At 72.5% G+C, this 56597-nt stretch carries 49 protein-coding genes and 1 pseudogene (1 of these 50 running past the window's edge); 24 read left to right on the plus strand and 26 right to left on the minus strand.

The window, feature by feature from the left end; all coding sequences use genetic code 11:
• The 3 genes and pseudogenes from AB0E14_RS25075 to AB0E14_RS25085 all read left to right on the plus strand — a co-directional run.
• Positions 1–395: pseudogene (locus tag AB0E14_RS25075) on the plus strand (hypothetical protein); the annotation flags it as partial.
• A 62-nt stretch (positions 396–457) separates the two neighbouring features.
• Complete coding sequence (locus AB0E14_RS25080; protein ID WP_362422212.1) at positions 458–1423, plus strand: zinc-binding dehydrogenase; 966 nt, start codon at positions 458–460, stop codon at positions 1421–1423.
• A 72-nt stretch (positions 1424–1495) separates the two neighbouring features.
• Positions 1496–2959 carry a cellulase family glycosylhydrolase gene (locus AB0E14_RS25085; RefSeq protein ID WP_362422215.1) on the plus strand — a complete coding sequence of 488 codons (1464 nt, stop codon included), beginning with the start codon at positions 1496–1498 and terminating at the stop codon, positions 2957–2959.
• An 8-nt stretch (positions 2960–2967) separates the two neighbouring features.
• Here AB0E14_RS25085 and AB0E14_RS25090 read toward each other — a convergent pair whose 3' ends face one another.
• Positions 2968–3906, minus strand: coding sequence for a helix-turn-helix transcriptional regulator (locus AB0E14_RS25090; RefSeq protein WP_362422218.1), 939 nt, complete (start codon positions 3904–3906; stop codon positions 2968–2970).
• Between the two features lies 1 nt (position 3907).
• Positions 3908–4837: a DUF4097 family beta strand repeat-containing protein gene (locus AB0E14_RS25095; protein WP_362422221.1), complete on the minus strand. Its 930-nt coding sequence runs from the start codon at positions 4835–4837 to the stop codon at positions 3908–3910.
• 149 nt (positions 4838–4986) lie between these two features.
• On the opposite strand from AB0E14_RS25095, the gene AB0E14_RS25100 reads away from it, so the two are divergent.
• Positions 4987–5802, plus strand: a complete 816-nt coding sequence (locus tag AB0E14_RS25100; protein ID WP_362422224.1) for a hypothetical protein — start codon at positions 4987–4989, stop codon at positions 5800–5802.
• A 30-nt stretch (positions 5803–5832) separates the two neighbouring features.
• On the opposite strand, the gene AB0E14_RS25105 is transcribed toward AB0E14_RS25100, so the two are convergent.
• The gene (locus tag AB0E14_RS25105) at positions 5833–6018 is read right to left on the minus strand and encodes a DUF6104 family protein (protein ID WP_007266501.1); all 186 of its coding nucleotides are present in this window, start codon (positions 6016–6018) and stop codon (positions 5833–5835) included.
• 153 nt (positions 6019–6171) lie between these two features.
• On the opposite strand from AB0E14_RS25105, the gene AB0E14_RS25110 reads away from it, so the two are divergent.
• The 7 genes from AB0E14_RS25110 to fxsT all read left to right on the plus strand — a co-directional run bounded on the left by AB0E14_RS25110 (position 6172) and on the right by fxsT (position 18196).
• The gene (locus AB0E14_RS25110) at positions 6172–6633 is read left to right on the plus strand and encodes a CU044_2847 family protein (protein WP_362422229.1); all 462 of its coding nucleotides are present in this window, start codon (positions 6172–6174) and stop codon (positions 6631–6633) included.
• Positions 6630–9002: a trypsin-like peptidase domain-containing protein gene (locus AB0E14_RS25115; protein WP_362422232.1), complete on the plus strand. Its 2373-nt coding sequence runs from the start codon at positions 6630–6632 to the stop codon at positions 9000–9002. The genes AB0E14_RS25110 and AB0E14_RS25115 overlap by 4 nt, the downstream gene beginning before the upstream one ends.
• 127 nt (positions 9003–9129) lie before the next feature.
• Complete coding sequence (locus tag AB0E14_RS25120; RefSeq protein ID WP_362422235.1) at positions 9130–10137, plus strand: MoxR family ATPase; 1008 nt, start codon at positions 9130–9132, stop codon at positions 10135–10137.
• 7 nt (positions 10138–10144) lie between these two features.
• Positions 10145–13399 carry an SAV_2336 N-terminal domain-related protein gene (locus AB0E14_RS25125; RefSeq protein WP_362422238.1) on the plus strand — a complete coding sequence of 1085 codons (3255 nt, stop codon included), beginning with the start codon at positions 10145–10147 and terminating at the stop codon, positions 13397–13399.
• 155 nt (positions 13400–13554) lie between these two features.
• Positions 13555–13758: a hypothetical protein gene (locus AB0E14_RS25130; RefSeq protein WP_362422241.1), complete on the plus strand. Its 204-nt coding sequence runs from the start codon at positions 13555–13557 to the stop codon at positions 13756–13758.
• A 72-nt stretch (positions 13759–13830) separates the two neighbouring features.
• Entirely contained in the window at positions 13831–15108 is a 1278-nt protein-coding gene (locus AB0E14_RS25135) for an HEXXH motif-containing putative peptide modification protein (RefSeq protein WP_362422244.1), read from the plus strand.
• A 58-nt stretch (positions 15109–15166) separates the two neighbouring features.
• Positions 15167–18196: an FxSxx-COOH system tetratricopeptide repeat protein gene (fxsT, locus tag AB0E14_RS25140; protein WP_362422247.1), complete on the plus strand. Its 3030-nt coding sequence runs from the start codon at positions 15167–15169 to the stop codon at positions 18194–18196.
• A 70-nt stretch (positions 18197–18266) separates the two neighbouring features.
• Here fxsT and AB0E14_RS25145 read toward each other — a convergent pair whose 3' ends face one another.
• The 6 genes from AB0E14_RS25145 to AB0E14_RS25170 form a co-directional block, all read right to left on the minus strand.
• Positions 18267–22097, minus strand: coding sequence for a multifunctional oxoglutarate decarboxylase/oxoglutarate dehydrogenase thiamine pyrophosphate-binding subunit/dihydrolipoyllysine-residue succinyltransferase subunit (locus tag AB0E14_RS25145; protein WP_362422250.1), 3831 nt, complete (start codon positions 22095–22097; stop codon positions 18267–18269).
• Between the two features lie 280 nt (positions 22098–22377).
• Complete coding sequence (locus AB0E14_RS25150) at positions 22378–23475, minus strand: HAMP domain-containing sensor histidine kinase (protein ID WP_362422253.1); 1098 nt, start codon at positions 23473–23475, stop codon at positions 22378–22380.
• Positions 23472–24209 (minus strand): response regulator transcription factor, encoded by a 738-nt coding sequence (locus AB0E14_RS25155; RefSeq protein WP_362422256.1) that lies wholly within the window; start codon positions 24207–24209, stop codon positions 23472–23474. Before AB0E14_RS25155 ends, AB0E14_RS25150 begins: the two co-directional genes overlap by 4 nt.
• Positions 24210–24268: 59 nt before the next feature.
• Positions 24269–24943 carry a spermidine synthase gene (locus tag AB0E14_RS25160; RefSeq protein WP_362422259.1) on the minus strand — a complete coding sequence of 225 codons (675 nt, stop codon included), beginning with the start codon at positions 24941–24943 and terminating at the stop codon, positions 24269–24271.
• 103 nt (positions 24944–25046) lie between these two features.
• Complete coding sequence (locus AB0E14_RS25165) at positions 25047–26798, minus strand: glycoside hydrolase family 3 N-terminal domain-containing protein (protein WP_362422262.1); 1752 nt, start codon at positions 26796–26798, stop codon at positions 25047–25049.
• 10 nt (positions 26799–26808) lie between these two features.
• On the minus strand, positions 26809–27024 hold the full coding sequence (locus AB0E14_RS25170) for a hypothetical protein (protein WP_362422265.1): 216 nt from the start codon (positions 27022–27024) through the stop codon (positions 26809–26811).
• Between the two features lie 147 nt (positions 27025–27171).
• On the opposite strand from AB0E14_RS25170, the gene AB0E14_RS25175 reads away from it, so the two are divergent.
• Complete coding sequence (locus tag AB0E14_RS25175) at positions 27172–27828, plus strand: TetR/AcrR family transcriptional regulator (RefSeq protein WP_362422267.1); 657 nt, start codon at positions 27172–27174, stop codon at positions 27826–27828.
• 2 nt (positions 27829–27830) lie between these two features.
• Here the strand turns inward: AB0E14_RS25175 and AB0E14_RS25180 are convergent, their stop codons facing one another.
• The 4 genes from AB0E14_RS25180 to AB0E14_RS25195 all read right to left on the minus strand — a co-directional run bounded on the left by AB0E14_RS25180 (position 27831) and on the right by AB0E14_RS25195 (position 30418).
• Positions 27831–28412, minus strand: a complete 582-nt coding sequence (locus AB0E14_RS25180; protein WP_362422270.1) for a hypothetical protein — start codon at positions 28410–28412, stop codon at positions 27831–27833.
• 16 nt (positions 28413–28428) lie between these two features.
• Positions 28429–28659 carry a zf-HC2 domain-containing protein gene (locus AB0E14_RS25185; RefSeq protein WP_362422273.1) on the minus strand — a complete coding sequence of 77 codons (231 nt, stop codon included), beginning with the start codon at positions 28657–28659 and terminating at the stop codon, positions 28429–28431.
• A 76-nt stretch (positions 28660–28735) separates the two neighbouring features.
• Positions 28736–29329, minus strand: a complete 594-nt coding sequence (locus AB0E14_RS25190) for a sigma-70 family RNA polymerase sigma factor (RefSeq protein WP_362422276.1) — start codon at positions 29327–29329, stop codon at positions 28736–28738.
• 453 nt (positions 29330–29782) lie between these two features.
• Positions 29783–30418: a GNAT family N-acetyltransferase gene (locus AB0E14_RS25195; protein WP_362422279.1), complete on the minus strand. Its 636-nt coding sequence runs from the start codon at positions 30416–30418 to the stop codon at positions 29783–29785.
• 131 nt (positions 30419–30549) lie between these two features.
• Here AB0E14_RS25195 and lon point away from each other — a divergent pair, with 131 nt between their 5' ends.
• Complete coding sequence (gene lon, locus AB0E14_RS25200) at positions 30550–32958, plus strand: endopeptidase La (protein WP_362422282.1); 2409 nt, start codon at positions 30550–30552, stop codon at positions 32956–32958.
• Positions 32959–33480: 522 nt separating this feature from the next.
• Positions 33481–34110: a DUF5701 family protein gene (locus AB0E14_RS25205; protein ID WP_362422365.1), complete on the plus strand. Its 630-nt coding sequence runs from the start codon at positions 33481–33483 to the stop codon at positions 34108–34110.
• 31 nt (positions 34111–34141) lie between these two features.
• Here the strand turns inward: AB0E14_RS25205 and AB0E14_RS25210 are convergent, their stop codons facing one another.
• Positions 34142–35002: a lytic polysaccharide monooxygenase gene (locus AB0E14_RS25210; protein ID WP_362422285.1), complete on the minus strand. Its 861-nt coding sequence runs from the start codon at positions 35000–35002 to the stop codon at positions 34142–34144.
• 204 nt (positions 35003–35206) lie between these two features.
• Positions 35207–36034, minus strand: coding sequence for a lysozyme (locus AB0E14_RS25215; protein WP_362422288.1), 828 nt, complete (start codon positions 36032–36034; stop codon positions 35207–35209).
• A gap of 210 nt (positions 36035–36244) precedes the next feature.
• Here AB0E14_RS25215 and AB0E14_RS25220 point away from each other — a divergent pair, with 210 nt between their 5' ends.
• Entirely contained in the window at positions 36245–36739 is a 495-nt protein-coding gene (locus tag AB0E14_RS25220; protein WP_362422291.1) for a MarR family transcriptional regulator, read from the plus strand.
• Between the two features lie 87 nt (positions 36740–36826).
• Here AB0E14_RS25220 and AB0E14_RS25225 read toward each other — a convergent pair whose 3' ends face one another.
• Entirely contained in the window at positions 36827–37600 is a 774-nt protein-coding gene (locus tag AB0E14_RS25225) for a hypothetical protein (RefSeq protein ID WP_362422294.1), read from the minus strand.
• Positions 37601–37976: 376 nt separating this feature from the next.
• On the opposite strand from AB0E14_RS25225, the gene AB0E14_RS25230 reads away from it, so the two are divergent.
• The 5 genes from AB0E14_RS25230 to AB0E14_RS25250 are packed head-to-tail and all read left to right on the plus strand — an operon-like array spanning position 37977 to position 43773.
• A complete protein-coding gene (locus AB0E14_RS25230) occupies positions 37977–40925 on the plus strand; it encodes a nitrate- and nitrite sensing domain-containing protein (protein ID WP_362422297.1) in 2949 nt (982 codons plus the stop codon).
• Positions 40922–41446 carry a roadblock/LC7 domain-containing protein gene (locus AB0E14_RS25235; protein WP_362422300.1) on the plus strand — a complete coding sequence of 175 codons (525 nt, stop codon included), beginning with the start codon at positions 40922–40924 and terminating at the stop codon, positions 41444–41446. Before AB0E14_RS25230 ends, AB0E14_RS25235 begins: the two co-directional genes overlap by 4 nt.
• 20 nt (positions 41447–41466) lie before the next feature.
• Entirely contained in the window at positions 41467–41844 is a 378-nt protein-coding gene (locus AB0E14_RS25240; RefSeq protein ID WP_362422368.1) for a DUF742 domain-containing protein, read from the plus strand.
• 25 nt (positions 41845–41869) lie between these two features.
• On the plus strand, positions 41870–42493 hold the full coding sequence (locus AB0E14_RS25245) for an ATP/GTP-binding protein (protein WP_362422371.1): 624 nt from the start codon (positions 41870–41872) through the stop codon (positions 42491–42493).
• A gap of 44 nt (positions 42494–42537) precedes the next feature.
• The gene (locus AB0E14_RS25250; protein WP_362422303.1) at positions 42538–43773 is read left to right on the plus strand and encodes a styrene monooxygenase/indole monooxygenase family protein; all 1236 of its coding nucleotides are present in this window, start codon (positions 42538–42540) and stop codon (positions 43771–43773) included.
• A gap of 55 nt (positions 43774–43828) precedes the next feature.
• Here AB0E14_RS25250 and AB0E14_RS25255 read toward each other — a convergent pair whose 3' ends face one another.
• The 5 genes from AB0E14_RS25255 to AB0E14_RS25275 form a co-directional block, all read right to left on the minus strand.
• On the minus strand, positions 43829–44368 hold the full coding sequence (locus AB0E14_RS25255; RefSeq protein ID WP_362422306.1) for an RICIN domain-containing protein: 540 nt from the start codon (positions 44366–44368) through the stop codon (positions 43829–43831).
• 137 nt (positions 44369–44505) lie between these two features.
• Positions 44506–45747: an NlpC/P60 family protein gene (locus tag AB0E14_RS25260; RefSeq protein WP_362422309.1), complete on the minus strand. Its 1242-nt coding sequence runs from the start codon at positions 45745–45747 to the stop codon at positions 44506–44508.
• Positions 45748–45824: 77 nt separating this feature from the next.
• Complete coding sequence (locus AB0E14_RS25265; RefSeq protein ID WP_362422312.1) at positions 45825–46094, minus strand: hypothetical protein; 270 nt, start codon at positions 46092–46094, stop codon at positions 45825–45827.
• A 25-nt stretch (positions 46095–46119) separates the two neighbouring features.
• The gene (locus tag AB0E14_RS25270; protein WP_362422315.1) at positions 46120–46842 is read right to left on the minus strand and encodes a TetR/AcrR family transcriptional regulator; all 723 of its coding nucleotides are present in this window, start codon (positions 46840–46842) and stop codon (positions 46120–46122) included.
• Between the two features lie 51 nt (positions 46843–46893).
• A complete protein-coding gene (locus AB0E14_RS25275; RefSeq protein ID WP_362422318.1) occupies positions 46894–47829 on the minus strand; it encodes a diiron oxygenase in 936 nt (311 codons plus the stop codon).
• A 201-nt stretch (positions 47830–48030) separates the two neighbouring features.
• Here AB0E14_RS25275 and AB0E14_RS25280 point away from each other — a divergent pair, with 201 nt between their 5' ends.
• Together AB0E14_RS25280 and AB0E14_RS25285 are read left to right on the plus strand one after the other, a co-directional pair.
• Positions 48031–49146 carry a ferritin-like domain-containing protein gene (locus AB0E14_RS25280; protein ID WP_362422320.1) on the plus strand — a complete coding sequence of 372 codons (1116 nt, stop codon included), beginning with the start codon at positions 48031–48033 and terminating at the stop codon, positions 49144–49146.
• Positions 49147–49243: 97 nt separating this feature from the next.
• Positions 49244–49690 (plus strand): hypothetical protein, encoded by a 447-nt coding sequence (locus AB0E14_RS25285; RefSeq protein ID WP_362422323.1) that lies wholly within the window; start codon positions 49244–49246, stop codon positions 49688–49690.
• A gap of 189 nt (positions 49691–49879) precedes the next feature.
• Here AB0E14_RS25285 and AB0E14_RS25290 read toward each other — a convergent pair whose 3' ends face one another.
• Together AB0E14_RS25290 and AB0E14_RS25295 are read right to left on the minus strand one after the other, a co-directional pair.
• Positions 49880–50755, minus strand: a complete 876-nt coding sequence (locus tag AB0E14_RS25290) for an alpha/beta hydrolase (protein ID WP_362422326.1) — start codon at positions 50753–50755, stop codon at positions 49880–49882.
• A gap of 242 nt (positions 50756–50997) precedes the next feature.
• Entirely contained in the window at positions 50998–51594 is a 597-nt protein-coding gene (locus tag AB0E14_RS25295) for a TetR/AcrR family transcriptional regulator (protein WP_362422329.1), read from the minus strand.
• 87 nt (positions 51595–51681) lie between these two features.
• Between AB0E14_RS25295 and AB0E14_RS25300 the strand changes: the two genes are divergently transcribed.
• Together AB0E14_RS25300 and AB0E14_RS25305 are read left to right on the plus strand one after the other, a co-directional pair.
• Positions 51682–52515, plus strand: a complete 834-nt coding sequence (locus AB0E14_RS25300) for an NAD(P)H-binding protein (RefSeq protein WP_362422332.1) — start codon at positions 51682–51684, stop codon at positions 52513–52515.
• 129 nt (positions 52516–52644) lie between these two features.
• Complete coding sequence (locus AB0E14_RS25305; RefSeq protein WP_362422335.1) at positions 52645–53502, plus strand: hypothetical protein; 858 nt, start codon at positions 52645–52647, stop codon at positions 53500–53502.
• Here AB0E14_RS25305 and AB0E14_RS25310 read toward each other — a convergent pair.
• The 3 genes from AB0E14_RS25310 to AB0E14_RS25320 form a co-directional block, all read right to left on the minus strand.
• Positions 53499–54968 carry a penicillin-binding transpeptidase domain-containing protein gene (locus tag AB0E14_RS25310; protein WP_362422338.1) on the minus strand — a complete coding sequence of 490 codons (1470 nt, stop codon included), beginning with the start codon at positions 54966–54968 and terminating at the stop codon, positions 53499–53501. The genes AB0E14_RS25305 and AB0E14_RS25310 overlap by 4 nt on opposite strands.
• Positions 54965–56344 carry an FtsW/RodA/SpoVE family cell cycle protein gene (locus AB0E14_RS25315; RefSeq protein WP_362422341.1) on the minus strand — a complete coding sequence of 460 codons (1380 nt, stop codon included), beginning with the start codon at positions 56342–56344 and terminating at the stop codon, positions 54965–54967. Before AB0E14_RS25315 ends, AB0E14_RS25310 begins: the two co-directional genes overlap by 4 nt.
• Positions 56345–56423: 79 nt before the next feature.
• Positions 56424–56597, minus strand: the 3' end of a protein-coding gene (locus AB0E14_RS25320) for a HAMP domain-containing sensor histidine kinase (RefSeq protein WP_362422344.1). Its footprint extends 1119 nt past the window's final position; 174 of the gene's 1293 nt are visible here — the last part of the coding sequence; its start codon lies beyond the right edge, outside the window — the gene reads right to left on this strand; its stop codon occupies positions 56424–56426.

Consider the following 56597-nt stretch of genomic DNA (forward strand, 5'->3'; position numbering starts at 1 on the left):
GGGCCGGCTGGGCCGCGTGCACCCTCGCCCGGTGCGGGCCGCGCGCCCTCGGCAGGACGCTGCGCTACCTGAGCCGTACGGAGGCGACGGTGCCCGCAGGGGCCTGGACCCTGGAGTTCGTCGGGGTGGTGCCGCGGGCCGCCGGCCGCGGCATCGGGCGGCGGATCCTCGACCACGCGCTGGACGCGCTGGACGAAGGGGACGCCGTGGACGACGGGGGGTTCGCCGTGGGCGGCGGGGAGAGGGCGGCCGGGGCGGGCGGCGGCGTGTTCCTCACCACCGCCGATCCCGTCAACGTCGGGCTCTACCGCCACTTCGGTTTCACCGTCCTCGGTGATGTCCGGGTGGGCCCTGTGGTGACGACCGCGATGTGGCGCCCGGGCCGGGCGCCGTGAGGGACATGCGTCACACCGTGACGCGGTTCCCCGCTCTCCCCGTCGGCCCCTAGTCTCGGGCCATGTTCGCTGCCTACGCCGCCCGAATCGACCGCGACCAGCCGCTGAACGGCCTTGAGCTGGGCGAACGGCCCGAGCCCGAGGTGCGTCCCGGGTGGACCACCGTCACCGTCAAGGCCGCCTCGCTCAACCACCACGACCTCTGGTCGCTGCGCGGGGTCGGGCTGCCCGAGGAGCGGCTGCCGATGATCCTCGGCTGCGACGCCGCGGGCATCGACGAGAACGGGAACGAGGTCGTCCTCCACTCCGTCATCGGCCAGTCCGGCCACGGGGTCGGCCCCGACGAGCCCCGTTCGATCCTGACCGAGCGGTACCAGGGCACCTTCGCCGAGCGCGTGACCGTGCCCACCTGGAACGTGCTCCCCAAGCCCAAGGAGCTCTCCTTCGAGGAGGCCGCCTGCCTCCCGACCGCCTGGCTCACCGCCTACCGCATGCTCTTCACCAACGCGGGCGTGCGCCCCGGCGACTCCGTCCTGGTCCAGGGGGCCGGCGGCGGCGTCGCCACCGCCGCGATCGCCCTGGGCGCTGCGGCCGGTCTGCGGGTCTTCGCCACCAGCCGCGACGAGGCCAAGCGGAAGCGGGCCGTCGAACTCGGCGCGGTCGAGGCGTACGGGCCGGGCGCGCGGCTGCCGAAGCGGGTGGACGCCGTCATCGAGACCGTCGGCGCGGCCACCTGGTCGCACTCGGTCAAGTCGCTGCGCCCCGGCGGCACCCTGGTGATCTCCGGTGCCACGAGCGGCGACCGTCCCTCGCACGCCGAACTCACCCGGATCTTCTTCCTGGAGCTCAAGGTCGTCGGCTCGACGATGGGCACGAAGGACGAGCTGGAGGACCTCCTGTCGTTCTGCGCCACCACGGGCGTACGGCCGGTCATCGACGAGGTGCTGCCGCTGGACCGGGCGCGCGAGGGCTTCGCGAAGATGGCCTCGGGCGACCTCTTCGGAAAGATCGTCCTGACCAACTCTTGATGGATCGTCAGATCTGCTGATGGGATCTCCGGCACCGCGCTCACGCCGAGCGCCTCGTGCCGGAGGTTCCCCTTGTCACGAACGATCCTTGCCGCGGGCGCCGTTGTCGCCGCGCTCCTCGCCCCGACCGGAGCGGCGGCCGGAACACCGACCGAACCTGCCGGGACACCGACCGCAACGGTGACCGGAGCGGCGACCGGAGCGGCGACCGGACACGCGGCCGGAGCCCCGAGCCCCGGCGGCATCCCCGTCCTCACCGACGACCGCGGCCGCGCCCTCACCCTGCGCGGATGGAACGTCGAGGACAAGGCGAACCGTGGCGAGCAGGCCCTCACCGCCGTCACCGAGCGGCACTTCCGCGACATGCGCGCCCAGGGCTTCAACTTCGCCCGGCTGCTCGTCTTCTGGGACGACCTGGAGCCGCGGCCCGGCCAGTACAGCCAGGGCTATCTACGGAAGATCGAACGCATCCTCGACTGGGCGGAGAAGCACGACGTCCACGTCCTCATCGACGCCCACCAGGACGTCTTCGGGCCCGCTTTCGGCCACCGGGGCGTGCCCGCCTGGGCGACCAGGACCGACGGGCTGCCCTTCACTCCGCACCCGGACGACTGGTTCGCCGAGTACTTCGAGCCGGCCGTGCAGCGGGCCTTCACCCATCTCTACGAGGACGAGGACCTGCGGCGCGCCCAGGCCGCGATGTGGCGCGTGCTCGCCGACCGTTTTGAGGACCACCCGGCCGTCCTCGGCTACGACCTGATCAACGAGCCGATGGGTGAGCTGCGCGAGGGCGAGGACCTGCCGACCGCCGCCCGGCGGATCGAGCGCGAGCAGCTGACCCCGATGTACAACCGGCTCGCGGACGCGGTCCGTTCGGTGGACCGTGACACCTGGGTCTTCGTCGAGCCGACCCCGATCGTCGGCGAGGGCGTGCCCACGGGTCTCGGCCGGATCGACGATCCGAAGGTCGTCTACGCCCCGCACTTCTACAACACCGCCATGGAGGCGGGCGCCGACTACGACCCGGCGGCCGGCTGGATCGAGACGTACGAGCGGGCCGTGACGCAGTACCCCGCGGAGTACAAGGTCCCGGTGGTCGTGGGGGAGTGGGGGCCGCTCAACAACTCCCTGCCGAACATGAACCGCTTCTACCGGGAGGCGATGACCTCCCTCGGCCGGTACGGCAGCGGGTGGGCCGGCTATGTGTGGTGCTACGGCGGCGGGTACTGCGCGGTGGACGGCGCAGGCGCCTTCCGTACGAACAAGGAGCTGACCGCCGAGCCCTACGCGGAGGCCGTCGCGGGCACGGTCGCCTCCGCCGCGTACGACTCCGGGGCGGGGGTCTACCGGCTGGAGTACGTCGCGTCCCGCCGCGGCTCGCGGGTCACCGAACTCTCCCTTCCCCCGGGCGCCTGGCAGGTGACGGCCCGGGGGAAGGCGATCGTGCTCCGCGCGGGCGGGCCGGGCGGCTCCGCCCTGGTCCTCGCGGCCCCGGGCGCCCGGGTGACGGTGACCGCGACGCGCGCCGCCCGCTGAGACACTCCCTAGGCCTCCTCGCGGTCCGGGCTGAGGAGGGACGTGACGCGGTCCGCCGCCGTCGACAGGTGGCGACGGGCCTCGGCGAGCTGGGCCGCCGTCACCCCGTGGTCCCGCGCGGCATCACGGACGTCGTCGCGGAACCGGTCCAGGAGCCGGTCCAGGTCGCGGGCCGGGTCGCCGGTCGACTCGACCGTCCGGGCCCAGTCCGAGACGGCCTCCTCGGGGGCGGTGCTCTCCCCGGTGGCCCCGCCCTTCCGGGGTGCCGCCTTCTCCGGGGCGTCCGGGCGGCCCGAGGCCCTGGGGTGCGTCGTGCCGGTGACCAGGCCGCCGAGCTGCGCGGTGATGTCGGAGATGCCCTCCCAGACACCCTTCGGCCAGTCGCCGCGCGCGAAACGGTCCTGGACCTGGTCCTGGACCTGCTGGGCGATCCGCTGGAACTCCCTGGCCTGCCGGCGCGCCGACTGGGCCTCCTCGCGGGCCTGGCGGGTCTGCTCCCGCCATTCCTGCTTCGCGCGGCGCAGCTCCTCCTTGGCGTCGGAGAACGAGGAGCCCTTCTGCCGGGTCTCACCGGCCGCCGCACGCATCTCGCTGCGCAGCTTGCCCGCCGCCCCGCGCACGTCGTCACGGATCTCGGCGGCGAGCTCGGAGACCGAGTCGCGGATCTCCCGCTCCAGGTCGTCCAGTTCGCCGACGCGGCCGGCCAGCTCGGCACGGCCCGCGTCGGTGATCGAGTACACCTTGCGGCCGCCCTCGGTGGCGTGCGTGACCAGACCCTCGGCCTCCAGCTTGGCGAGCCGGGGGTAGACCGTGCCCGCCGAGGGTGCGTACAGGCCCTGGAACCGCTCCTCCAGGAGCCGGATCACCTCGTAGCCGTGGCGGGGGGCCTCGTCGAGGAGCTTGAGCAGGTAGAGACGCAGGCGGCCGTGGGCGAAGACGGGCGGCATGTCACAGCACCTTTCCGGAGGGCGAGGAGGAGGGCGTGGCGGCGGACGTGGTGGCGGGCGAGGGGGAGGCGTCGAGGTCGGAGGAGCCGTCGGGGCCGTCGGAGTCGGGGTTCGTCGCCTCCGGGCGACGGAGCAGTGCGATCGAGCCGGAGACCGTCGTGGCCTTGAGCTTGCCGCGGCCCTCGCCGAGGGTGCCGGTGATGCTCTTCGTGCCCCACTGTCCGCTCACCCGGAGGTCCTCGAAGGCGTTGGAGACGGAGCCGCTCGTGGTGCTGGCCTCGACCTCGGCGTCCGAGGGGTGCGGGATCCGCAGGGCGATCTCCCCGGAGACGCTGGTCAGGCGGATGTCGGCGGGCGGTCCCGCCGGCTCGCCCGCGTCCAGATCGATCACCATGTCCCCGCTGACCGTGTCGGCCTTCACGGAGGCGCCCGAGCCGTCGATGACGGTCAGATCGCCGGTCACGGTGTTGACCCGCAGCGCGCCGGTGACGGTGTGGGCCTCGAAGGAGCCGGAGACGCTCTCGGCGCGGACCGGTCCGGAGAGTCCGACGAGGGTGGTGTCGCCGTTGACGCCCTGGACGTCCGTACGCCCCTTGATGCCGGAGATCACCGCACCGGCCCCGACCACGCCCACCTCGACGTCCGTGCCGGCCGGGACCGCCACCGAGACCACGGCCCGGCGGCGGAGCCCCTTGGGGTCGAACCACTTGAGGAAGCCCTGCCAGTGCAGGTCGTCGTAGGTGACGGTCAGGGTCGAGCCCTCCTGCGTCACGACGAGCGGCGGGCCCTTGATCTCGGCGATCTCCAGGCGGGCGGTGCTCTCGTCGGTGCCCATCACGTTCACCGTGCCGTTGACGACACGGACCCGGAGGCAGGTGACGGGGTCGGTCAGCGTGAGTTTCGTCGGCTCGGACACGGACCACTCTGTCATCGTGCTGACCTCCCGTTCGGTGACGCAACATATCGCGTCTCTCGATAGACACGATATATCGCGGTACGGGGAAGTCAACCCCCGTTCGGTGGGGGCGCGAGTGGGCATTCATGCTCGTACCCGGACAAATTGGCCTAGCGTAAGGCCCCATGAACGCGACATCCGGATCGCGCCCCGCCGGGGCGCTGCTGCTCTGCCGTGCCGAGCCCGCGGCGGTCCGCCCACCGGCCCAGCTGCTGCGCGAACAACTGCTCCTCGCCCCGGCCGGCACCGAATGGAGCGTCGTCGTCCCGGAGGGGAAGCCCTGGCTCCACGGCGGCGAGCCCGTCGAGCGGGTCGTCACAGGCTGGGCCACCGCGCTGGCCGTCTCGGCCGCCACCTGGCCCGTGCTCGCGCTCTGGTGGGACGCGGACCGGGCCGGCTTCACCCTGGCCGCCGGGTTCCGCCGCACGGTCGGCTACACCTGGCTCGCGGACGGCACTCCGGTCGGCGAGGACGAGGCCATGCGCACCTTCGCGGCCCGGCTCGCGCTCGACCCCGTCCTCGACGTCCAGGCCCTCGAACCGCTCACCCGGCCCGACCCCGACGCCGACGCGGACGCCCGGCTCGTCGGCCTGACCGCCGTCCTCGCGCGCGTGGGCCTCGTCCTGCCCACAGGTCTCACCCCCGGCGAGAGCGCCGACCGGCTCCGCTCGGTCGCCCTGGCGCAGGGGGCGGAACAGCTCGAATGGTCCGGCTGGCGCGACGCCGTGCGGGCCGAACTCGACGCGGTGGAGGGCGGCCCCTTCGGCCCGTATCTGCGCGGCCCGCGCGCCCGGCTGCTCGGCGCGGTCCAACTGGGGGCGGGACTGCCGCTGCTCGCCTGGGGCATCGGCCGCCGCAGCGGGGGCTGGACGGCGGCCGGGGCGCTGCTCGTCGCGCACGGCGCTCTGGGTCTCGTGTACGACCGGCTGCGCGGTCAGTGACCCCCGGAGGGGGAGGGAGGACCGGCCGTCCTACTCGTCGTCCTCGTCCTCGTCGTCGAGGCGGGCCAGCCAGGTCGCGAGGCGCTCGACGGGCACCTCGAAGTCGGGGTTGAGATCGACGAACGTACGCAGCTGCTCGGCGAGCCACTCGAAGGTGACCTCCTCCTCGCCGCGCCGCTTCTCCAGTTCCTCGATGCCACGGTCGGTGAAGTACATGCGATCAGGATAGGCCGTGCTCCGCGCGGCCTATCGCGCTTGTCAGCGGCAGGGTCTAGCCTTCTTCATCATCGTTTCGGGGAGCGGGGGGCCGCTGTGACGCACGGGATCGCTCGGATTCGACTGGACGACGGCACGCCCGTCTGGGCCCGCGTGAGCGAGCCCGAGGAACTGCGCCGGGGCGGAGGCTTCACGGACACCGGCATCGGCGACCGGGTCCTCTCCATGACGGAGGGGCTCACGGACGTGGTGCGCGGGGTGGTCGGCTCGCTGCGCGGCGGGCTCGACCCGCAGGCGCCGGTCGAGGTCTCCGTCAGCTTCGGCATCGAACTCACCGCGCAGGCGGGGAAGGTGATCAGCGTCCTCGCGGAGGGCGGCGGCACGGCCTCGATCGCGGTCTCCCTCACCTGGACCGAACCGGGCCCGGCGCCCGCCGCCGATCCGGCCGCCGCCGACCCGGGCTCCACCGACGCGGTCTCCACCGACCCGGTCTCCACCGACCCGGTCTCCGTCCCCGTGCAGGGTTCCGCCCCCGCGCAGGGCTCCGTGCCCGGTCCCGCGCCGGCGCCCGATGCGGGGGCGTCGCACCGGTCGGCGGCCGACGGCGCCGTATGAGCGCCTTCGAAGCCCTCGTGCGCCCCGCGCTGGTACGCATCGCGGCTCCCGGTGACGGGTATGACCCGCACGGCGACCGGTACTGGGGCACCGGCTTCTTCATCGCTCCCGGCTGGGTGCTGACCTGCGCCCACGTGGTGGCCAAAGGGGGGAGCGCGGTGTGGAAAGGCGAGCGGGCCGTCGGCATCGTATGGGACGGCGGGGTGACGACCGGCGAAGTCGTCCTCGCCAGCCCGCGCCCCGCCGAGCCCGAACAGGGCCTGGACCGCTGGGACTTCCCGGACCTCGCGCTCGTCCGCGTCCCCGACGTCCAGGGCGCGAGCTGCGTGCGGCTCAGTGAGCGCAGGCCCGTCATCGCCGATCCCCTCCCGGTCGCGCTGTACGGCTGGTCCCGGGTGACCGGCCGGCTCGCGATCCGCGACGCCGTCGGCCAGGTCCACGGCGTCGACGGGGAAGCCCTCCTGCTGAGCGGCACCCAGCCCGTGGAGGGGCTCTCCGGCGGACCGGTCGTCGACCTGAACCGCGCGGTCGTCATCGGCCTCAACAAGGGCCGCGGCGCGGACGAGGGCGCCGCCGTCCCCATCACCTCGCTGCGCAGGCTCCACCGCGAGCGCGGCGGCGAGGTGCTCTCCGAGGTCATGCGGGCGCACGACCGGTACCACCTCGCCCGCTTCCACTCGCTCGACGACGAGGAAGGCGACTGGACCAGGGCCCAGCTCCGGCACCGGCCGGCCACCGCCCAGGGCCTCGACCCCGGACGCCGCATCCATCTGTACGGGCGCCTCGCCGAACTGCAGCCGCCCACCGGCCCGGGGGACGTGCTCCACCTCGTCGACGAGGCCCGGCGGCTGACCGTGGGCCACGACATGCGCCCCGTACTCGAAATCGCCCCGCGGACCTGGCGCGAGGGCGTCGGCCTCCTCCACGAACTCCACGAACCGGACCAGGAATCCGCCTCCGACCTCGGCCCGAACGCGGTGTTCGTGTACGCGGCGATGGTCGCCCGGCACGTCAGGGAGCGGCACGGGGAGGACGCCGCCGTCGCGGGCCTGGCCGCCTGGGTCACCGCCACCGCGGTGGAGACCCCGCTCCGCACCCGCAAGGCGATCGCCGCCGTCCTCGCGAACGGCCGCCGCACGGGCGGCCCCTCCCTGAGTCACCGGACGGGGGGCACCCCCCTCGCGCCGCGCCCGGCGCGCGAGCCCGGGGCGCGCGCCGACGTCCTGGTCGAGATCGACCCACCGCCCTACGGCCGGAAGTTCCCCTGGCGGGTGAAGCTCCTCTTCGACGGCCACACCGTCACCCCGCTGTACGGGGACGACGAGGGCGTCGAGCGGGAACGGCTCCGGGAGACCCTGCGGGAGCCGCTCGCCGAGGCGTTGGCCCGGGGCGACCGGGGCGAGCATCTGGCCGCCGTCGAGGCGCAGTTGCCGCGTGAGCTCTTCGACGAGCCCCTGGACACCTGGCGCCTCTCGCCCGAGGACGAACTCTTCGACGAACGCTCGCTGCCTCTCGGCCACCGCCGGATCGTCGTCATCCGGGACCGCAGCCGCGCCGGGCGCGCGCCCGCGCCCGAGTGGCGCAGACGGTGGCGCACGGCCGGTCTCGGCCCGCTCCGGGCGGTACCGCTGCGCGCCGACGCGCTCGGGGCGGCGCGGGATGTCCAGGCGGCGTACCGGATCCGCCGGGAGTCGCCCCGAGGGGCCTGGGTACGGCTCTCGGAGGCGGCGGACGGCTCCGTTCCGGTGTACTGCGGCCCGGTGGGCAGCGGTGACGGACTCAAGGCCATGGCCGCCGCGCTCGCCGCCGGCCACCCCATCGCCCTGTGGCGCCACGGGGCCCATGAACACGACCGCGCGTCCTGTGCCGAGTTCCACGAGCAGGCCGGCCGGCTGCTCGCCGAGGCGGGCCGGGCGGAGGGACTCCACGGACCGGTCGTCTCCCTCCGCAGACGCGTCTCCGCGGACGAGGACCTGTATCTGGACGTGGACGTGGACGTGGACACGGACGTGGGGGCGGACGTGGGCGCGGACCTGGACATGGCTATGGATATGGGCATGGGCATGGATGTGGGCCTGGGGGCGGATCCGGGCCGGGGTGGCCCGGCCCTCGCCACGGATCCCCTCACCGGCGCCGATCCGGACGCGTCCCTGGACGCCGATCCCGCCCTGGCCCCGGATCCCGGTCGGGACGGTTGGTCCGGCTCATCCGGCTCGTCCGGCGCGCCCGAGGACGGTGGCGGTGGTCCGCCCGTCCGCTCCGAGCACGCCTGGGCGGAGAACCTCGCCGTCCTCTTCGACCCCCCGGACCGTCCGCCGCACGAAGATCCGCTCCAGGGACCGCCGTTGCTCGGTGAGGAGGACTGGTGACGGCGGCCGCGAGGACCCGGCGGCCACCCGGACAAAAGGTCCGGTTCGTGCGTCGCAGAGGAGCGGGGTCGGGCGGTACGTTCGAAGGGCCGGGCCACGACACCGCAGCAGCCAGGAGGAGTTCATCGTGAACGATTGGCGGATCTACCGTGGTGCCGGCCACCCGCACGACGAGATAAGGCGGTTGCCCGCCCCTCCGCCGTGGCGGGACTTCTCGTCGGGCGGAGCGGACGACACCCTGGCCGGCTCCGACCGGCGCCTCGGGGTGCGCCGCCGCCTGGTCCAGAACCACCACCCCCGGCCCGCCGAGACCGACGCCGTCAACGCGGCGCTCTACCTGCGCCGGCCGCTCCTGGTCACCGGCAACCCCGGCACGGGCAAGTCCACGCTCGCCCACGCCGTCGCCCACGAACTGGGCCTGGGCCGGGTCCTGCGCTGGCCGATCGTCTCCAGGTCGACCCTCCAGGACGGGCTCTACCGCTACGACGCCATCGGCCGTCTGCAGGACGTGCAGCTGGAGCGGGCCCAGGCCGGGTCGACGGTGGCCGCGGCGACGCCGGCGGGCATCGGCTCGTACATCCGGCTCGGGCCGCTCGGCACCGCCCTGCTCCCCTCCGAGCAGCCCCGTGTCCTGCTCATCGACGAACTCGACAAGAGCGACCTGGATCTGCCGAACGACCTGCTGAACGCCTTGGAGGAGGGCGAGTTCGCCATTCCTGAGCTGGAGCGCCTCGCCGACCGGGAGCCGGTGGTCCAGGTCCTCACGGACGACGGTCGGAAGGTCCCCGTCCAGGGCGGGCGGATCCGCTGCTCGACGTTCCCCTTCATCGTGCTCACCTCCAACGGTGAACGGGACTTCCCCGCCGCCCTGTTGCGCCGCTGCATCCGCCTGGAACTGGAGCCGCCGGGCGAGGAGCAGATCGGCGCCATGATCGAGGCGCACCTCGGGCCCGACGCGGCGGCCGGCGAAGAGGGCCTGGTCAGCCGGTTCCTGAACCGTGAACCCGGTGAGGTCATCGCCACCGACCAGCTCCTGAACGCGATCTATCTGACCCAGCACGCCCCGCGCACCGAGCGGGTGACCCGGGAACGCATCGCGGACATGCTCATGCAGCCGCTCGATCAGCCGAGGTGATGGCCGGATGCACCGGATGCATCTGGAAGAGCTCACCCGCAGACTGCGGGCCGGTGGCCAGGACCCCACCGCCGAGGAGGTCGCGGACGCCGTCTGGCTCGCCCAGTGGCTCCCGACGTCCGCCCCCGACCCGGAGGGCGGCCCCGGCGACGACCCGGGTGCGGAGCACCACGAGGACGCCGACGGCGCAGGGCTCGCGACGCGGGGACGAGATTCGGCCAACGGAGACGACGGAGACGTCCCTTCCGGTACGCGTACGGGCGCGGGCTCGGACACCGGAGCCGGCGTCGGGACCGGTACCGGAAGCGACGCCGACCGTCCCTCCGGAGACGGCACCGCCCCCGGACGCGGCAGCGGCACCGGCTCGGACGGCGCCACCGGTCACCGACCGGCCCGCGCCACCGACACCGTCGACATCCGGCCGTTCATCGGCCGGACGGCCGGCACCGCCCGGACGGCGGGCGGCGGAAGGGCCCTGCCCGTCCGCGCGCCCGGGGCCAACGCGCTGCCGGGCCTGCTCGGTCTGCAAAAGGCGCTGCGCCCACTGCGTCACTACGCCCACTTCCCGCTCAGGCCGGGCGAAGGCCTCCTGGACGAGGAGGCGACGGCCGAACGCAGCGCGGCGGCGGGCATGCTCATGCCCGTCATGCGCCCGGCGGCGGGCCGCCGCCCCGACATCCAGCTGCTCATGGACACCGGCCCCGCCATGGTCGTCTGGACCCGCATGGTCGAGGAACTCCGGCAGGCCTGCCAGCAGTCCGGCGCCTTCCGCGACGTCCAGGTGCACCGGCTGTACGACACCGGCGAGGGCGCCCCGCTGGTCACCACCACCTCCGGAGCCGACGGCCGGCCCCGGCTGCGCCCCGGCGACCAGCTCCACGACCCCACCGGACGCCGCCTCACCCTGATCGTCAGCGACTGCGTCGGCCCGCTCTGGCAGCGCGGCGCGGCCCAGCGGCTGATCCACCAGTGGCCCCGGCAGTCCCCGCTCGCCCTCGTCCAGCCGCTGCCGCCACGGCTCTGGCCCCGCACCGCGCTGTCCGCCGAGCCGGGGCTGCTGCTGCGCCCCGCGTCCCCCGGCGGACACACCGGTTTCCAGCCCGACGAGGAGCCCTGGGAGCCTGCCGCCCCCGACACGCGCGCGGTGCCCGTGCTCACGCCCACGCCCGAGGCGTTCGCCTCCTGGGCGCGGTTGCACGCGGGCCACGGCGCGGGCGGGGTGCGCGGCTGGGCGGCCCTCATCGCCCCCGAGCCGCCCCGCACCTCCGTGGCGGCCGTGCCGCTCGCCGCCCCCGCGGCTCCCCCCGCCCCGGCCGCCTCCACCGGGCGGGCCCGGTCCCCGCGCAGCGACGAGGAGTTGTTGCGGGCGTTCACCGCGGGCGCCTCGCCCGGCGCGCTGCGCCTCGCCGTCCACCTCGCTGCCGCGCCGCTGGCCCTTCCCGTGATGCAGCTCGTCCAGCGGGCGATGCTGCCCGACACCGGCCCCATGGAGCTGGCCGAGGTCCTGCTCAGCGGGCTCCTGCGGCAACTGCCCGGCCCTTCTCCGTACCCCTGCTTCAGCTACCCGCCGCGCGTCCAGCACCACCTCCTCGGCTCCCTGGACCGGGGCGCCGCCGCGCTCGTGCTCAAGCACTGCTCCGAGTACGTGGAGCGCAATTTCGGCCAGGGCATGCGCAACTTCCCCGCCCTCGCCGCCGCCCGGCTCGCGGGCCACGACACGGCCGAGGACGCGGCGGCGGCGACCGGCACGGTCGAGGGGACCGACGAGCCCACGGGCCCGGTCGGCACCGAACCGGAGCTGTTCGCCCGTATCCCCGCGCGCGTGCTCCGCTTCTACCACCCCGACCTGATCACCCCCGACCCGCTGGACGCCGCCCGGCGCCTCTTCGACCAGTGGCTCGGCCAGTCCGACTCCTCGCTGCTCGTCCGGGCCCGGCGGCAGGCCGAGGCCGCGCTGCCGGACCACCCCGTCGAGGCCGGGATCCTGCTCGGGCGCGTGCTGTACGCGGAGTCCGGCACCGCCGCCGTCCAGGGCACCGAACGCCGCCGGGAGCTGCTCACCCGCGCCCTGACCGAGCTGGAGCGGGCCGGCGGCCTGGCCGAGCCGGGCGGCGCGGAGTGGGCCGAGGCGCGGCTCGAACAGGCCGTCGCGCACCACGGGTTGTGGCGGCACAGCGCCGACCCGAGGCACCTCGACGACGCCCTGGACGCGCTCTTCGGCGACGTGCCCGACTGGCCCGACGTCCACCACCACACGCTGCACCTGCGCCGGGGACGGCTGCTCCTCGCGCGCGGGGACGGCGCGGCGGCGGCGACCGAGCTCACCACGGCGCTCTCCCTCCGGGAGAGCGTGGCGGCGCTCCTCGACCTCGCCGACGCCCTGCACCTGTCCGGCGCCGCCCCGGCCGAGGTCCTGCCCGTCCTGGACCGGGCCGGGGAGCTGCTCGACGACCGCGTCGCCCTGCGGCTGCGGTGGACGACGGCACGCGCCCGGCTGCACGACACGGCGGGCGACGGGCCTGCCGCCGACACCGCGTACGAGGAGGCCAGCCTGCTCGCCCCCGCCGACAGCGGCCAACGTGGCCGGATCCTGATGACCTGGGGCGAGTCCCTGATGCGCCGCGCCGCGACCACCCCGGGCCAGGCCGCCGTGGACCGTGCCGAAGGCGTCCTGCGCGAGGCCCTGACCAGCCTCCCGGCCGACGCCCCCGAGCGCTCCCGGGCCGGCATCCTCATCGGCAGCGTGCTCGCCCTGCGCTTCCACCGCGCCGGCTTCCTCCCCGACCTCTTCGAGAGCCGGCACCTCCTGGAACAGGCCGCCCGTACGACGCGGGACATCGGCCTGCGCGCGGAGGTGTGGCTGCAACTGGGACGGGTGAGACTGGAGTTGAGCGAAACGGCACGGGACGGTGTGCTGAGCGACGCGCTCACGGCGTACGAACGGGCCGGTGAGGACGCGCGCTCGGCCCACGGCGACACCCCGGGCACGGTCACCGGCGCCCGTGCCCTGCACGGCAAGGGAGCCGTGCTGTACCTGATGGGCAGGAACGGCCGCGCCCGCGCGGCCCTGAACGCGGCGGCCGAGCAGTGGCGCCGACTGGTGTCCGCGCTGGTGGAGGTGGACTGGAACGACGTCGAACGGACCAGGTCGCTGCTGGCCGAGGTGAGCGTGGAACAGAACCCGTACCGGCCCGCGCTCTCCACGGCGGACCGCCGCCGGATCGCACCTCCGTGGTGGGAGTGGAACGAGACGGCCGGGTAAGGCGAGGGCCTGAGGGCCGATACGGAGAACGGCTGAATAACGGGGGCGCACATGGGCGCAGTTGAGTCGAACGGGTTTCCGTCTTCCTGGCGTCGGGAAGAACCGCTCCGCCGCTACGACCGTGGGGGACAGGCGTCGGTGGGGAGGAGCCGAGGGTGTCGGAGCACAAGGAGTGGGCGACCGGTGTCGAGCGCGACAACGGCCGGTCCGCGCACCTGCCCGATCTCGCCGCTGTGGACCTGCAGACCCTGCGTGGCATGGACGATCCCGAACTCGCCGCCGCCGTCGAGCGGGTGCTGCTGCGCACTCCGGAACTCGCCGACGCGTGGTGCGAGGGCGCGGGAGACAAAGCCGCCTGAGCCGCACCACGACGACCGTCTGTTTCCGGCCGGATCCCCGCGATGGCCGGGGGGCCGCCGAAGGAGGCGGAAATGAACTTCGCGCCGCTGCCCACCGGGGCCATCGCGGAACTGGCCCGCACCCGCCCCGCCCAGGCCGACGGGGCCCTGCTGCGCTCCGCCCTGCACGCGCGGCGCCTGCTGCTGCTCAAGGCCCTCCTGGTCCGCGTCCAGCGGGACCGCGAGGCGATCGACGCCGCCGTGTTCCGTCGCTTCGCGCAGTCCTGGCACCTGCTGGAGCGGGTCGAGGGCCGCCACCCGACCGTCGTCCGTGACGTGCTCGACTACCCCATGACGGGCGCGTGGCTGGCCGCCACTCTCGTCGAGCCCGTGGGGCCGCCCCTCGACGGCCACCTCGTCCGGCTGGAGAGCCTCGCCGTCACCGCCGCCCTCCGCGCCGACTGGCCACTCGACCTCGACGTCGAAGCGCCCGGCGGCTTCCTGTCGCTGCCCGGCCTGGGCCGGCAGGCCGCGCGGTCGGGGCGCGTCCGGATCAAGGCCGGCTCACGCGTCGCACGGATCCACTCCGAGGAGTCCACGGCCACGGCGCCCACCGTCCTGCTGCTCACCGACCGGCGCACCGGCACCCTCGTCGGACGGGGCCAGGACTGGCAGGGCCTGGCCACGCTCCCCGACTCCGGCGCCCGCCTCGACGACGTCGACCCCTATCGGGTACCGCCGGGCGGAGTGGGCGTCCCGCCCCGTACCGCCGCCGCACCCGGCGAGACCGACCCCGACGTCTGGCTCGCACGCTGGCGTGCCGGGCACGCCCTGCTCGCGCGTACCGACCCCGGCCGGGCCGCCGAGGTACGGCGTGCCCTGCGGGCCGTCGTTCCCCTGGCGCCGCACGGTCACCGGTCCCTCGGGGCGACGCTGCGTTCGGCTCCGGGCGCCGTCCTGACCTCCGTACCGGCCGGTGCGCAGGACATGGCCGAGACGCTCGTCCACGAACTCCACCACAGCAAGCTCGCCACCCTGCACGAACTCGTCCCGCTGTACCGGCAGGGCAGGGCCGCCGTGCACCGGGTCGGCTGGCGCCCCGACGCCCGGCCCATCAGTGGAGTGCTCCAGGGCGCGTACGCCCATCTGGCGCTGACCGATCTGTGGCGGCGCGCCGCGACCGCGCACGCGGTGCCCCGGCCCTGGCGGTCCAGCGCCGGGCAACAGTTCGACCATATCCACGATCAGGTGGGCGAGGCGCTGGCGATCCTGCTTGAATCCGATGAACTGACCAGTGAGGGGCGGGAGTTCGCCCAGCAAATGAGGCGGCACCACGCGAGCCTCGGCACCGCCCCCCGGGCAGCTGGGTAACACTGTGCCCAGGGCACATGACACTGCGTTGCGCGTGAGCGGGACGGGAGACGTACAGATGGCGGAACAGCGGTCGGGCGGCAGCGCGGCGGACGACGGCGGCGGGGTCGCCCCCGAGCACGTCCTGGTGGTCTTCCCCGGCTACCACCGGCCGTGGGCGACCTGGATCAACCAGCGCCTCGAAGCGCACGGGGTCCGTGCGACGCTGCAACGCTGGGACCCGCCGCGCGAGGTTCCCCTGGAGGACTCCCTCAGCGACCTGCTGCTCGCCCGCGGCCAGGTGCTGCTCGTGCTCAACGACTGGTTCTTCCAGCTCGGGCCCCGGCCGGCCGGCGAGTGGAACGACGTCCTGCGCGGCTTCATCGCCTCCCGGGCCGACCGCTTCGCCGCCGTCAACCTCACCAACCGGCCGCTGCTCCCCGCCACCGCCGTCCTCGAACCCGTCAGCCTCTGGGGCGTCGGCGAGGAGGAGGCGGAAGCCCGCCTCCTCAGCCGCCTGGGCATCGGTCCCCGTCGCTCCGGTGGCCGCCGCGTCCCGCCCGGCGTCTCCGTGCGCTACCCCGACACCCCACCCGAGATCTGGGGCGAGATCCCGCGCCGCAACCCGAGATTCACCGGACGGGACGACCTCCTCGCCGAACTCCAGGAACGGCTGATGGACGCCGAGCGCGGCAACGCGGCCTGCACCCTGCTCGGCATGTCGGGCATCGGCAAGACCCAGATCGCCGCCGAGTACGCCCACCGCTTCAGTCCCGACTACGACGTCATCTGGTGGGTCAACTCCGACGACCGCAACATCCAGCGCGACCGCTTCGGCGAACTCGCCGCCGAACTGCGCCTGCCCACCGGCAACGACCCCGGCGAGCGGATCCGCGCCGTACGGGAGGCCCTGCGCCGCGGCGACCCGCACTCCCGCTGGCTCGTCATCTTCGACGGCTGGGACGACACCGACGGCGCCCAGGTCATGCTGCCCCAAGGGCCGGGACACGTACTGATCACCTCCCGCAACCGTGGCTGGGGCGACTACACCGACGTCCTGGAGATCCCCAGCTTCGACCGCGCCGAGTCCACCGCCTACCTGATGCGCCGCGCCTCCCACATCACCGCGCCCCAGGCCGACGAGGTCGCCGCCGAGTTCGGCGACGTACCCCTGCCGCTCGTCCAGGCAGCCGCCTGGCTCGGCGAGTCCGGCATGGAGGTTCCCGAGTACCTGCGCATGGTCCGCGACGGACGGCTCTCCACGGTCGAGGACGCCGCGCTCGGCGACGGATACCCCAACGCCTCGCTCACCTCCTGGTCGATACTGATCAACCGGCTCCGACGCTCCCAGCCGCAGGCCATCGACGTGCTCAGCCTGTGCGCCTCCTTCGCCCCCGGCCGCATCCCCCTCGGACTCGTCCGCGCCTACCCCCAGGCCGACCTCCCCGAGGACCTGCGCTGGATGGCGACCGACCTGCCCGCCTGGACCCGGGCCCTGGACACCCTCGTCAACTACTCGGTGCTCACCCGCGAGACCCGCGGCCCGGCCGCCAACAACGCCGAGATGGCCCCGCACCAGGAGTCCGTGCACATGCACCGGCTCGTCCACGACATCGTCGCCCGGCTCACCGACGGCGAACACCGCGAGGCCCACCGCAAGGCCGTCCGTACCCTCCTCGCCGAGGCCGACCCCGGCAACCCGCTGGACAGCCGGCACTGGCCCCGGTACGCCGAACTCCTGCCGCACATCACCCCGTCCGGCGCGCTCTCCAGCCGCAACCCGCGCGTGCAGACCGCCGTCCTCAACTGCCTCCGCTACTGCTATCGCAGCGGCGAGTTCCGCGCCGGTGCCCAGCTCGCCGAACAGATCCGGGACGCCTGGTCCACCTTCATGGACCCGCTGGACCAGCCCATGCTGGACCTGACCACACAGCAGGGCAACGTCCTGCGCTCGTTCGGCCGCTTCCGCGAGGCCTACGACCTCGACCTCGCCCAGCGCGAGCGGCTGAACGCCTCCGAGCCCAGGAACGAGCACGGCTCGCTCCTCTCCGGCAGCGCCATCGCCAGCGACCTGAGATTCCTCGGCCAGTACCAGGAGGCGGAGCAGCTCCAGCGCCAGGTGCTCGGCGAAGCGCAACGACTCCTCGGCGAGACCGAGTTCTCCACCCTGGTCGCCCGCCACAACCTCGGCGTGGTGCTCCGGTCGCTCGGCCGGTACCGGGAGGCCCAGGAACTCGACGCGGAGTCGCTGGTCCGCTGCGAGCGCGTCCTGGGCAGCCGCCACGCCCACACGCTCAGCACCAGCAACGCCCTCGCCCACGACCTCCGGCTCCTTGGCCAGTACCGCGAGGCGCTCGCCCGCCAGGAGGCCAACGTCCGGGTGCACGTGCAGGTACTCGGCCCCCAGCACCTGCAGACCCTGTTCGCCCGCACCCAACTGGCCCTGTGCCGACGCCGGGAGGGCGGTTTCCAGCAGGACCTCGGAGCCACCATGGCCGCCCTGCTCGAACAACTGGAGCAGGTGCACGGGCGCGGGCACTACATCACCCTCGCCGCCATCAACAACTACGCCAACTACCTGCGCGAACACGGCGACCTCGACCAGGCGAGGGAACTGGTCACCGAGGCCGAAGCCGGCTACCGGTCGCTCCTGGGCCCCGCCCACGCCGTCGCCACGGGAGTCCTCGCGAACACGGCGCTCGTCATGCAGGCCTCCGGCGAGCGCGCCAACGCGCTGGCCATCCTGGAGGCCGCGCTCGCCGGGCTCACCTCCTCGGTGGGATCCGACCACCCCTGGGTCCTCGGCTGCGCGCTCAACACCGCTGCCGCCCGCAACTTCAACGGGCGGGTGGCCGACGCCGCCGAACTCAGCCGCGACACCCTCCGCCGGGCCCGCCACGTGCTCGGCAACGAGCACCCCCTCACCCTCTCCAGCCAGGTCGCCCTCGCCACCGACCTGCGCGGTCTGCGTGAGGTCGAGGAGGCCGGGAAGCTGGAGGAGGACGCCCTGCTGACCCTCACCCGGACCCTGGGCGCCCAGCACCCGCACACCCTCTCGGCGCGTCAGCGCAACCGCCCCTACTGGGACTTCGAGGCCAACCTCGGATAGCCCCACCGAACGCCGGAGGCCCGGCCCCCTCTCGGGGGGGCCGGGCCTCTGTGCGTACGAGGTCAGCCGGTCAGGCGTCGAAGACCTCGTTGACCAGCTGCTGCTGCTCGGCCTGGTGGCGCTTGGCCGAGCCGACCGCCGGGGACGAGGAGTGCGGGCGCGAGATCCGGCGCAGGCGCTCGCCGTGCGGGATGTCGGCGCCGACCGCCAGGTCCAGGTGGTCGATCAGGTTGAGCGCGATGAACGGCCAGGCACCCTGGTTCGCCGGCTCCTCCTGGGCCCACAGGTACTTCTCGGCGTTCGGGTACTTGGCGATCTCGGCCTGCAGCTCGGCACCCGGCAGCGGGTACAGGCGCTCCAGACGGATGATCGCGGTGTCCGTGACGCCGCGCTTCTGACGCTCGGCCTCCAGGTCGTAGTAGACCTTGCCGGCGCAGAAGACGACCTTGCGGACGTCGGCCGGGTTACCCGCTCCGGAGGAGGTGAGCGTGTCGCCGATCACCGGGCGGAAGCCGCCGGTGGTGAACTCCTCCGCCTTCGACGCCGCCGCCTTCAGACGCAGCATCGACTTCGGGGTGAAGACGATCAGCGGCTTGTGGTGCGGGTTGTGGACCTGCCAGCGCAGCAGGTGGAAGTAGTTCGACGGCAGGGTCGGCATCGCGACCGTCATGTTGTCCTGCGCGCACATCTGCAGGAAGCGCTCCGGGCGCGCGGACGAGTGGTCCGGGCCCTGGCCCTCGTAGCCGTGCGGCAGGAGCAGCGTGACGCCGGAGGTCTGGCCCCACTTCTGCTCGGCCGAGGAGATGAACTCGTCGACGACGGTCTGCGCGCCGTTGACGAAGTCACCGAACTGGGCCTCCCAGATGACCAGGGCGTCCGGGCGGGCCAGCGAGTAGCCGTACTCGAAGCCCATCGCCGCGTACTCGCTGAGCAGCGAGTCGTAGACGTTGTAGTGGGCCTGGTCGTCGGGGTTCAGGTAGAGCAGCGGGGTGTAGTCCTCGCCGGTCTCCTGGTCCACCAGGACCGCGTGGCGCTGACCGAAGGTGCCGCGGCGGGAGTCCTGGCCGGACAGCCGGACCGGGGTGCCCTCCATCAGCAGCGAGCCGATGGCGAGGGTCTCGCCGAAGCCCCAGTCGATCGTGCCGTCGTCGATGGAGGCCGCGCGGCGCTGCATCTGCGGCATCAGACGCGGGTGGACCGTGATCCGCTCCGGGATGTTCACCTGCGACTCGGCGATCCGCTTCACGACCTCCTGGGAGACCGCGGTGGTGACGGCGACCGGGAACTCCGGCTGCGCGTCCGGGATGTGCGTCGGGGCCGGGGCGGAGGTGGCCTCGCGGACCTCCGCGAAGACCTTCTCCAGCTGACCCTGGAAGTCCTGGAGCGCCTGCTCCGCCTCTTCCAGGGTGATGTCGCCGCGACCGATCAGCGACTCGGTGTACAGCTTGCGCACCGAACGCTTCTTGTCGATCAGGTTGTACATCTGCGGGTTGGTGAACTGCGGGTTGTCGCCCTCGTTGTGACCGCGGCGGCGGTAGCAGATGAGGTCGATCACGACGTCCTTGTTGAACGTCTGGCGGAACTCGAAGGCGAGCCGCGCGACGCGGACCACGGCCTCCGGGTCGTCGCCGTTCACGTGGAAGATCGGCGCCTCGATCATGCGGGCCACGTCGGTGGCGTACATGGAGGAGCGGGACGACTCGGGAGCCGCCGTGAAGCCGACCTGGTTGTTGATGACGATGTGGACCGTGCCGCCGGTGCGGTAGCCGCGCAGCTGCGACATGTTCAGCGTCTCGGCGACGACGCCCTGGCCCGCGAAGGCCGCGTCACCGTGCAGTGCGACCGGGAGGACGGTGAAGTCCGTGCCGCCCTTGTTGATGACGTCCTGCTTGGCGCGGACGACACCCTCCAGGACCGGGTCGACCGCCTCCAGGTGCGAGGGGTTGGCGGTGAGCGAGACCTTGATCTGCTCGCCGTCCAGGCCGGTGAAGGTCCCCTCGGCGCCCAGGTGGTACTTCACGTCGCCGGAGCCGTGCATCGACTTCGGGTCGAGGTTGCCCTCGAACTCGCGGAAGATCTGCGCGTACGACTTGCCCACGATGTTCGCGAGGACGTTCAGCCGGCCGCGGTGGGCCATGCCGATGACGACCTCGTCCAGGCGGGACTCGGCGGCGGAGTCGATGACCGCGTCGAGCAGCGGGATGACGGACTCGCCGCCCTCCAGGGAGAACCGCTTCTGACCGACGTACTTGGTCTGCAGGAAGGTCTCGAAGGCCTCCGCCGCGTTCAGGCGGCGCAGGATCCGCAGCTGCTCCTCGCGCTCCGGCTTGGAGTGCGAGCGCTCGACGCGGTCCTGGATCCACTTGCGCTGCTTCGGGTCCTGGATGTGCATGAACTCGACGCCGGTGGTGCGGCAGTACGAGTCGCGCAGCACGCCGAGGATGTCGCGGAGCTTCATCATCGACTTGCCGGCGAAGCCGCCGACCGCGAACTCGCGCTCCAGGTCCCAGAGCGTCAGTCCGTGCTCGGTGATGTCCAGGTCGGGGTGCTTGCGCTGGCGGTACTCCAGCGGGTCGGTGTCGGCCATGACGTGGCCGCGGACCCGGTAGGAGTGGATCAGCTCGAAGACCCGCGCGGCCTTGGTGACGTCGTCGTCGTGCGAGGCGTCGATGTCCTTGAGCCAGCGGACCGGCTCGTAGGGGATGCGCAGGGCCTTGAAGATGTCGTCGTAGAAGCCCTCCTCGCCGAGGAGGTAGTTCGCGACGACGCGCAGGAACTCGCCGGAGGCGGCGCCCTGGATGACGCGGTGGTCGTACGTCGAGGTCAGCGTCATGACCTTGGAGATGCCCAGCTTGTTCAGGGTGTCCTGGGAGGTGCCCTGGAACTCGGCCGGGTAGTCCATCGAGCCGACGCCCATGATCACGGACTGTCCGGGCATCAGGCGGGGGACCGAGTGGACCGTGCCGAGGCCACCGGGGTTGGTCAGGGAGACCGTGACGCCGGTGAAGTCCTCCATCGTCAGCTTGCCGACGCGGGCGCGCTTGACGATGTCCTCGTAGGCCTGCCAGAACTCGAAGAAGTTCAGCGTCTCGGCCTTCTTGATGCCCGCGACGACGAGCTGGCGGTCGCCGTTCGGCTTCACCAGGTCGATCGCGAGGCCGAAGTTCACGTGGTCCGGCTTGACCAGCGTCGGCTTGCCGTCCTTCTCCGCGAAGGAGTAGTTCATCGACGGCATGGCCTTGATCGCCTGCACCATCGCGTAGCCGATGAGGTGCGTGAAGGAGATCTTCCCGCCCCGGGCGCGCTTCAGGTGGTTGTTGATCACGATCCGGTTGTCGAAGAGCAGCTTCACCGGGACGGCGCGGACGGACGTGGCCGTCGGCACCTCCAGCGAGGCGTTCATGTTCTTCGCGACGGCGGCGGCGGGGCCGCGCAGCGTGATCAGCTCGGGGCCGGCGGGCGCCTCGGCCGCGGGAGCGGCGGCGGCCTTCGCCGGGGCGGCTGCGGCCGGGGCGGCCTTCGCCGGGGCCGGAGCGGCGGCGGGCGCGGGCTTGACCGGAGCAGGTGCCGCCGGGGCGGCCTGAGCGGCGGGGGCCGGCGCGGGGGCGGCCGGAGCGGCGGCGGCCGGGGCGGCCTTGACCGGGGCCGGAGCGGCGGGCGCGGCAGGTGCGGCCTGTGCGGGGCTCACCTGCGGCGCGGAGGCCGGGGTCTCCGTGGCACCGGGCTTGTAGTCGGCGAAGAAGTCCCACCAGGCACGATCGACTGAATTCGGGTCCTGGAGGTACTGCTGGTAGATCTCGTCGACGAGCCACTCATTGGCGCCGAAGGCGGTAGCAGGGTTCTGACCCTGCCCGTCTTGGCCGGTGGAGGTACTCGGGGTACTGGGGGACTGAGACGACACGGCGGTAACCGCCCTCTTCCGCTTCACAAGGTGATGGACAGCGGAAATAAAGGCTACGCCTCCCTGGCCGAGAGGTGCAGGCCGGGCACTACCAACGTCGCGCAAGTCACACTTGACGCGGCGTTTCAGGGCAGGGATTGGCGGGAAACAAGCGTGGTTCTGCCCTCACGCGGGTACGAGAGAGCCGGGGTGCGGCCCCTGAGGCATGCATCCCTGACCACGTCCTGATCGTGTCCTGTAAAAGACCACGCAGAAGACGTGCTTCCCGTTCGACCCTACGTCAACCTCGCGCCGGAACGCTGCCCGGAAGAGTGACCTGGATTCGGCAGCCACGTGACGATTCGGCCACGCCGATCTCGCCGCCGTGCAGATCCACCGCCCAGCGGGCGATCGCGAGCCCCAGGCCCGTACCGCCGTCGCTGCCCGGGCCGGACTTGTCCGGCACCTGTCCCCGGTTGAACCGCTCGAAGACCGTGTGCCGCAGCGCCTCCGGGATGCCCGGGCCCTCGTCCTCGACCTCCAGGGCCAGCGAGTCCGGCCAGTCCCCGCGCCGCGCCCGTACCGTCACGCGGCCGTGCGGCGGCGAGTGCTTCACCGCGTTGTCGATCAGGTTCGCCATCACCTGGTGCAGCCGCTCCGCGTCCGCGTGGGCGGTCAGCTCGGGCGGCGAGACGTCGAGGTGCAGATGGACGTCCGTACGGTTGTGCAGGCCGGACGTGGAGGACAGGCCGCGCTGGGACGCGGCCAGATTGGCCTCCCGGAGCACCCCGGAGAGATACGGCCAGACCTCGAACCGGCGTGCCTTGAGCGTGACGACACCGTTGTCAAGACGTGACAGGTCGAGCAGGGTCTCCACCAGCCGGCCGAGCCGCTCGGTCTGCTTCAGGGCCGTCCGCATGGTCTCCGGATCGGCTTCCGAGACCCCGTCGACGACGTTCTCCAGGACCGCTCGGAGCGCCGCGATGGGCGTGCGCAGCTCGTGCGAGACGTTCGCGACCAGCTCCTTGCGGTGCCGGTCGACGGACTCCAGGTCGTCCGCCATGCGATTGATCGTCGAGGCCAGGTCGCCCAGCTCGTCGCGGCGGTCCGCGCCGCGCACCCGCCGGCTGAAGTCCCCGCGCGAGATCGACCCGGCGACCGTGTTCATCTCGTCGAGCGGCGCCGTCAGGGACTGCGCCACGAACTGAGTGATCAGGAGCGTCGCGATCATCGCGAAGATCGTGATGTAGCGGAACTCCGTGGAGGTCCGGATCGCCACCAGCGCGAGCCCCGAGGTCAGCAGGACCGCCCCGACGACCAGCGTGCCCAGCTTGGTCTTGATCGAGATCACGATCCGGCGCCTGTTCCGGCGCTCGGGGCGCTGCCCCCGGCGGCTCATGACGCCGGCGTCTCCAGCGCGTACCCGACGCCATGGACCGTACGGATCCGCTCCGCCCCGATCTTCCGGCGCAGGGCCTTGATGTGGCTGTCCACCGTCCGCGTACCGGAGGCGTCCGCCCAGTCCCAGACCTCGGCGAGCAGCTGCTCGCGGGAGAGCACCGCGCGCGGGGTGTTCGCCAGGCAGACCAGCAGGTCGAACTCGGTCGGCGTCAGGTGCACGTCGTCGTTGCGGACCCGGACCCGGCGCTGCGCGTGGTCGATCTCCAGCTCGCCCAGGCGCAGGATCCCGCTCCGCGGGGTGACGGCCGCCAGCGCGGCCCGCTCCACCCGGCGCAGCAGGACGTGCACGCGGGCGGCCAGCTCACGCATGGAGAACGGCTTGGTCATGTAGTCGTCGGCGCCGACGCCGAGCCCGACCAGCATGTCCGTCTCGTCGTCCCGCGCGGTCAGCATCAGGACCGGCACCGGGCGCTGCGCCTGGACACGGCGGCAGACCTCGAGCCCGTCGAAGCCGGGCAGCATCACGTCGAGGACCATCAGGTCGGGCTGCCAGGCCTCGGCCGCGTCGACCGCGGCCGGTCCGTCCGTCGCGGTCTGGACGAGGAACCCCTCCGCGCGCAGCCGGGCGGCGATCGCATCCACGATCGTCGTGTCGTCCTCGACGACCAGCACCCGCCGCTGCGCACCCGGAGTGGCCGCCGCACCGTGGTGAGTGGTGTGTGTCTGCTCCATTGCCCCGCCTCGCATCGCTGGTGTCGGCCAGCAGCCTAGAGGCACGGGCGGCGTCCCGGCTATCCAGGCCGGACGGCGAGGTGCACCACGTCAGGGACGCCCCGGGCAACCGGGATCTCTTCCGTCCGTACCCCGCTGAATCCGGCATTCCGCAAGGACGCTTCGAAATCGGCTGACGGCCGGGCCGACCAGACGGCGAGGATCCCGCCGGGGTTCAGGCGCCTCGCGCAGGCCGCCAACCCCGGTGCGGAGTAAAGGTTTTGGTTGTCCTCGGTGACGGTCCAGTCGGGTCCGTTGTCGATGTCGAGGCAGAGCGCGTCGTACGTGTCCGAGGAGTCGTGGACGTACGCGACGAGGTCCGTGTGCAGGATCACGTTCCGTGGATCCGCGAGCGCGGGGCCAGAGATCGCGGAGAGCGGGCCCGCGCGGTGCCAGTCGATGATGGCCTGCTCGCGCTCGACCACCGCGATCCGGCCCCAGCGGGGATCCGCGGCGGCGTGGGCGAGGGAGAAGCCGACGCCGAGGCCGCCGATGAGCACCGAGGGAAGCGGGCCGCCGGGTGGCGGGTCGAGCGCCAGGTAGGCCGCGTCGACCAGTAGCCGCTCCGAACGCCCGTCGGAAGTGTCCATCAGGAACGTGCCGTTGGCGATGATCTCGAAGTGCTCGTCACGGCGCCGGAGCACGACCTCTCCGTACGGGCCCTGGCGGCGGTCGAGGGTGACGGGGCTGGACATGTGCGCGCACTCCCGGTCTCGGCGGACGGCTGTCCCGGCCATCCTCGCGGGGCGGGGAGGGCCGGGACAAACGGGATTCGGGGGGCGGGGCGCAGGATCGGATTCAGACGGTCAGCCCGTGGCCGTGCGGGAAGACCGGATCCACCGTGTCGTTCGGGACGTCCGGGCGGGCCGCCTCCACCGCCGCCATCGAGCGGGGCAGCTCGAACGGAAGCTTCCCCTCCGCCTGCGCCCGGCCGAAGGCCACGTCCAGGAGGGCCTCGTCGCTCGCGCCGTAGTCCGCGATCAGCGCCGCCGCGTGCTCGGCGATCTCCGGCAGGACGGCCGGCCGCTCCAGGTTGACGCAGACGACCGTCGGGACCGCCGAGAGCAGCGCGAGGATCCGGGTCAGCTCGGGCTCGGGGAAGGCGAGCGAGCCGGAGTGGAAGAAGGCCTCGAAGAGGTTGGGCCGCTCCTCGTACGGGGTGCGCAGCCGCAGGACCGCCAGGTCCGCCTCGGCCGGCTCCGCCACGACCTCGCCGTAGGCCGCCGCCACGGCCGGGTCGACGTTCTCGACGTACAGCTTCGGACGGCCGGTCAGCGGCAGCGGACCGTCGGTGAGGACGGTCAGCGAGCGGCGCTGGGCCGCCGCGCCCGCCGCCTTGAAGTCGGCGCGGCCGACCGTCTCGGCCGCCTCCTCCGGGTCGACGTACCGGCGCTCGTCGAAGAGCCCGAGCACGAACTTCTCCCGCAGCAGCCGCCGTACGGAGGCGTCCACACGCTCCTCGGAGATCCGGCCCGACTCGACCAGCTCCACGATCACCTCGGGGCACTGCTCGCCCCCGAACTGGTCCGCGCCCGCGTCCAGCGACTTCGCCGCCCGCTCGGCGACGCTCAGGTGCTCCACGCCCCACGCGCGCGCCTCGTGCGGCTCGCCGAAGATCACCGAGTCCGTCAGCAGCCCCCAGTCGGTGCAGACGATGCCCTGGAAGCCGAGTTCCTCCCGCAGCAGCCCGGTCACCACGCCCTTGCTGAAGCCGAAGCCGACCTCCTCCCAGTCGGTGCCGATCGGCTGGCCGTAGTACGGCATCATCTGCGAGCAGCCGGCGGCGATGGCGGCCTTGAAGGGCTCCAGGTGGTGCTCCCGCATCCCGCCCGGGTAGATCTGCTCCTTGCCGTGCGGGAAGTGCGGGTCCTCGCCGTCCTTCTGCGGGCCGCCGCCGGGGAAGTGCTTGACCATGGCCGCCACCGAGTCCGGACCCAGCTCCTCGCCCTGCAGGCCCCGTACGTACGCCTGGACCAGCTCACCGGTCAGCTCGGCGTCCGAGCCGAAGGTGCCGGACTGGCGGGCCCAGCGCGGCTCGGTGGCCAGGTCGATCTGCGGGTGGAGGGCCGTACGGAAGCCCACGGAGAGGTACTCGCGGCGGACGGTGTCGGCGAAGCGGAAGACCAGTTCCGGGTCGGCGATCGCGGCGAGCCCCAGCGCCTCGGGCCAGGCGGAGAAGGCGCCGGCGTTGAAGGAGGCGCCGACGTTGTCGGTGAAGGCGTGGCGCGGGTCGGTGGAGAGCGAGACCGGGATGCCGAGCCGCGTGCTCGCGGCCATCTCCTGGACCGCGTTGTGCCAGCGGGCCATCTCGCGGGCTCCGTAGGTGCCGAGCAGGTTGAAGTGGGTGAGGTGACGGCCCTCGATCAGCTCCGGCGTGGTGTACGGCAGCATCGAGCCGTCGGTCTCGGTGACCGGCGTGCCGTCCGCGTTCATCATCAGCATCGAGTGGAAGAGCTGGCCGGCCTTCTCCTGCAGGGTCATCCGGGCGAGCAGGTCCTCGACGCGCTCGTCGACGGGGCGGGTGGAGTCCTGGTACGGGTGCGTGGGCATGGTGGGTCTCCTACGTGACCGAGCGGATGAACTGGACGGCGAGCGCGCCGAGCACGCAGGCCACGCCGCCGAGGAGGAACAGCGCGCCGTGGTTGCCGCCGCCCCCGATCGCGAGCGGCGCGGGCGCCATGATCGGGACGTGCGACCGGGGCAGGGCGTTGCCGATGTTCAGGACGCCCATGTCGGCGGGGCCGGTGGTCCGTGTCGGTTCGTGAGCGAGCGCCATGGGGGACTCCGTCGTTCGGGCCGACCGCTTCGTCGGCCTCGGCGCCCTCAGGCTAAGCGCGAAAACCGAGTGGGTACTAGGTTTTGATTCTGTGTCCTGGATCACAGGACGAAAACCCCATCCCGGGCACGACCTAAGCTGGGCCCCATGCCGGAGAACAAGGGCCGAACGACCCGCGGAAGCGCAGGCAGGGGCAGCTATGCGGTGGGGGACGAGCGCCGCCGGAAGATCCTCGACACCGCCGTCGAACACTTCGGACGGTGGGGCTTCCACGCCTCCTCGCTCGCCCGGATCGCCAACGACTGCGGCATCACCCAGGGCGGGCTGCTGCACCACTTCCGCAGCAAGGAGGACCTCCTGCTGTCGGTCCTCGCGCAGAGCGAGCAGCACGACGTCGAGCGCCTCTTCGCCCGCGAGCCGGACTCGTACGCCGCGTACCTGGAGACCGTCGTCACCCTCGTCGAGGAGAACACCCGCCGCCCCGGCATCGTGCGGATGTTCAACGTCCTGGCCGGGGAGTCGGGCAACGTGGGCCACCCCGCGCACGACTACTTCAAGGAGCGGTACGAGCGCGTCCTGAGCCACATGGTCGGGCTGATGGAGGCGGCGGTGCGGCGCGGGGAACTGCGCGAGGGCGTCGACTGCCGGGCCGCCGGCCGGGAGCAGCTGGCCGTGATGGACGGCCTCCAGCTCCAATGGGCCCTCGACCCGGGGGCGATGGACATGCCCGCGCGCGTACGGGCCTTCCTGGACCGCCAGTTGAGAGACCTGTCGGCGACGGGCGAGGGCCTGCCGGCCGCCTGACCTCAGGGGCCGGTCGGCGGGCCGCCGTCGGGGAGGGCCTCGAAGACGCGCTGGAGGGCGGGCGGGCGTTCTCCGTCGGCGGCGACCACGACGCGGTACCGGTGGGTGACGACGTACTGGAAGCCGTCGGCCACCGGCTGTTCCGTCGGGCGCGTCGGCACCTTCGCGTACGCCGGGTCCTCCAAGGCCGCGCGCAGCGCGGCCACTTCGGCGGCGGTCATGCGGCCGGAGCGCGGGTCCTGCGTGCCGGACCGGGTCGTGTAGGTGCCGTCGTAATGGACGATCAGCTGGTTGCGGACCCCGGCCAGGCCGCCGTTGACGTTCACCTCGACGAGGACCTCGCGGGGGCCCGGCTCGTGGTCGTTCCGTACGGTGCCGTCCGTCCCGGTGGGGACCGGCGGGGCGGGGACGGTCGTCGGGGCGGGCGCGGTGGTGGTGGGCGTGGCGGTGGTTGCCACCGATTCCTGGGTCACGACCGGCTTCGCCGGGGTGTCCTGGTCACCGCATCCGGCCACCGTGAGCATCGGCACCAGCGCGAGCACCAGCGCCGACGACGTGACCCGCACCGTTCTCCTGCGCACCATGGTCCCGAGCATGCCCTCACCCGATCCGGTTGACCAGGGCCGCGTGCAGGGCGGTGAGGCGGGGGCCGTGCGGTCCGCCGCGTACCGCCAGGTCGACGGCGTCGGCACACGCCCGGCACCGGTCGAGATGCGCCTCCGCGTGGCCGAGGAACTCGGGGGAGAGCTCCCCGCGGGCGTACGCGTCCACCCAGTGCGCGGGGAGGTGTCGGGTGGGGGCGGCTGTGGTGGGGGGAGAGAGCTCGGCCATGCGAGGGCTGCCTTCGGTACCGGAGGTGGGGGCGGGGGACGCGGTGCCGGCGGGCGTGGGGGGCGCCGGTCGGGGGTTACGGGCGGGGGCGGGGGACCCGGTCGCGGTCACCGGCACCTCCTTCGGCGGGCGAGGACTCGGCCTCGTGCTGGGCCACGATCCACTCGCGCAGCCGGGCGCAGCCCCGGGCGGCGCGGGCCTTGACCGTGCCCTCGGGGACGGCGAGGCGTTCGGCGGTCTCGCGGACGCTGTAGTGCTGGAGGTAGCGCAACTCGATGACCTCGCGCTGCGGGGCGGGCAGCCCGGCGAGCGCGAAGGCTATCGCCGCGTAGCGGGGCGAGGAGGCGAGCAGGCAGTCCTCTACGGAGGGGGCCGTGCCGGCGGAGGCGGGGGTGTGCTCGCGGGCCCGGTCGGCGAGGGCGCGCTGCCGTCCGGCGGCCCGTTCGAGGTCGACGGCGCGGCAGTGGGCTATCCGCCGCAGCCAGGCGGGGACGCTGCCCTCGTGGAAGCCGGACGCGCTCTTCCACACCGTCAGGAAGGTCTCCTGGACGGCGTCCTCGACGGTCTGGGCGGGAAAGCCGCGGTTGAGGAGATGGGCGAAGAGCGGGCCCGCGTGCCGGGCGAAGAGCCGAGACAGCGCGTCCTTGTCGCCCTCGGCGACGGCATGCACGAGGTGCCCGTCGCCCGTGCCGCCCTCGTCGTCCGCGTCGTCCGCGCCGCCTACGCCTGGACCACTGAGCGGGCCCGGCCGACCGGCGGGGCCCGGGTCGCCTGCCGGCCCTGGGTCACCGACTCGGCTCGGGTTGCCTGCCGACCCCGGGTCACCGACTCGCCCCGGGTCGCCTGCCGGGCGTGGATCGCCCGTCGGGTCCGGACCTGGGCCGCCGGCGGTGCCCAGGCTCCCGCCCGTCGGGCCGTTGGGCGACGGTCCGGCGCCGGTCGCGGCTTCGGGGCCGGCGCTGTCTTCGGTGCACTGCTCGCACCCGGGAAAGCTCGTCGTCACGACCTCTGAACGTGGGCAAGGGGTACGGAGGTTGCCATTCCGTGCATCTTTTCCCCGCCCGGTGGGGGAGCACCGGCGCACGTGGGGGCGCACACGCGCCCGGCGCCCGGTGTCCCCGGCCTACGCCTCCCGCACGATCCCCGTCAGCGGGCACTCGTAGCGCCAGTCCAGGCTGTCGTAGAGGGCCAGGCCGTCGCGGGTGGCCGACAGGACGCCCGCGGTCGCGCCGGTCTGGGCGGCCGCGGCCTCCAGCGTGCGCATCACGTTGGCGCCGAGGCCCCGGCGGCGGTGGTCGGGGTGGGTCTCGATCTGGTCGGCGACCGCCGTCACCCCGGTCGGCGCCATCTGGCCGCGCGCGGCGAGCGTGCCGTCCGGGGCGACGATCCGGACCCGGATCACCCCGTCCCTGGTCTCCGTCGTCCGCGCGTACCCCTCCGGCGCGGGCGGGCGGGCGCCCGGGTCCAGGGTCTTGCTCATCATGTAGCCGGGGTCGTCCGGGATGGTCCAGCCCGGGGTGATCCACTCGGCCGACTCCTCCGGGCCGGCCATGATCTTCAGCCACGCGCCCGGCACGTCGATCTCCGCGCAGAGCTTGCCCACGGAGACGGCGTCCGGTGCCGGCAGGACGTGCCGGAAGACGTGCGTCGGCAGGCCGACGTCGATCCGCCAGCCCCAGGGCTCGACGACGGCGGGGGCGGTGCCCCGCGAGACGGTCCAGCCCGCCACCCAGGCGGAGGTAATAGACGCAGTATCCATGGAGGTATTACAAGTCCGTCGCTCCGCCCCGCGCCAGAGTGATCGCTCAGAGCGAACAGCCCCCGGGGAACATCCGGCGGCTCATGTGCATTGAGTCCACATAGCTCAACTTGACTGCCGAAGGGGAGATCATGGCTTCGACGTCCTCACCGCTCACTCTGCCTGTGCTGCCGCTCGACGACGAGGTCGTGCTGCCCGGAATGGTGGTGCCGCTGGACCTGTCCGACAACGACGTACGCGCTGCGGTCGAGGCCGCCCAGGCCGCCGCCCGCCCCGGGAGCGGCACCGGGAAGCCCAAGGTGCTGCTCGTGCCCCGGATTGACGGCACGTACGCCGCGACCGGTGTGCTCGGCACCGTCGAGCAGGTCGGGCGGCTGTCCGACGGTGACCCGGGCGCCCTGATCCGGGCCCTCGGCCGCGTGCGGATCGGCGCGGGGACGACCGGCCCCGGCGCCGCCCTCTGGGTCGAGGGAAGCGTCGTCGAGGAGACCGTTCCCGACCCGCTGCCCGGCTCCGTGACCGAACTGGTCAAGGAGTACAAGGCGCTGGCCACCAGCTGGCTGCGCAAGCGCGGCGCCTGGCAGGTCGTGGACCGCGTCCAGCAGATCGACGGCGTCTCCGCGCTCGCCGACAACTCCGGCTACTCGCCCTTCCTCACCGTCGAGCAGAAGGTCGAACTCCTGGAGACCGCCGACCCGGTCGCCCGCCTCAAGCTCGCCACCGCCCAGCTCCGCGAGCACCTCGCCGAGCAGGACGTGGCCGAGTCCATCGCGAAGGACGTCCAGGAGGGCGTCGACAAGCAGCAGCGCGAGTTCCTGCTGCGGCGCCAGCTGGACGCCGTACGCAAGGAGCTGCGCGACCTCAACGGCGAGACGGACGGCGACGAGTCCGACGACTACCGGGCCCGCGTCGAGGCCGCCGACCTGCCCGAGAACGTGCGCGAGGCGGCCCTCAAGGAGGTCGAGAAGCTGGAGCGGTCCAGCGACCAGTCCCCGGAGGGCTCCTGGATCCGCACCTGGCTCGACACCGTCCTCGAACTGCCGTGGAACGAGCGGACCGAGGACCAGTACGACATCCAGGGCGCCAAGGCCGTCCTCGACGCCGAGCACGCGGGCCTGGAGGACGTGAAGGAGCGGATCACCGAGTACCTGGCGGTGCGCAAGCGGCGCGCCGAGCGCGGTCTCGGCGTGGTGGGCGGCCGGCGCGGCGGCGCGGTCCTGGCCCTGGTCGGCCCGCCCGGTGTCGGCAAGACCTCGCTGGGCGAGTCCGTCGCGCACGCGATGGGACGGAAGTTCGTCCGGGTCGCGCTCGGCGGCGTACGGGACGAGGCGGAGATCCGCGGCCACCGGCGTACGTACGTGGGCGCGCTGCCCGGCCGCATCGTACGGGCGATCAAGGAGGCCGGGTCGATGAACCCGGTGGTCCTGCTCGACGAGATCGACAAGGTCGGCTCGGACTACCGGGGCGACCCGGCGGCCGCGCTCCTGGAGGTCCTCGACCCGGCGCAGAACCACACCTTCCGCGACCACTACCTGGAGGTCGAACTCGACCTCTCCGACGTCGTGTTCCTGGCGACGGCGAACGTGCTGGAGGCCATCCCGGAGGCGCTGCTCGACCGCATGGAGCTGGTCAGGCTCGACGGGTACACGGAGGACGAGAAGGTCGTCATCGCCCGCGACCACCTGCTGCCGAGGCAGCTGGAGCGCGCGGGCCTGGAGAGCGGCGAGGTGGTCCTGGAGGACGCGTCGCTGCGGAAGCTCGCGGGGGAGTACACCCGGGAGGCCGGCGTACGGAACCTGGAGCGGTCCATCGCGCGACTGCTGCGGAAGGTCGCGGCGCAGCACGAACTGGGCGACCGGGAGCTGCCGTTCACGGTCGGCGTGGACGATCTGCGCGGGCTGATCGGGCGACCGCACCACATCCCGGAGTCCGCGCAGGACCCGGCCGAGCGCCGGACGTCCGTCCCGGGCGTGGCGACCGGACTGGCCGTCACGGGCGCGGGCGGTGACGTCCTCTTCGTGGAGGCGTCGCTCGCCGACCCGGAGACGGGCGCGGCGGGGCTGACCCTGACCGGTCAGCTGGGCGACGTGATGAAGGAGTCCGCGCAGATCGCGCTCTCCTTCCTGCGGTCGCACGGCGCGGAGCTGGAGCTGCCGGTGACCGGTCTGAAGGACCGGGGCGTGCACATCCACTTCCCGGCGGGCGCGGTCCCGAAGGACGGCCCGAGCGCGGGCATCACGATGACGACGGCGCTCGCCTCGCTGCTCTCCGGCCGGCTGGTCCGGACGGACGTGGCGATGACGGGTGAGGTCTCGCTGACCGGGCGGGTGCTGCCGATCGGCGGCCTGAAGCAGAAGCTGCTCGCGGCTCACCGGGCGGGCATCACGACCGTCGTGATCCCGAAGCGGAACGAGGCGGACCTGGACGACGTCCCGGCCGAGATCCTGGAGAAGCTGGAGGTCCACCCGGTGACGGACGTCCGCCAGGTCCTGGAGATCGCCCTCGCGCCGGCGGCGGTGACGGTGAGCGCGGCGGCGTGAACCGGTAGGTGACGGTGTGGAGCGGGGCGTCCTTTCGCGGGGCGCCCCGCTCCCGCGTGCGGCGCACGTGCGGGCAGCCCCGGGTTCATGTCGGGCCGCCCTCACCGCCCTTGAACGCAGGGAACACCGTTCACCTCGCCAACGACAGCGACAGCGACCGCTCGGACGGCGAGTCTGAAAAGGGGCGGCGGTCCGGGAGACCACGTCCCTATCATGATCACGACCGTAGGGGGGACGTTGGCGAAGCGGAAGTCGCAGCGCGTACGGCGGGAAGAGGCGCGCCGCGCCGCCGAGCGGTTCGCGCCCGGAGCGGGCAGCTGGGAAGTGGTCTTCGAGACCGAGGGCGAGGCGGAGTTCCGCGCCCACCTGGACCGGCTGCGGGCATCGGAGCCGCGCCTCGACGAGTCGTCGCTGCGGGTGGACACGTTCTGCGGGCGCGCGGAGCGGCCGACCGTCCGCCGCCTCAGTCGCTTCGTCCCCCGCCCCGCGGACCAGCAGACCATGACCCATGGAGGACCCGACATGCCCCCGCTGCCTTCCCTCGCCGCCCAGGCCGAGCGTCTCGTCGCGCTCGGTGTGCACGAGCGCGCGGAGCTGACCGCCGACGAGCTGCGCGCCTTCGCGCGGGAGGCCGGGGGTGAGCGCACCGACGTGCTGCTCGCCGTCCACCCCGACCGGGCGCCCGCCTCCGCGCTCGCGCCGCTGCTGCGCAGGGAGGGCAAGGAGGGCTTCGTCGTGGTCGACATGCCCGACGTCGACGACTTCGCGCCCTCCGGCGTGGACGTGCCCGACGCGCCGCTCTACCTGGTCGCCGGGGTCGACCGCGGCGACCACATGTCCAACTGGAGCCCGGAGGAGGCGCTGCCCGCGCTCATCAAGGAGGACCGCACGCCGCTGCTGCTCACCGAGGGCATCCACTGGGTGCTCCAGGAGCCGGCCGCCCTGGAGCGCAACCTCTGCTTCATGACGATCGGCTCCCGGCTGCGCAAGGCGAACGGCGCCCTGGACGCCCGTACGCCCGCCATCTGGATCAGCAACGGCACCGGGCGCGACGGGCGCGAGCGGCGCGACGCCCCGAAGGTCGGCTGGTGCTGGTGGGGCAACCGCCACACCTGGCTGGGCTTCGGCTCGACCACGGGGCGCAGCGCCTAGGGCCTGTCGTTTGGATCAGGCCGGGCTCACGTCACCCCTGCCGGCGGCGCGTCAGGAGCAGGCTGCCCGCGCCGAAGGCCGTCAGGGCCGCCGCGCCGCCGAGGGCCAAGGGCAGGGGGCTGGAGGGGGCGGTGCCGGCGGTGTCGGAGGAGAGCGCCGGGGCGTGCTCGTCGCCGCCGTGGCCCGCGTGGCTCACGGTGGAGCGGTCGGCGCCCGCGGCGATCTTCGCCTCGCTGGGGGCCGACGCCGCCGTCGCCGTACCGCCGAAGGTGACGTCGGAGCAGCTGTAGAACGCCTCCGGGCTGTCGCTGCGCTGCCAGACCTTGTAGACGATGTGGCGGCCGGTACGGGCGGGCAGGTTGCCGGTGAAGTTGTAGTGGCCGTCGGTCGCGGTACGGGTCGTGGCGTAGGTCGCCACCGGGGTCGCGTCCAGGTCCGACCACTTCAGCGGCTGGGTCGGGTCGAAGCCCTGCTTGGTGATGTAGACCGTCATCGTGCCCTGGTGCGGTGCGGTCACCCGGACCTTGAAGTCGAAGGAGCCGGCGGAGACGGCCGTCGACGGCCAGTCCGTGCGGGCCCAGTCGAGCGCGCGGTACTTCTCGCGGTTGGCCGAGCAGAGCTTGCCGTCCGGGATCACCACCTGGTGCTGCCCGTCGGCGTTGGCGATGTTGACCTCGTTCCAGTCGTACAGCGGCTGGGTACCGGAGTCGGCGACCAGGTCCTTGCACACCTGCGACTTCGGCGTCTCCGGGCCCTCCGCGTAACAGGCCGCCACCCGGCTCACCGGGTTGAACACCGCGCCGTGCGCGACGGCGGTGGACGGGGTCAGCGGGATCAGGGCGGCGGCGGACAGGGTGGCGGCTGCGGCGGCGGTGCGGCGGATCGGCGGCATGCGGGGCTCTCTCTCGTGCGTGGGGGAGGACGGGACGAGCAATGAGCGGATCGCGCACGGGAGTTGGGGAGGGCCGTGCGCGCCCGTCCGAGGTTCGCATTGGTCCATACCAATGGGCAAGGGGGTGGGGGCAGAAAGACGGAAGCGGTCTTCCGGGCGCGCCGCCGCGCGCCCGGAAGACCGCCGTGTTCCCGAGAGGCTCCGTCAGCCGTTGGCCAGCGCCTGCACCCGCGAGAGGTCCCCGTTGAAGCGGTTGTGGTCGCCGACCGTCGGGCCGGTGGAGGTGTACTGCCACATCGTGTAGTACGGCCAGCCCGCCGGGAGTTCGCCCACCGTCGACGCGTACCGCGCGACCCAGAGCGGGTTCGTCGAGCCGAAGCCCGCGTAGTTGCCGGTGCACTGCGTCCACCAGCTGGTCGCCGTGTAGATCACCGCGTCGCGGCCCGTCCGCGCCTTGTAGCGGTTGAGGAAGTCGCGGATCCACGTGACCATCGCCGACTGCGACTTGCCGTAGCAGGTCGCCCCGTACGGGTTCCACTCGATGTCCAGCGCGCCGGGCAGCGTCTTCCCGTCCTTCGACCAGCCGCCGCCGTTGTTCACGAAGTAGTCGGCCTGGGCCGCGCCCGTCGTCGTGTCCGGGGTCGCGAAGTGGTACGCGCCGCGGATCATGCCCACGTTGTAGGAGCCGTTGTACTGCTGCGCGAAGTAGGGGTTCTTGTAGTAGGTGCCTTCCGTCGCCTTGACGTAGGCCCACTTCACCCCGCTGTTCCACAGCGTCGACCAGGCCACGTTCCCCTGGTGGCTGGAGACGTCCACGCCCTCGGTCTGGACGGCGCGGGGCGAGCCCGGGGTGCCGGCCGAGCCGTCGTGCGCGAGGACGCCCATGCCCATGTGGGCGGAGCCGCGTGGGGGGACGGCCTCGGCGCCGGAGTCGGCGGCGCCGGCCGGACCGGCGAGGGTGAGGGGCAGGAGCAGGGCCAGGGCCGCGAGCGCGGCGCCGGCGAGGGTCTTTCCGGATCTGTGCACGGGCATTGCGTGCCTCCGAAAGGCTCGGTGGGGGAGCGAGTCGGACAGTCCTGGTGTGGACATGTCACCAGTGACGCTACGCACGTAGACCCGCCCGGCGGAAGAGGGCCCGGGTGCCGCCGTTGGTCTACGCCTGCGAAATACTGAGAGAGCTGCGGCGATGGCCGCGGCCGAAAGAAACTTTCAGCGACCGGAAAGCGCGCGAGGGGTGCTGACGTGCACGGAAGCGGTACGGGGAGTGAAGCCGAACCGACCGGCGGGGCGACCGGGGGGAGTGGTGTGGACCAGGAATTCCTCGCCCTGGAGCGGGAGTTGGCGGTCTTTCTGCGCCGAGCCCGGGCCTCGTCCGGGGAGATGGCCCGCGAGGTCCACCCGGAGCTGGAGTCCTCCGCGTACGGGCTCTTCGTCCGGCTCGACGACACCGGCCCCCAGCGCGCCACCGAACTCGCCGGCTACTTCGGCGTCGGCAAGGCGACCATGAGCCGCCAGCTGCGCGTCCTGGAGGACCTCGGGCTCGTCGCCCGCGACCCCGACCCCGCCGACGGGCGCGCCTCGCTCGTCCGGCTCACGGAGGAGGGGCGGCGCCGCTTCCGGCGGGTACGGGACGCCCGCCGCGGGCGGTACGTCCGCAAGCTCGCCGACTGGGACCGCGCCGAGGTCGCCGAACTGGCCCGGCTGCTCCACCAGCTGAACGCGCGGGCGGAGAGCTGAGCGGCCCGGGGGGTGGCGCGGAACCGGGCCTCAGGGGACCGCGTGCACCGCAGAGGATCGCGTCCGCCTCAGGGGGCCGCGTGCACCTCACAGGACCGCGTACACCGCCGTCGCGTCGTCGTGCCGCTTCCAGCGGTGCACGGCGCCGCCCGACTCCTCCAGCGCGCGGACCCGGGTCAGCAGCCCGTGCGCGCCCTCCTTCCCGAGGACGGCGAAGCAGTCCGCCCAGTCGCCCTCGCCGAACAGCTCCACCCAGCGCGACGCCCCGTCCGTGAGCGCCGCGAGGGCGCGCACCTCCGCGCGGGGCGTCGTCCCGGTCACCGCGCGCCGCGCCACGTCCGGGTCGGCCGCCGCCGTGAAGAAGCCGCCCTCCCGGTTCCGCAGCCGGTCCGTCGCCGCGAGCGAACGGCGCACCTCGTCCGGGATCCGGTCGAGCCGGTCGTCGAGCACCGCCCGCACCCGACCGTCCGGGGCCGCCAGGAGGAGGACGGAGTCCGACAGGACGAGGAACTCCACGCGGGCCTCGTCCCAGCGCGCCATCGCGACCGTCGCCTGAGGTGTACGCACGTGAGAAAGGTCACAGGTGTCGCGGTGGGCGTTTGCGGTGCGTCCGATGGCCTCGGCCAGAATCTCGGGCAGCGTCATATCGCCGCGCGAAGCGGACAGTTCGGTCAGCGCCCCGCCGAGCCGGGCGGTGAACCAGGGAACGCCGTGCACACAACCGTCATCACCGGCCGGCGGCGTCACGCCGTCGAGCACCACGACCGCTCCACCCCGGCCGGACGCGGGTAGAGCCGTGCCCGCCCAGTCCTCGTTGGGGCGTTCGGGACTGCCGGGAAGGGTGACGACCTCGGTGCGCATGGCGCCCAGTCTGCCCCGGCGGCACCCCGGGGCCGCCGCACACCTTCACAGGGTCTCCAAACGGCCGAATCCGGTCTGTACCAAGGCTTCGAGGGCTCCGAGGGAGGCGGAAGCGAAGGCTCCGAGGAGCTGCGGGCGGGCATCCTGCCAAAGCCCGCGCGGAAGATCCAACCGGCGCTCCGTACGGCCCCGAAAATGCCGGCGCACGGAGTTGTTCGCCAACTCAGGAGTGTTGTTCACTCGTTCGGGTGGCGGAGCGGCCGATGCGCGTCCCCTTCCCAGAAGCGCTGGAATGGTCGGAAGCCGTACCAGGGGTGGGGGCGCTCTCAGCACGTGACCGGTCGTCACCTCTGCTTCATGGGCGGACGAGTCGAGAATGCGAGCAGCACCGGTGCAGAAGAAGCGGCCTCGGAGCAAGAACGGCACGCGGAGCCAGGCCCCCGGTGACCCGCTGAGCACGGGCGACGCCACGGGCCCCGGCGCCGTACCCGGAACCGCCGCGCCCGGGAGCAGTACGCCTCCCGCCGCCGTCCCCGCGAGCGTCGGGCGCCCCAAGCGCGTCCGCAACCGGCTCGTCGCCGGTGTCGCCCTCGTCGGAGTCACCGTGCTCGCCGCCGGCGCGCCCGCGATCCTCACCGCATCCGGCGAACTGACCGACTCCCAGCGCCTGGTCACCCTCGCCGAACTGGACCGTCAGGCCGTCACCCTCGCCCACTCCCTCGCCGACGAGCGCGACGAGGTCGTCGCGTACATCGCCGCGGGACGCGACGAGCAGCAGGGCGACACCGCCAAGAAGCGGCAGGTCACCAGCGCGCGCTCGACCCGCGTCGACCGCCAGATCGACGAGATCAGGCCCGCCGCCTCCGCCGAGCTGCGCCGCGACCTCGCGGGCCTGCCCGACCTGCGCCGCACCGCGCTCACCGGCGAGGGCACCGCGCTCGAAGCCCACAAGGCGTACACGGACGTCATCGCCAAGCTCCAGGCCCTCGCCGACGAGCTCGCCGAGCAGGCCCCCGCCCGCGCCGCCGACGCCACCAGGGCCCCCGCCGCCCTGGGCCGCGCCGTCGAACATGCCTCGGCCGCCCGCGGCCTGCTCCTCGCCGCCCTCGCCGTACCCCAGCCCGAGTCCGACGGCGTGGAGTACGACCCGATCACCGGCACGTACGTCCCGAAGAAGGCGGAAGGGGCCGACGAGGCCGACCGCACCCGGGGCGCCCTCACGGCCGCCGCCCAGCAGGCCCGGGTCCGCGAGCTGGCCGCCCTCGCCGACTTCGACCAGTCCGCCGCCACGACCGGGAGCGACTCCCTCGCGGCCATGGTCACGGGACCGGACGTGAAGAAGGCCGAAGGCCTCCTCGCCCGCCTCACCGACCAGCCCGAACTCACCAAGTCCGAGCGCAGGACCGACCCCGAGCAGCTGGACTCCGCGCTCTCCGCCCGCATCGAGCAGATGCGCGGCGTCGAGTCCGCCCTCTCCGCCACCCGCGTGGAGCGCCTCGCCGAACTCCGCGACGACGACGTCACCGCCCTCGAAGTGCGCATCGCCTTCCTCGGCGGCTGCCTCCTGGTCGCCATCGGCATCTCCACCTTCGTCGCGCGCAGCCTCACGCGCCCGCTCGCGGTCGTCCGCATCGGCGCCGCGCGGCTCGCCGCCGCCCCGGAGCCCGAGCGGGAGGAGCCGGTCCGCTTCACCGGCCGCAACGACGAGTTCGCCCAGGTCGTACGGTCCCTCAACACCCTCCACGGCAAGCTCGCCGACCTCGGCCGGCGCGTCGCCGCCCTCGACAGCGAGCGCGCCGACCTGGCGGGCGCGCGCGAGGCGCTCGGTTCCGAGCTGGCCGCCCAGCGCGCCGAACTCCAGGGCCACACCGCCCTCCTCACCGCCGAGCTCGAACGGCTCCGGCACACCGTCCGGCACACCTTCGTCAACCTCTCGCTGCGCAGCCTCGGGCTCGTGGAGCGGCAGCTCGGCGTCATCGAGAAGCTGGAGGAGCGCGAGCAGGACCCCGACCGCCTCGCCACCCTCTTCAAGCTCGACCACATGGCGACCGTCATGCGCCGCCACAGCGAGAACCTGCTGGTCCTCGCCGGCCACGAGCACGTCCACGGGCACCCCGGTCCCGTCCCGCTGGTGGACGTGCTCCGCGCCGCCGTCAGCGAGATCGAGCGGTACGAGCGGGTCACCCTGCAGTCCCTGCCGCCGCACGCCCAGATCGCCGGCTTCGCCGCCGACGACCTCAGCCACCTGGTCGCCGAACTCCTGGAGAACGCCACCTCCTTCTCGCCGCCCGACGCCCAGGTCCAGCTCTCCGGCTGGCTCCTGGAGAGCGGCGAGGTCATGCTCTCCGTCCAGGACGAGGGCATCGGGATGGCCGAGTCCCGGCTCGCCGAGCTCAACGCGCGGCTCGCCGAGGCGGACCCGGGCTACATCGAGGGCGAGGGCCTCGGCATGCGCGTCACCGCGCTGCTGGCCGCCCGCCACGGCGTACGGGTGCAGCTGCGCGAGCAGAAGCAGGGCGGTATCGCGGCCGTCGTGGTCCTGCCGCAGACGCTCCTCGCGGCGGCGCCGCCGACCGCGGGTCCGCCGGCTGTCCCGGTCGCGGGCGGAGCGCCCACCCTGAACCTCCCGGGCTCGGTCGCCGAGGCCAACTCCAACACCCTGCCGTCCCGCACCCGCGACCCGCTCGTGGAGGCTGCGGAGCGCGCCATCGCGGCGGCGCAGGCGACGGAGGCCGCGGTGGCGGCTGAGGCCGCGGTGGCGACGGAGGCCGCGGTGGCCTCCGAGGCTGCGCATGCGGCCGAGGAGCCCGAGGCGCACGCCGAGGGAGCCCCGGAGGCGGCTGAGGCCCCTGAGGCCCCTGGGGCGACGCTCATGGCCCCTGAAGCCCCTGAGGCCACGCTCACGGCCCCTGAGGCGCCCGAGGTCCTTGAGGCGCCCGAGGCCGTGCCCGCCGCCCCCGAGGCGGCCGTGGCCGCCGACGGCCCCGAACTCCCCCAGCCGTCCGTCGCCGAGACCACGCTCCAGGTCCGGCTGCCCGACCCGCAGCCCGAGCCCGACACGCACGAGCGCGCCCCGGAGGAGACCGAACCGGTGGCCGCCGCGCGCGTCACCGACAAGGGGCTCCCCAAGCGCACGCCGAGGATCGTCCCGCAGGCCGGTTCCGCCCCCGCCCCGCGCCCCGGCGGCGTGGACCCGGAGGTCCTGCGCCGCAGGCTCGGCGGCTTCCACCGAGGCGCCGAGGAGGGCCGCAGGGACGTCGAGGCAGAGATCGAAGCACGGACCGAGGAGAAGACGGGGGAGAACGTCGAGGAGGCACGCGGTTGACTGCGACCGGAACATCTGCGACCGGAACACCTGAGACCGGGACGACCGGAGCGTTCGGACTGAGCAAGGAAGCCCGGAACCTGCACTGGCTGCTGGGCAACCTCGTCGAGGAGGTGCCCGGCGTCCGCTCGGTCGCCGTCGTCTCCTCCGACGGGCTGCTCCTGCTCTCGTCCGACCCGGCGGCGCAGGACAGCGCGCCCGCACCGGAGGACCGCCCGAGCGGCCCGCGCGGCTCCAGCGCCGACCTCGCCACGATCGTCTCGGGCATCGGCAGCCTCACCGTCGGCGCCGCCCGGCTGATGGACGGCGGCGGGGTCAAGCAGACGATGGTGGCCATGGAGGAGGGCAGCGTCTTCGTCATGTCCATCAGCGACGGCTCGCTGCTCGGCGTGCACGCGGAGCCGGACTGCGACATGAGCGTGGTCGCCTACCACATGGCGCTCTTCGTCGGCCGCGCCGGACACGTCCTGACTCCCGAACTCCGCAGCGAGCTGCGCAAATCGATGGAGGACGCCCAGTGAGCGCGACACACCGACTGCCGATGCGAGGGGAGGGCCGCCGCCCCGCGCGCGTACGCCCGTACTCGCTCACCGGCGGCCGTACCCGGTTCGGCCACGTCCTGCTCGTCGAGACCTTCGTCGCGGCCCTCGAAGCGGCGCCCGCGCGGAAGGTCCTGACGGACGGCGGGCCCGTCCGGGGCCTGATGCCCGAGATGCGGGCCATCGTCGAGATCTGCCGCCGGATGCGTACCGTCGCGGAGATCTCGGCGCTTCTGAAGATGCCGCTGGGTGTCGTCCGCGTGCTGCTCAGCGACTTGGCCGACCAGGGAAAGATCCGTGTGTACGGGACCGGTCACGGCACCGGGCAGCCCGATCGCGCGCTCCTCGAAAGGGTGCTCAGTGGACTCCGCCGTCTCTGAAGCCGCTGCCCCGGCGCTCGCCGGCATCCCCGCCCAGCCCCAGGCCCACGCCCAGGCCGAGGCCGAAGAGGGCGCGCAGGACTGGCAGCTCGACCACACCCGGGCCCCCATAGCCACCAAGGTCGTCGTCGCGGGCGGCTTCGGCGTCGGCAAGACGACCTTCGTACGCGCCGTCTCGGAGATCACCCCGCTCCAGACCGAGGCCCTGATGACCCAGGCCAGTCAGGACACCGACGACCTCTCCGCGACGCCCGACAAGCTCACGACGACCGTCGCGATGGACTTCGGCCGGATCACCCTGGACGACGACCTCGTCCTGTACGTCTTCGGCACCCCCGGCCAGCAGCGCTTCTGGTTCATGTGGGACGACCTGGTGCGCGGCGCGATCGGCGCGATCGTGCTCGCCGACACCCGCCGGCTGACCGACTGCTTCCCCGCCCTCGACTACTTCGAGAGCTGCGGGCTGCCGTACATCGTCGCCGTCAACCACTTCGAGGGCACCGAGCGGTTCGAGCCCGAGGACGTCCGCGACGCGCTCACCGTCTCCGCGCACGTACCCGTCGTGATCATGGACGCGCGCAAGCGGTACAGCGTGGTGGAGACCCTGCTGGCGATGGTCGCGCACGCGCTCGAAGCCGCCCCCGAATAGCCGGACCGACCCCGTAGGTCCGTACGTCGTTAGGAACACCCGCCATGCGGAAGATACTCATCGTCGGAGCCGGCCAGTCCGGTCTCCAGCTCGCCCTCGGACTGCAGGCGCAGGGGTACGAAGTCACCCTGATGTCCAACCGCACGGCCGACGAGATCCGGTCCGGCCGGGTCATGTCCACCCAGTGCATGTTCGACACCGCGCTCCAGCACGAGCGGGACCTCGCGATCAACTTCTGGGAGTCCCAGGCCCCGCGCATCGAGGGCCTCGGCGTCTCCGTGGCGGGCCCCGAGTCGCAGCGTGTCATCGACTGGGTCGGCAAGCTCGACGGCCACGCGCAGTCCGTCGACCAGCGCGTGAAGATGGCCGGCTGGATGGAGACCTTCGCCCAGCGCGGCGGCCAGCTCGTCATCCACGGCGCGGCCGTCTCCGACCTGGACTACTTCTCGCGCACGTACGACCTGGTGCTCGTCTCCGCCGGCAAGGGCGAGCTGGTCTCCATGTTCGGCCGCGACGCGGCCCGTTCCCCGTACGGGGAGCCGCAGCGCGCCCTGGCCGTCGCGTACGTCCACGGCCTCGGCCCCCGCCCCGAGCACCCCGAGTTCGACGCGGTCCGCTGCAACCTGGTCCCCGGCGTCGGCGAACTCTTCGTCATGCCGACCCTCACCACGTCCGGCCGCGCCGACATCCTCTTCTGGGAGGGCATCCCCGGCGGCCCGCTCGACGTCTTCCAGGGCGTCAAGGACCCGGCGGAGCACCTGTCGCTGACGCTGGAACTGATGGAGAAGTACACGCCCTGGGAGTACGCGCGGGCCACCAAGGTCGAGCTGACCGACGCGGGCGGCACGCTGGCGGGACGCTACGCCCCGACCGTCCGCAACCCGATCGGCCGCCTTCCCGGCGGGGGCCTGGCGCTCGGCGTCGCGGACGTCGTCGTCGCCAACGACCCGATCACCGGCCAGGGCTCGAACTCGGCCTCCAAGTGCGCGGCCGCCTACCTCGCGGCGATCGTCGAGCACGGCGACAAGCCCTTCGACGAGGCCTGGATGCAGTCCACGTTCGACCGCTACTGGAACACCGCCCAGCACGTCACCAAGTGGACGAACGCGATGCTCGGCGTCCCGCCGGAGCACGTCCTCAACCTGATCGGCGCCGCCGGCCAGCTCCAGCCGGTCGCCGACCGCTTCGCGAACGGCTTCAACGACCCGGCCGACTTCGAGAACTTCTTCTACGAGCCGGACAAGACCGAGGCCTACCTGGCGTCCGTCGCCGGGGCCTGACGGTCGGGGAGCGTCGGGCGGGCGCCGGGCAGGTGCCCGACGCCCGCCCGGGGGCTCAGACGGACCGCATGCTGATGCCCTGGTTGGCACCCTGGTGGCAGTCCCACAGCCGCGCCCGGGCGCCCGCCTGCTGGCTCCAGTCCGCTATCTCCAGGCACTTGCTCCAGGCGTAGGAGTAGTCCATGTAGAGAACGCTGGTGCCGTAGAACAGCTGGTTCTGGCCGTAGTGGCAGTCCCACTGGTTGGCGGTCGCGCCGTTGTTACGCCCCCAGCCGCCGATCTCCAGGCACTTGCCGCTGTGGAGGTTGAGGTAGTAGAACGCGCTGCTGTCCTGGTCCGAGTGCCACCAGCGGACCCACTTCTGGTTGTCGCCACCCGTGCAGGGCCACTGGCGCACGGCCGCGCCGTTCGCCTTGCTCCAGTCCGCCACCTCAAGACACTGGTTGGAGTGGTCGAAGCGGATCTCGACGGTGCCGATGTAGACCCAGGAGGGCGCTGCCTGGGCCGGAGCGACCATGGCGCCGAAGACGAGGCCGAAGGATGCGGCGAGCACGAGCAGGCCGCGACGGACGCGGGTGAACGGGTTGAACTTCATGGTCCTCTGCAATCAAGAAAGCTCCGGCCGGTGGCCGGAAATCATTGTCATGATCGCATAAGTCTCCGCATCAACTGATCTTTCTGGAACGCCAGTTGATGCAAGGAATCGGAATGAATTCCTCCGTTCTGCCCGCTTCAGTGCGTACCACTGTCGTACCCCTCGTCCGAGCCGTCCGTGGCCCCCGTCGGGAGCTCGGGCGGCGCGTACGAGGTGAGGGGCGTGGCGGCCGGGTCGGGGCGGACCGCGCCCAGCAGCGGGTTGGCGGCGATCGGGGAGACCTTCACCTTGGCGCCCGGGCGGGGGGCCTGGACGACCAGGCCGTGGCCGAGATAGATCGCCACATGGGTGGCCTCGGGGAAGTAGACCACCAGGTCGCCGGGGCGCAGTTCGCGCAGCGGCACCTTCGGCAGGGTGCGCCACTGCTCCTGGCTGGTGCGCGGGATCTCCCGGCCCGCGCTCGCCCAGGCCTGCGAGGTGAGGCCCGAGCAGTCGTACGACTCCGGCCCCTCGGCGCCCCACAGGTACGGCTTGCCGATCTGCCGGACCGCGTACGTCAGCGCGTCGCCGCCCTGCTGTGACGGGGTCCGCTCGACGTCCAGGACGCCCGAGTCGAGCAGCTCGCGCTGGGCGCCGGCGGTCTGGGTCCGCTCCAGCTCGGTCAGCCGGGCGAGCTGGTCGTCCGGGAGCGAGGCGAGCAGCTTCTGGACCTCCCCGAGCTTCTGCTGGACGTCGTCGCGCTGCTTCCTCTGCCGTGCGGAGAGGCTGTGCTTCGTGTCCAGGGCCTTGCGGGAGGCGGTCGCCAGCTCGCCGGCCTTCTTCTCGTCCGCCGCGAGCCGGGCGACGGTGCCGGCCCGGTCGCGGGCGGCACGGTCCATCAGATGGCTCTGGTCCAGGGCCTGCTGGGGGTCGTCGGCGAGGAGCAGCCGCAGGTACGGGGAGAACGCCGAGGTGGTGGCCCGGCCCTGGTACTGCTCCCTGGCCAGCCGTCCGGCCGCGTTCCGGCCCTGGGTGAGGCGCTCGCGCGCCCGCGCGAGGGCGTCGGTGACCTTCTTCGTGTCGGCGGTCTGGAGGCGCAGGGCCTCGTCGGTGGCGTTGAAGGCCTCGGTGGCCTGTTCGGCCTGGCGGTAGAGGGTCTGGAGCCGGGTGAGCAGCCCGGCGACCGAGTTCCCGCCGGGGGGCGGGAGTTCGGCGGCGTCGTCGGCGGGGGTGCCGTCGGCGGGATCGGGTGCCTCGGCCGGCCCCGGGGGAACCGTAGTCGTCGGTGCCTCCACCGTCGGGTCCACCGGGTCGTCCGCCGTGGCCGTGGGGACCCCCGCGAGCGCCGTCGACGCGGCGAGCACCCCCGTGCAGACCGTGCGCAGCAGCCTTCCTGACACGTCATCACCTCCACCGAGATGATGGCGGGACCGTGCGGTCGGATGAGCGCACAAAGGGGCGAATCGGCCCAGCGGCCTCACCCGTTCGGCTTGGTCCAGGGCCACTTCGGCTTGAACGGCTCGCGGCCCTCAGGGACGTACTCGTAGACCCAGCCGCGCGGCAGGTTGAGCCGCTTGGTGTGGCCGGCCGGTTCGCGGCGGTAGACGTGGACGGTCGGCGGGCCGCCGTCCGCGTCCGGCACGGGCACGTCGTACCACTTCGGCGGGTGTCCGGTCGGGCCGACGAGGATCGGCAGGATCTCGCCGTCCAGGGGGCCGCCTCGGAAGAGGGTCTTCTCGCTTCTCACACGACCAGTCTCGTACACCCCGGTCTCACAGGAGGTGCGCGGCCTCGCTCACCACGGGTGTCACCCGCCGCGCCAGGGTCCCCACCGGCCCTTCGGGCCGCTCCTGGGCGAGGAGCCGCTTGACCACCGACGCGGTCTCCTCGTCGGTCGCGGCCGTGGCCGCGAGCAGCGCGACCAGGTGGTCCACCAGCCAGTCCCGCAGCTCGCCCGCCGCCGGCTGCTTCCCCTCGTCCACCCAGATCAGCGAGGCCGCCTCCACGGCCGCGATCCAGGTGCGGACCATCATCCGCATCCGGGGGCCCGGCTCGTCCACCCCCAGGTGGACGAGGATCTGCTCCGCCGCGGCCCGCCGTACCTCGTCCACGATCGCGGTGGTCCGGGAGGTCTCGGCGACGCTGCCGCCCTGGAGCAGGGCGCTGAACCCGGCGTCGTGCCCGTCCACGAAGGTCAGGTACCGGTCGAGGACCCGGCCGAGCCGCTCGGTGGGCGGCCCGGTCGGCGGCTCGAAGAAGCAGCGCTCCAGCGCGTCGGCGGAGGAGCGCAGCGCCGCCTCGTACAGCTGCTGCTTGCCGCCGGGGAAGTAGCGGTAGACCAGCGGCCGCGAGACGCCCGCGACCTCGGCGACGTCGTCGAGGGAGACCTCGTCGGGCGCCCGGTGCGCGAAGAGCGTCAGGGCGGCGGCGAGGAGCTGCACCCGGCGCTCCTCGACGCTGAGCCGGCGGTACGCGGGCGAGGCGGCACTGGTCATGCCTCGCAGGGTAACTCTGCTCGGTGACACCGAGGGGTGCGGTCGCGGGTCTCAGGCCAGCAGCCCGGACGACTTCCAGAGCCGTCGCCCCGGCCCCCGGAGCACGCCGATGTCGTCGAGGAAGTCCGTCAGCCGCCTGGCGCCGGACTGCATGACCTCCCTGCGGTGGCCGCTCGCCTTCACCTCGGCGAGGGCCTGGCGGCGGTCCAGGCCCACGTTGTCGTACACCTGGGGGTTGACGAAGCAGGTGGAGAAGACCCGGGCGGCCTCGCCGCAGCTGAGCCGGGTGAACTCCTGCTCCCAGCGCGGCGCGGTGATCATCTGGCGCCGCAGCTCCTCGCGGGCGTAGCGGACGTGCCGCGCCTCCTCGACGACATGGATGCGGGTGACCCCGCGCACCAGGGTCTGGACGCGCTCGTCCGGGAAGGTCAGCCGCTGCATCCAGTCCAGGATCTCCTCGCCGAGGAGGGTGGCGGCGAAGGAGCCGGGCGTGGTGGAGACGGTCTTCAGGACGCGGGCCAGGTTGTGGTAGACCCGCGGCACGCGGTAGGCGGGCGCGCCGCCCTTCTGGATCATGCGGGCGAACATCATCGAGTGCCGGCACTCGTCGGCGATCTCCGTGAGGGCGTACCGCACGTGGTCGCTGGTGAGGGACTTGTCGTAGATGTGCCGCACGAGCAGCTGCATCAGGATGATCTCGAACCAGATGCCGAGCGAGGCGAGCGAGGCGGCCTCGTGCCGGGCGAGGTCCATCCGCTGCTCCTCGGACATCCGCCGCCACATCGGGGTGTCGTAGAGGGAGACCAGCTCGGGCGGCCAGAACCACTTGCCGTCCTCTAGGGGCGCGGCCCAGTCGAGTTCCGTCTCCGGGTCGAAGGAGTGCTTGAGGGAGGACTCGAGGAGGCGCGCGGCGACCTGCTCACGGTCGCGCAGCGGGCCGAGGGCGTCCCGCAGGAGGGTGAAGTCCAGCTCGGTACGGGTGGTCATGACGGTACGACACCTCGCTGTGCTCGCGGTCGGGTTACCGGATACCGGCGGTAGCGCCCGGTCGTCATTTATGAGACTGCTCGTCAGCAAGACCGTCAATCCCTTGCGCACGACTTGTTGACCCGGTGTCTACCAAGGTGTCAGCCTGCCGGGAGGACCACGTCCGGCGAGCAACTTCGCAGGGAGAGTAAGGAGTCGTCAGTGTCGACGCGCGACCTCTACACGAAAGCCCCGGAAGACCCCATCTGGCAGGTCCCCGCGACGGGTTCGGCCCGCTTCAGCTGGGACTACGACGACGGTCGGGAACGCCTCCTCGCCCTCTACCAGAAGGGCAAGGACAAGCAGTGGGACGGAAACAAGCGCATCGCCTGGGACGTCGAGGTCGATCCGTACGACCCGCTCGGCACCCCCGACGACGTCCTGACCCTCTACGGCACCCGCCACTGGGCGAAGATGACCGAGAAGGACAAGGGCGAGCTGCGCCGGCACTACGCCTCCTGGCAGTTCAGCCAGTTCCTCCACGGCGAGCAGGGCGCGATGGTCTGCGCCGCGCGGATCGTCGAGTCCGTCCCCGACCTCGACGCCAAGTTCTACTCCGCGACCCAGACGATGGACGAGGCTCGGCACGCCGAGGTCTACGGCCGCTTCCTGCACGAGAAGATCGGGATGCTCTACCCGATCAACGACAACCTCCAGAGCCTGCTCGGCGACACCCTGCGCGACTCCCGCTGGGACATGCCCTACCTCGGCATGCAGGTCCTGATCGAGGGCCTCGCCCTCGCCGCCTTCGGCATGATCCGCGACACCACCGACAAGCCGCTGCCCAAGCAGATCCTGGCGTACGTGATGCAGGACGAGGCCCGGCACGTCGCCTTCGGCCGGATGGCGCTGCGCGACTACTACAAGCAGTTGTCGGACGCGGAGCTTCGCGAGCGCGAGGAGTTCGTGATCGAGGGCTGCTATCTGATGCGGGACCGGCTGCGCGGGATCGAGGTCCTGGAGAACTTCGGCATCGGGCGGAAGGAGGCGGAGGAGTACAGCGAGCAGAACGAATTCCTGCACCTCTTCCGCAAGCTGCTCTTCAGCCGGATCGTCCCGTGCGTCAAGGACATCGGTCTGTGGGGCGAACGGCTCCAGAAGGCCTATCTGGACATGGGCGTCTTCGACCTCGGCGACTCCAACCTCGACCTGCTGATGCGCCAGGACGAGGAGATCGCGGAGGCGCTGGACCGCGAGCGGTTCGCGGTGGAGGAGCGGGAACGGGTGGCCGAGGTGGCGGAGGCCATCGCCCAGGGCGGGGCCGAGTCCGCGGACTAGGAACCGTCCGGGCGATCACGCATGGAGGTGGATGCGGCCGGGCATGCCCCGATCCACCCAAGCGTCGGTCGGCTGGACGATGGCCTATCGTCGTCGCATGACGAGGATGGACGGTGTCGGGATCGCCAGCGACGATGTCCTGACTCTGCTGGTCGAACGCGTTCCCGAGACCAGGCGTCTGGTCGAGGAGAAGTACGGGCTTCGGCAGGGTGAGGCGCCGCCGACGGTCGACACGGGGGACCACCTGTACGAGAACCTGCTCAACCTCCTGACGAGGCCGGTTCTCCAGCCGGCTCTGGAACGCGCGGAACCGGACAGCGACCTGCTGCAACGATGTTTCGGCTTCGTGGAGGACGTCTACGCCGACACCAGCGAGCATCGGCGCGGCGCCGTCTATTTTCAGGTCCTGGAGTGCCTGCTCGAGGCGAGGCCGTATCTGGTGAATGCCGTCCCCTACCTGCGAGGGCCGGTTCGGGAAGCGGTCTCGCGCATGGTCAAGTACTACGAGGTCGAGGGCTACGAGCACGGCCTGCCCTCGCTCTGAACGAACGATGAGGGACCAACCGTTCGGCCCCGGCCGATCACGTGCGGAGCCAGATGACGAGGGCCGCGACGGTTGGGGCGCCCTCAAAGCCGCCCCGACCCTCGCGGCCGTGCTGCGCCGGGATCGCGTGGAACGCGCCGCTCGCCTGCACAGGCATCGAGTCCTCGCAGCGGCTCGGGCGTCAGGCGATCAGCGGGCCAGGAAGGCGAGGATGCGCCGGTTGACCTCCTCAGGCTTCTCGGCGAGGAGATGGTGGCCGGCGCCTTCGATCATCGCGCCGTCCGATCCCGGCGGCAGCATGGCGACGATGTCGGCGAGCGTCGCCTCGTCGACCACGGGGTCCTCGGTTCCGTGGAGGTACAGAGTGGGCTGGGAAGGCAGCTTGTCCAGCACGCTGACCATCTCCCATTGCGAGGTGCCGAATGTCGCGGCCGGGAAGTTCTGCCGGTAGAGCTCCAGGCCGAGGTGGAGCCTCTCCGGTGTGTCGAGCCCCTCCTTCATCGCCTTGCGGTCCTCTGTGGAGTCGTAGCCGGGGACGTTCCCCGTCCAGTGGTCCCAGAGCCAGTCGAGGTAGGCGAGGTCGTTGGCCGCGACGAGCTGGTCGGCTATGGCCATCTGGAAGAAATAGAAGTGGACGTACCGCTCGATCCTGGCGGGATCCGCGCTGTTGCGGTCGTAGAACTCCAAGGGCGGGACATCGTTGACGACGACCTTGGCCCACCGCTCGGGTGCGGCCGCGGCCGCACCCCAGGTGGTGAACCCGCCCCAGTCGTGCCCGATCAGGACGGCGTCGGAGCCGCCGCCGAGCGCCTCGTGCAGGCCGTTGGCGTCGGCGATCAGGTCGGGAAGGCGCATGCTGCCGTCCGGCGGTATCTGCGACGGGGCGAACCCTCGCATGGTGGGGACCACGGCGCGGTATCCCGCCTCGGCCAGGGCGGGCATGAGGTACCGGTAGAGCCTGGGTGTGTCGAAGCCGTGCAGCATCAGGGCGAGCGGCCCTTCTCCTGCTTCGACGTAGGCCAGGTCCAGGCCGTTGACGGTGATCCGCTTGTGTTCCATCTCCATCTCCAGCTCCTCGCATCGAGAATCTCTAGAAAGAACGTTCTAACTAGTCGGAAGCTAGCACGGTGCCCATGCGGTCACAAGCTAGAACGAACGATCTATCCAGAAATCCTCGAAGGCGCCGAACTCGCCGCACGGGTCTTCAAGAGCGAGACGCCGTCGACTGTCGCCGGCGAGCACCTGGCCCGGCTCATCGACTCCTATGAGAGGTGCAGCCGCTCATCTCCGGGTGCGGCACGCTGGGCTCAGGCGGCCTCGAGGGAGTCGATCCAGGCAATCAGGCGAGCGCCCTCATGTTCCATGACCTCCGGGTCTCGCAGGGCGTTGGCCAGCAAGGACATGCCCTGATAGGCGCCCACCAGGGTGAGGGCCATGCCCTCGGGATCCGGCTGGCCGAGCTCGCGGAACTGGCCCTCCACCCAGGTCAGCAGGAGCCGGACGACCCTGCCCGCTTCGACGTCCAGACCGCCCTGATCGCGCTTTCCCAGCTCCGCGGCGAGAGTGCCGGTCGGGCAGCCGTAGCGGACGGCGAGGTCGCGCTGACCCATCCAGCCCTCGATCAGGCCTTTGAGGCGCTCACGCGGATCCGGGAGCCGGCTCAGGTGGCCGACGAGCAGGTTCAGGTGTCGCTCGTGCTCGGACAGTGCGGCGGCGACCAGTTCGTCCTTGGTCTTGAAGTAGTAGTACACGTTGCCCACGGGCACTTCGGCCGCGTGCGCGATGTCGGCGATCGTGGTGCGCTCGGCGCCTTGCCGGTGCACGACGTCGGCCGCGGCTTCCATCAGTCGCTGCCGCTTCGCGCCGGCGACTCGCGCACGGGCGGGCTGCTTTGAGTGAGTCACCCGACTAACTATACGACCCGACTCGTGCTACGCTCCGGCAAGTTAGTCAGTCAGCTAACTAACAGGCTCTGATGAGAGGACCCCTTCATGATCGTTGTCACTGGTGCCACCGGAAATGTCGGCCGTACGCTCGTCCGCCTCCTGGCCGAGCAGGGACACGAGGTGACCGCGGTCTCGCGCCGCATCACCCAGGCCGATGTCCCGCCCGGCGTGCGCGCCGCCGCCGCCGACCTCGCCCAGCCGGTCGCCGACCTGCCCGCCACGGCGGACGCGGTCTTCCTGCTCGTCGGTGGAGACCTCATGATGACCGGCGACCCCACCGCCGTCGTCGCTCCGTTCGCCGGCTACGGCAGGATCGTCCTGCTCTCCTCGCAGGGTGTGGTCACCCGACCCGACTCTCTGTCACACGGACAGGCCTTCGCCGCCTACGAACAGGCCGTCATGAACTCCGGCACCGACTGGACCATCCTGCGCCCGGGCGGCTTCGCCTCCAACGCCTACGCCTGGGCTCCTTCGGTCAAGACGAGCCGCACCATCGCCGCGCCCTTCGGTCACGTCGGCCTCCCGGCCATCGACCCCGACGACATCGCGACCGTGGCGGCCGCCGTCCTGACCCGGCCCGGCCACACCAAGGCCAGCTACGAACTCACCGGCCCCGCCCCGACCACCCCGCTCCAGCGCGCCGCCGCCATCGCCGACGCCATCGGCGAGCAGGTCACCTTCATCGACCAGACCCGGGAGGAGGCCCGCGCCCAGATGCTCACCTTCATGCCCGCCCCGGTCGCCGACACCACCCTCGACATCATCGGCACCCCCACCCCACGCGAGCAGACCGTCAGCCCCGACGTCGAGAAGATCCTCGGCCGCCCCGCCACCACTTTCGCCGACTGGGCCAAGCGCAACGCCGCTGCCTTCGCGTGAACGACGGCGCCGGCGCGCATCGGGAAACCTACGGGCACTGACGGAGTGCTCGCAGTCCGGCGGGCGGGCCCGGGGGTGCGGGGGACCCGGGATTTCCGGCGTTCACACCGGTGACGTACCGTGCCCGCCATGAGCATGCCGCCACCGCCGAACCAGCCGCCGCAGAACCCCTACGGCGGTCCCGTCCCGCCCCCGCAGCAGCCGGGTCCCTACGGCCCGCCGCAGGGGTACCCCCAGCAGCCCGGGCCCTACGGGCCGCCGCACCAGGGCTACCCGCAGCAGCCCGGCGTCCCGCAGCAGTACCCGGGGCCCGGCGCGGGCGGCTGGGGGCAGCCGCCCATGGGGCCGCCGCCGAACAAGAAGCGGACCGGGCTGATCGTCGGGATCGTCGTCGGCTGCCTGGCCGTCGTCGCCGGGCTCGGCTACGCGGGCAAGCTCGTCCTCGACGGTTCCGGGGTCACCGGGGACTTCCCGGAGGCCACGCACAAGCTCGTCGTGCCCAAGACGCTCCTGGACGGGAAGTTCACGCTCTCCAACGACGCCTCCGAGACCGAGGGCAAGGAGGTCGAGGACACCTACGACCCCACGGTCAAGGACCCCAAGGCGGCCATCGCCCAGTACACCGGCGCGGAGAGCTCCGTCCTCGTCGTCTCCGGCTTCCACGGCAGGATCAAGAACCCGTCCCTCACCCGTGCCTCGATCCTCTCCGGCGCGGCGAAGGACAAGGGCACCACGCTCGTGATCAAGCCCAAGGACTTCAAGCCGGCCGGCTACGACGTGACCGTCACCTGCCAGGTCACCACCACCAAGGACGCCACCGGGACCGCGACCCTCCCCATGTGCGCCTGGGGCGACGAGAACACGGCCTCCTTCGTCGCCGTCGTCACCACCGAGTCGGCCACCGCCGACCCGTACGACGTCGACCTGGCCGAGCTGGCCGAGACCACGGCGAAGGTCCGCGCCGAGATGCGCAAGCCGATCAACTAGCGGTTCGGCTCGGCGCGCAGGGCCTCCTCCATCACCGCGCGGGCGATCGGCGCCGCGCTGCCGCCGCCGCTGATCTCCGTACGCCTGGCCTCGGCGTCCTCGACGACGACCGCGACCGCCACCGCGGGCTGGGCCGCGTCCGCGGCCTGCGCCCAGGCGATGAACCAGGCGTACGGGGTGCCGGTGTTGCCCAGGCCGTGCTGGGCCGTGCCGGTCTTGCCGCCGACGGTGGCTCCCGGGATCGCCGCGTTGGCACCGGTGCCCTCCTCGACCGCCCTGACCATCAGCCGCTGCAGCTGGGTCGCGGTCGAGGGGCGCATCGCCTGCCGGTAGCTGCGCCGGCCGGTCGTGTCGACGGTCCGGCCGCGCGCCGTCGTCGTCCGCTCGACCAGGTACGGCTGCGCGATCTCCCCGTTGTTGGCCACGGCCGCCGCCACCAGCGCCATCTGCAGCGGGGTCGCCGTCGTGTCGAACTGGCCGATCGAGGAGAGCGCCAGCTGGTCGTCGCTCATCGCGCGGTCGAAGTTGGACCTGGCCACCCAGGACGGGACCGTCAGGCCGGTGTCGTTGAAGCCGAAGCGCTCGACCGCGTCCACCATCCCGGTGAGCCCCACGTCCACCCCGAGCCCCGCCATCACCGTGTTGCACGACCACTGGAGCGCGTACGCCAGGGACGCGTTGCCGCAGCCGGTGGCCGCGTCGGGCAGCACCTGCCGGGTCCCGGGAAGGACGAACGGGTCGGGGGTGTCCGTCGGCGCCTCGACGTCCGTCACCGTGCCCGCGTCGAGGGCGGCGGCCGCCGTCACGATCTTGAAGGTGGAGCCGGGCGGATACGTCTGCCGGATCGCCCTGTTCAGCATCGGCTGGCTGGGCGAGGTGTTCAGCCGGGCCCAGGCCCCCTTGACCCCGTCGCCCGTCCCGGACAGCTCACCCGGGTCGTACGAGGGCGAGGAGACCAGCGCCAGGATCCGGCCGCTCGACGGCTCGACGGCCGCCACCGCGCCCCGCTTCCCGCCCAGACCCTTGTACGCGGCCTGCTGCATGGACGCCCGGATCGTCGTCACGACGTCGCCGCCCGCCTGCCGGCCCCGGCTGAGGTCGTTCCAGAACGGGAACGGCGAGAGCAGCGCGCTCGTGCCCGCCAGGACGCCGTCCTCGGCGTGCTCCACGAACGTCGTGCCGTACGTCTGGGAGGCGAAGCCGGTCACCGGCGCGTACAACGGACCCTGCTTGTACGTCCGTTCGTAGCGCAGCTGCTGGCCGCTGTCGCGCGAGCCGGTCACCGGCCGCCCGTCGACCAGGATCTCGCCGCGCGGCTCGCCCCAACGGGAGATCGCGATACGCCGGTTGGCCGGGTTCTCGTCCAGCGACCCGGACTGCACGATCATCACCCGCGCCGCGTTGACGAGCAGGGCCACGAGCAGGACCAGGCAGAGCGCCGCCGCGCGCCGGATGTACGGGATCACCGGGCGTCCTCCACGATCGGCGCGACGACCCCGGCCTCGACCGGCTCCGGGCGGGGCGCCCGGGCCGAGTCGCTGACCCGGATCAGCAGCGCCACGATGATCCAGTTGGTCACGACGGACGAGCCGCCCTGGGCGAGGAACGGCATCGCCATGCCGGTCAGCGGGATCAGGCCCATCACCCCGCCCGCGATCACGAAGACCTGGAGGGCCAGGATCGAGGCGAGGCCGATCGCGAGCAGCCGCCCGAAGGGGTCGCGCAGGGCGAGCCCCGCGCGGTACCCGCGCGCGACGAGCAGCGCGTACAGCAGGAACAGGGCGGTGAGGCCGACCAGGCCCAGTTCCTCGCCGGCCGTCGCGAGGATGAAGTCGGACTTGGAGGCGAAGCCGATCAGGATCGAGTGCCCGAGGCCGAGCCCCGTGCCGAGCATCCCGCCCGCCGCGAAGGAGAACAGTGACTGGGCGAGCTGGCTCGGCCCGTCGCCGGCCTCGATCGAGGCGTACGGGTTCAGCCAGTCCTCGACCCGGCTGTGCACATGCGGTTCCACCGAGCCGACCGCGAACGCCCCGACGCCCGCGAGGAGCAGCCCGACCGCGATCCAGCCGGTCCGGCCGGTGGCCACGTACAGCATGATCACGAAGAGGCCGAAGAAGAGCAGCGAGGTCCCGAGGTCCCGCTCCAGGACCAGCACGCCCACGCTCAGCAGCCAGATCGCCGCGATCGGCCCGAGCACCCGGCCGGTGGGCAGCTGGAGCCGCCAGATCCTGCGCCCCGTGTACGCCAGCGCGTTGCGGTTGGCCGCCAGATAGGCGGCGAAGAAGACCGCGAGCAGGATCTTGGCGAACTCGCCGGGCTGGAAGGAGAGTCCGCCGATCCGGATCCAGATCTTCGCCCCGTTGACCGCGGGGAAGAAGATCGGCAGGAGCATCAGGACGAGCGCGCTGGCCATCGAGAGGTACGCGTACCGCTGGAGCGTCCGGTGGTCGCGCAGCAGCACCACGACGGCCCCGAAGAGGGCCACTCCGAGCGCCGACCACACCAGCTGTGCGAAGGCCGCCTGGTCCTTCGGGGTCTCCAGGTCGAGCCGGTAGATCAGCACCAGGCCGAGGCCGTTGAGCAGCACCGCGATCGGCAGCAGCAGCGGATCGGCGTACGGCGCCCGGAACCGCACCGCGAGATGGGCGAGGAGCGCGAGCCCGCCGAGACCGGCGCCGTAGCGCAGCGCGTCCGGTGGCACGGCGCCGCTGTGGGCGAGGCCCACGTCGACGTAGCCGAGGACGGAGAGCAGGACGGCGCAGACGAGGAGGGAGAGCTCCACGCCGCGGCGCTTCGGGGTGCGAACCCCGGGCGGGGGAGCGTCCGCCGTCGTTGCGGTCATGGACCGCAACGTAGCAAGCGATATGGCTTATATCCCTTATGTGTGACGGTGTGCCGTCACGCCACGCCCCTCGTACCCGTCACGGCTCCGGTTCCTCGTCCGGTTCGGCGAGGCTCACGTACTCCGGCAGCGTGAGGCGTGCCTCCGCGCCGCCGTCCGGGGCGTTGGCGAAGACCAGCTCCGCGCCGATCACTTCGGCCTGCCCGGCCGCGATCGTGAGCCCGAGCCCGTGCCCCTTGCCTCCGCTCTCGGT

The sequence above is a fragment of the Streptomyces sp. NPDC047981 genome (genome assembly GCF_040653315.1).
Taxonomy (GTDB): Bacteria; Actinomycetota; Actinomycetes; order Streptomycetales; family Streptomycetaceae; genus Streptomyces.

What these genes read in the sequence shown, in the direction of transcription:
- AB0E14_RS25090 (WP_362422218.1), bottom strand. Translation starts at nt 3,906, where the DNA reads ATGCCGCCCGTCTTCGCCCACGGCCGCCTGCGTCTCTACCTGCTCAAG.
- AB0E14_RS25150 (WP_362422253.1), bottom strand. Translation starts at nt 23,475, where the DNA reads ATGAGCCGCCGGGGGCAGCGCCCCGAGCGCCGGAACAGGCGCCGGATC.
- AB0E14_RS25290 (WP_362422326.1), bottom strand. Translation starts at nt 50,755, where the DNA reads ATGGAGATGGAACACAAGCGGATCACCGTCAACGGCCTGGACCTGGCC.
- AB0E14_RS25230 (WP_362422297.1), top strand. Translation starts at nt 37,977, where the DNA reads ATGCGAGCAGCACCGGTGCAGAAGAAGCGGCCTCGGAGCAAGAACGGC.
- AB0E14_RS25300 (WP_362422332.1), top strand. Translation starts at nt 51,682, where the DNA reads ATGATCGTTGTCACTGGTGCCACCGGAAATGTCGGCCGTACGCTCGTC.
- fxsT (WP_362422247.1), top strand. Translation starts at nt 15,167, where the DNA reads ATGGCGGAACAGCGGTCGGGCGGCAGCGCGGCGGACGACGGCGGCGGG.
- AB0E14_RS25305 (WP_362422335.1), top strand. Translation starts at nt 52,645, where the DNA reads ATGAGCATGCCGCCACCGCCGAACCAGCCGCCGCAGAACCCCTACGGC.
- AB0E14_RS25255 (WP_362422306.1), bottom strand. Translation starts at nt 44,368, where the DNA reads ATGAAGTTCAACCCGTTCACCCGCGTCCGTCGCGGCCTGCTCGTGCTC.
- AB0E14_RS25135 (WP_362422244.1), top strand. Translation starts at nt 13,831, where the DNA reads ATGAACTTCGCGCCGCTGCCCACCGGGGCCATCGCGGAACTGGCCCGC.
- AB0E14_RS25275 (WP_362422318.1), bottom strand. Translation starts at nt 47,829, where the DNA reads ATGACCACCCGTACCGAGCTGGACTTCACCCTCCTGCGGGACGCCCTC.
- AB0E14_RS25170 (WP_362422265.1), bottom strand. Translation starts at nt 27,024, where the DNA reads ATGGCGCTCGCTCACGAACCGACACGGACCACCGGCCCCGCCGACATG.
- AB0E14_RS25315 (WP_362422341.1), bottom strand. Translation starts at nt 56,344, where the DNA reads ATGACCGCAACGACGGCGGACGCTCCCCCGCCCGGGGTTCGCACCCCG.
- AB0E14_RS25080 (WP_362422212.1), top strand. Translation starts at nt 458, where the DNA reads ATGTTCGCTGCCTACGCCGCCCGAATCGACCGCGACCAGCCGCTGAAC.
- lon (WP_362422282.1), top strand. Translation starts at nt 30,550, where the DNA reads ATGGCTTCGACGTCCTCACCGCTCACTCTGCCTGTGCTGCCGCTCGAC.
- AB0E14_RS25125 (WP_362422238.1), top strand. Translation starts at nt 10,145, where the DNA reads ATGCACCGGATGCATCTGGAAGAGCTCACCCGCAGACTGCGGGCCGGT.
- AB0E14_RS25210 (WP_362422285.1), bottom strand. Translation starts at nt 35,002, where the DNA reads ATGCCGCCGATCCGCCGCACCGCCGCCGCAGCCGCCACCCTGTCCGCC.
- AB0E14_RS25180 (WP_362422270.1), bottom strand. Translation starts at nt 28,412, where the DNA reads ATGGTGCGCAGGAGAACGGTGCGGGTCACGTCGTCGGCGCTGGTGCTC.
- AB0E14_RS25195 (WP_362422279.1), bottom strand. Translation starts at nt 30,418, where the DNA reads ATGGATACTGCGTCTATTACCTCCGCCTGGGTGGCGGGCTGGACCGTC.
- AB0E14_RS25100 (WP_362422224.1), top strand. Translation starts at nt 4,987, where the DNA reads ATGAACGCGACATCCGGATCGCGCCCCGCCGGGGCGCTGCTGCTCTGC.
- AB0E14_RS25105 (WP_007266501.1), bottom strand. Translation starts at nt 6,018, where the DNA reads ATGTACTTCACCGACCGTGGCATCGAGGAACTGGAGAAGCGGCGCGGC.
- AB0E14_RS25250 (WP_362422303.1), top strand. Translation starts at nt 42,538, where the DNA reads ATGCGGAAGATACTCATCGTCGGAGCCGGCCAGTCCGGTCTCCAGCTC.
- AB0E14_RS25215 (WP_362422288.1), bottom strand. Translation starts at nt 36,034, where the DNA reads ATGCCCGTGCACAGATCCGGAAAGACCCTCGCCGGCGCCGCGCTCGCG.
- AB0E14_RS25185 (WP_362422273.1), bottom strand. Translation starts at nt 28,659, where the DNA reads ATGGCCGAGCTCTCTCCCCCCACCACAGCCGCCCCCACCCGACACCTC.
- AB0E14_RS25160 (WP_362422259.1), bottom strand. Translation starts at nt 24,943, where the DNA reads ATGTCCAGCCCCGTCACCCTCGACCGCCGCCAGGGCCCGTACGGAGAG.
- AB0E14_RS25205 (WP_362422365.1), top strand. Translation starts at nt 33,481, where the DNA reads ATGCCCCCGCTGCCTTCCCTCGCCGCCCAGGCCGAGCGTCTCGTCGCG.
- AB0E14_RS25175 (WP_362422267.1), top strand. Translation starts at nt 27,172, where the DNA reads ATGCCGGAGAACAAGGGCCGAACGACCCGCGGAAGCGCAGGCAGGGGC.
- AB0E14_RS25285 (WP_362422323.1), top strand. Translation starts at nt 49,244, where the DNA reads ATGACGAGGATGGACGGTGTCGGGATCGCCAGCGACGATGTCCTGACT.
- AB0E14_RS25165 (WP_362422262.1), bottom strand. Translation starts at nt 26,798, where the DNA reads ATGCCCACGCACCCGTACCAGGACTCCACCCGCCCCGTCGACGAGCGC.
- AB0E14_RS25155 (WP_362422256.1), bottom strand. Translation starts at nt 24,209, where the DNA reads ATGGAGCAGACACACACCACTCACCACGGTGCGGCGGCCACTCCGGGT.
- AB0E14_RS25225 (WP_362422294.1), bottom strand. Translation starts at nt 37,600, where the DNA reads ATGCGCACCGAGGTCGTCACCCTTCCCGGCAGTCCCGAACGCCCCAAC.
- AB0E14_RS25240 (WP_362422368.1), top strand. Translation starts at nt 41,467, where the DNA reads ATGCGAGGGGAGGGCCGCCGCCCCGCGCGCGTACGCCCGTACTCGCTC.
- AB0E14_RS25115 (WP_362422232.1), top strand. Translation starts at nt 6,630, where the DNA reads ATGAGCGCCTTCGAAGCCCTCGTGCGCCCCGCGCTGGTACGCATCGCG.
- AB0E14_RS25270 (WP_362422315.1), bottom strand. Translation starts at nt 46,842, where the DNA reads ATGACCAGTGCCGCCTCGCCCGCGTACCGCCGGCTCAGCGTCGAGGAG.
- AB0E14_RS25095 (WP_362422221.1), bottom strand. Translation starts at nt 4,837, where the DNA reads ATGACAGAGTGGTCCGTGTCCGAGCCGACGAAACTCACGCTGACCGAC.